The following is a 57,516-nucleotide window of genomic DNA, read 5'->3' on the forward strand; positions in this document are numbered from 1 at the left end:
GCGTGGCGTTCTGCGAGGCTTGACCGGCTCCGGTTGCCGAAATAGCCCAGTGGCCTGAAGGGGTCCGAACCGCACTGCGGTTCGGACCCCTTGTGTTGGCGGGCTCTGGGTTGGCGGGGCCGCCTGGCGCCACCGGGAGCCCCTCATCTGCACGATGGATTGAGAACGGGTATCCGGTGTGCAGCTCTGGCGGGGTCAAGCGAGTTGAGCCCGCCATATCTTCGCACCGGACAGGGAGAGTGCCCCTGCAGGATCGCCGCCGCATCTTCCGTGGGAAGGGTGTTGGACGTGGCAGACACCGGCAGGGCGTGCGGTTCGGGCACATTGAGTGTGCAGCTCTGGCGGGTGCAAGCGGGTTGAGCCCGCCATATCTGCGCACGGGACAGGGAGACAGTGCCCCTGCAGGATCGCCGCCGCATCTTCCGTGGGAAGGATGCCGGGCGTGGCAGGCACCGGCATGGCGTGCGGTTCGGGCACATTGAGTGTGCAGCTCTGGCGGGTGCAAGCGGGTTGAGCCCGCCGTATCTGCGCACAAACCGCACGGGCGCGGCACTCGCACCGGCCAGGATGTATTTCCGAGAGGCTAGCCCGCGGGCAGCACCGAGCGGTAGACCTCAAGCGTGGACTGGGCAATGGCCGCCCAGGAGAAGTGCTCCGTGGCGCGGCGCCGTCCGGCCTCTCCCATAAGGCGGGCCCGCTCCGGATCCGCCACCACCTCGGTGAGCGCGGCGGCGAAGTCGGAAACAAAGGCCTCAGGATCCAGCGGAGTGCCGGTGCCGTCTGTGGCCTGGTCAATCGGCACCAGCAGGCCTGTGACGCCCGGGTCCACCACTTCAGGAATGCCTCCGGTGGCGGAGGCCACCACTGCGGTTCCGCAGGCCATGGCTTCGAGGTTCACGATGCCGAGCGGTTCATAAATGGAGGGGCAGGCAAACACCGTGGCTGAGCTGAGGACCTTGAGCAGTTCGTCCCGCGGAAGCATCCGCTCGATGACGACAATGCCGCTGCGCTTTTCGCGCAGTTCATCGATGAGAACTGCGGTCTCCGCTGCAAGCTCGGGCGTATCGGCAGCGCCCAGGCAGAGCACGAGCTGGACTTCGGGAGGCAGCAGGGCGGCGGCCCGCAGGAGGTAGGGCAGCCCTTTCTGCCGGGTGTTGCGTCCAACGAACACGACGCTCGGACGCTCCGGGTCAATGCCGAGGGCTGCTACTGCATCGGGGTCGGCGTCGGGGTGCCAGAGTTCGACGTCGATCCCGTTGTGCACCACCCGCACCTTCCCCGGGTCCACTTCGGGATAGCTGCGCAGGATGTCCTGCCGCATGCCCTCGGAGACGGCAATGATGGCGGCAGCGGCGTCGTATGCCGTTTTCTCAACCCAGGACGACAGCGCGTAGCCGCCGCCAAGCTGCTCGGCCTTCCACGGCCGCAGCGGCTCCAGGCTGTGGGCGCTGAGTACGTGCGGAATGCCGTACAGGAGGGAACCCAGATGGCCCGCCATGTTGGCATACCAGGTGTGGGAGTGGACCAGGTCCGCGCCTTCAAGTCCCTGCAGGATCTCGAGGTCGGTGCCCAGTGTCTGAACGGCCGGGTTGGAGGCGTCCAGCTCGGCCGGAACGCCGTAGGTGCTCACACGGGCGCCGTGAAAATCAGCAGCTCTCGGAGCTCCGAAACAATGCACGCGGAGGTCTACGTGCTCAGCGAGCACGCGGCTCAACTCAGCGACGTGGACACCTGCACCGCCGTAGACTTCAGGCGGGAATTCCTTGGACACAATATCTACTCGCACTAAACCAACGTAGTGCACCGGCGCGCCAGTGATCTAGTCTGAAGAACAGCAGACTTATTACAGCGGGCTAGCACCGCAGTAATTCGTCACATGTTTCGACAGATATACGAGTAACGGAAACAGGGGAATAACAAAATGGCGCCAAAGAAGGTCCTGGCCGTTGTCCTTGCCGGAGGGGAAGGCAAACGCCTCATGCCCCTGACCGCGGACCGGGCAAAACCCGCAGTTCCGTTTGCCGGGCGCTACCGGCTCATCGACTTTGCACTGTCCAACCTGGTCAATTCCGGATACCTGCAGATCGTGGTCCTGACCCAGTACAAATCGCACAGCTTGGACCGGCACATTTCGGAGACCTGGCGGCTCTCCACTCAGCTGCGGAACTATGTGGCCTCGGTGCCTGCTCAGCAGCGCGTGGGCAAGAGCTGGTTCCTGGGAAGCGCCAACGCCATCTATCAGTCCATGAACCTGATCGATGACGCCCAGCCGGACATTGTGGTGGTCATCGGCGCGGATCACGTGTACCGGATGGACTTCTCGCAGATGGTGGAGGCCCACATTCAATCCGGTGCGTCGGTCAGCGTCGCCGCCGTCCGGCAGCCGCTGTACCTGGCGGACCAGTTTGGAGTGATCGAGACTGATCCCGAACGCCCCGGCATGATCGGAGCCTTCGTGGAAAAGCCGGCAACCACTCCCGGGCTTCCGGACGATCCCGACATGTTCCTGGCCTCGATGGGCAACTACGTCTTCAACACTGACGCATTGGTGGAGGCACTGAAGGTTGATGCCGAACGCCTCATCACCAAGCACGACATGGGCGGGGACATCATTCCCTACTTTGTGGAACGCGACGACGCCGCTGTCTACGATTTCTCCCACAACGTCATCCCCGGGTCCACGGGCAGCGACCACCAGTACTGGCGCGACGTGGGCACGCTCGATTCCTACTACGACGCCAACATGGACCTGATTTCGCCGCTGCCGGCGTTCAATCTGTACAACCTCCAGTGGCCCATCTACACGCGGCAGAGCATCTCCCCGCCGGCCAAGTTCGTGCGCAGCGCCTCCGACCAGGCCGGCACCGCAATTGACTCGATCGTTTCTGACGGCACGGTCATTTCCGGCGGCACCGTCACCGGGTCCGTATTGGCACAGGACGTGTATGTATCCACCAACGCCGTGGTGGCCGATTCCGTGCTGATGGACAACGTAAACGTGGGTGAGGGTGCGGTGGTCCGCCGTGCCATCATCGACAAGAACGTGCAGATTCCCCCGGGAGCGACCATCGGCGTCGACCGCGACCTGGACCTGGCACGCGGCTTCACCATCACCGAGTCCGGGCTGACAGTCCTCAGCAAGGGCCAGAAGGTCACGCTTCCCGAGCCTGAAGCCGAGGCCGCACCGGCCTAGGGAACGCGCTTACCCATTGTGATGTTCGACCGCCGCGGCACCCTCGATACGGGGTGCCGCGGCGTTTCGTTGTAAGGTCGGATGGCATCACGTATGCCTTCGCCGTGTCCACCGCCGGCGCCGATTCACAGCAGAAACGATTTTCATGAGCACCCCCGACCTGAGCCCCGAAGACCTTGCCGCCTGCCTGCGGGTCCTGTCCTCCATCCATGTCCTGGATGAGGAAGATCCGGACTATGTAGCTGTTCGGCGCGCCACCGCCAAGATGTTCAAGTCCGTCAAGAAGCACAAGAAGATTGAGAAGCGCAGCGCCGTCGCCGAAGCCGACCGCGCCGTCGTCGCCCTGACGGCCACCGGCGCCTCTGACCGCATCGACGACGAGACCCGCGGCGCGCAGCTGAAGACCTCCGCCCACGGCCCGTCCGCCGGCACGCTGATCAAGCCCCGCAACTGTTACATCTGCAAGCAGCCTTACACGGTGGTGGACGCCTTCTACCACCAGCTTTGCCCCGAATGCGCCGCCTTCAGCCACGCCAAGCGTGATGCCACCACCGATCTGAGCGGCAAACGCGCCCTCCTGACCGGCGGCCGGGCCAAGATCGGCATGTACATTGCCCTGCGGCTGCTGCGCGACGGTGCGCACACCACCATCACCACCCGCTTCCCCAAGGACGCCGCGCGGCGCTTCGCCGCGATGGAAGATTCGGCGGACTGGCTGCACCGGCTGAAGATCGTAGGCATCGACCTGCGTGATCCGGCGCAGGTCATCTCGCTGGCTGAATCCGTGGCCGACGCCGGCCCCCTGGACATCCTGATCAACAACGCTGCACAGACGGTGCGCCGGACTTCCAACGCCTACCAGCCGCTGATGGACGCTGAGCTTGAAGCCCTGCCGGAGTCGGCCGCGATGCCGGAGCTGGTCACCTTCGGCCACACCTACAACGCACACCCGACGGCGCTGGCCGGTTCGATTGCCGAGCACCCGGTGCTGGCGGGCGACGCCGTCACTTCCCTGGCGCTGACCGCCGGTTCCTCCTCGCTCGAGAAGCTGAATGCCGGAACGGCGATCGACGCCGGCGGCCTGGTGCCCGACACTGCGCCGATCAACTCCTGGACCCAGGTGGTGGACCAAGTGGAGCCGCTGGAAATGCTGGAGGTCCAGCTCTGCAACGTCACTGCACCGTTCCTGCTGGTGAACCGGTTGCGCCCGGCCATGGCGGCCTCCCCCGCCCGCCGCAAGTACATCGTGAACGTCTCCGCCATGGAGGGCCAGTTCAGCCGCCGCTACAAGGGCCCGGGCCATCCGCACACCAACATGGCCAAGGCCTCGCTGAACATGCTCACCCGCACCAGCGCCGAGGAAATGCTGGAAACCGACGGCATCCTGATGACCGCCGTGGACACCGGCTGGATCACCGATGAACGCCCGCACCCCACGAAGGTGCGCCTGGCCGAGGAGGGCTTCCACGCTCCCCTGGACCTCGTGGACGGCGCGGCCCGCGTGTACGATCCGATCGTCATGGGTGAGGCCGGCGAGGACCAGTACGGGGTCTTCCTGAAGGACTACAAGCCTTCGCCCTGGTAAGCCGGAACTAGGCCGGACCCCGGCTTTGCGCCCGGAAGCGGGATACGGCCTTGCGGATCTCCGAGATCCACAGCACGGTTGAGCCAACGCCGAGTGCCAGGAACCACTGGCCCGAGGTGAGGTCCGTGGTGTCAAAGAGCCCCTGCAGCACTCCCAGCTGAACCACCAGGACCTGCAGCACGACGACGGCGGCCAGCGACACCCAGATGGCCCGGTTGGTGAAGGTCTGCCAGGAGAACACGCTCCCGTTGGCCGACCGCACGTTAAGCAGGTTGAACGCCTGGTAGAACACGAACGTCGTGAAGGCCAGCGTGGTGGCGAACAGCGGGTCGCCCGCACTCTCCGGGTACATCTGCGGTGCCAGATACAGGACGGCGCAGGTGCCGGCGGCCATCACCAGACCCATGGTCAGGATCTGGAGGATCCGCCGGCCGGTCAGCAGCGGTTCCCGGGCCGGCCTCGGCGGCTGCTTCATCAGGTCCGGGTCCGCGGGATCAACACCGAGTGCCAGGGCTGGCGGGCCGTCCATGATGATGTTGACCCAGAGGATCTGCAGTGCGGTGAAGGGTGCCCCGCCGGCCAGGGAGAAGGCCGCAGCCGCCAGGAAGATCAGCACGAACCCCCAGGCCGTAGTGAGCTGGAACCGGACGAACTTAATGATGTTCGCGTAGATCCCCCGACCTTCCTGGACCGCGGCAACAATGGTGGCGAAGTTGTCATCCGTCAGGATCATTTTCGCCGCACCCTTGGACACATCGGTGCCGGTGATGCCCATGGCAATACCAATGTCCGCCCGCTTCAGGGCCGGCGCGTCATTGACGCCGTCGCCGGTCATCGCGACCACCGCGCCGTCGGCCTGCAATGCCTGGACCATCCGGATCTTGTGCTCGGGTGACACCCGGGCCAACACACCGTACCCGGGAGCGCGCTGCTGCAGCTGCGCGTCATCGAGACGGTCCAGGTCCGCACCGGACACCGCTTCTCCGCCAATCCCCAGGTCGCGGGCAATGGCCGAAGCGGTGATCAGGTGATCTCCGGTGATCATGTGCACGCTGATCCCGGCCTCGTGCGCGCGGGCGATGGCGTCGCCTGCTTCGCTGCGCGGCGGGTCCATGATGCCTGCCACGGCATACAGGGTCAGGCCTGCCACGCTGTCCCGGAGCTCGTCCGGGTCCTCAGGCAGCGGGCCGTCCGCCGGCCGCCCGGCAACAGCCATGGTGCGCAGGCCCCGTTCCGCCAAGGCGGTGACTTCATCGCTGATGCGTTGGCGGTCCTCGGATGTCAGGCGGCGTCTGCCGTCAGCGGTGGCCACGAACTGCGACCGTTCCAGCAGTACACCGGGAGCTCCCTTGGCGTAACAGAAAACCTCGTCGGCCGGTCCCGGACCATGCCCGGCTTCCTCATCCGCCGGCCGCCGGTTGAACGTGGCCATGAACTTGTAGTCCGAATCAAAGGGAACCTCCGCGATGCGGGGATGCGATGCACGCGCCCCTTCGGCGTCGATGCCTCCCTTCTCTGCGAGGACCACCAGCGCCCCCTCAGTGGGATCACCGGTGAGTACGCCGTCGCGCACTGAGGCGTCATTGCACAGCGCGAAGCCGAGGAAAGCCACCGACAACGCCGGCGCCGGACGCCCGTCGGCGCTGAGCACCGCTCCTTCCGTGGAATACCCGGAGCCGGATACCCGGAACGTGCGGCCGGAGGCCGTATACAGGGACCGCACCGTCATCTCGTTCAGGGTCAGGGTTCCGGTCTTGTCAGTGCAGATCTGCGAGGTGCTGCCCAGGGTCTCCACAGCCGACAGCTGCTTGATGATGGCTCCGCGCGCAGCCAGGCGGGAGGCGCCCATCGCCAGGGTGAAGGCGACGACGGCGGTCAGCCCCTCTGGGATGGTCGCCACCGCCAGCGAGACGGCAGTCAGGAACAGGTCCTCCCAGCTGTCACCGCGCAGCAGGCCCAGGACGAACACCACCGCCACCACGATCAGCGCCACATAGGTGAGCAGCCGCGCCAGCTGGTCAATGCTGCGCTGAAGGGTGGTCTTTTCTTCGGCTGTGGAACCGAGCAGGTGCGCGATCCGCCCGATCTGGGTGCTCATGCCCGTTCCGGTGACGAGCAGGACGGCCCGGCCCCGGCTGATGTCGGTGTCCATGTACAGCATGTTGGTGCGGTCGGCCACCGGCAGCTCCGGGTCGGTGAGGACCGCAGCGGACTTGTTCACCGGCTGGGATTCGCCGGTGAGCGCTGCTTCCGCCACCTGCAGGCGCACTGCTTCAAGAAGCCGCCCGTCGGCAGGGACCGTGTCCCCTGCCTCCAGGAGCACCACGTCGCCGGGCACCAGTTCGGTGCGCGGGACATCCACCGGAACGCCGCCCCGGCGGACGGTGGCAACGGAGACGGACGTGCTGCGCAGCGCTTCCAGGCTGTTTTCCGCGCGCTGCTCCTGGACGTAGTTCAGGGTGGTGTTCAGGGCAATGACCACCAGGATGACCACCGGTGTTTCCCATTCGCGGGAGACGACGGCGCTGATCACCGCGGCTGCGATCAGGACCAGAATCAGCCGGTCCGCCAACAGCCTAAGGATTTTCCGCCATGCGGGAATCTTCCGGCCTGCCGCCAGCTCATTGGGCCCGTAACGGAGCCGACGCTGCCGGACCTCCTCGGTGGTGAGACCTTCGGCCGGCGAGACCTCCAGCTCCGCTGCCGCCTGTTCGGGTGTCCGGGTCCAGGGGTGTTCTGCTGTTCGTTGCTGGTCAGCCATGTGTTGCCTCTAAAACTAGGGGGTGTATTTCACTGTAACAAAGGCCACACAGGCGGGAATCCCCCATCACTGTTAGCTGCCCCGGAGCCGGCCAAACACCACCGGGCTGGACACCACCGGTTGCCGGCACCGTTTGGCCGGCACCGTCTTCTGCGGCAGGGTGGAACCGTGAACGCCTCCCCTTCCCCCGCAGCCTCCTCCGCTGCCCGGACAACCGTCCTGCCCGGAGTCCTTGCCGCTGCCGCCGCCGTTGTCCCGGCATACCTGGTGCACCTGGTTCTTCCCGGACTGCCGGTCCTGACCACAGCTGTGATTCTGGGACTGGTGGCCGCCAACCTTCCCGGCGTTTCAACGGCTGTGGCCGGGCCGCTCAAGCCGGGGCTGTCGCTGGCCGCGCGGAAGTTCATGCGCACGGGTATCGTGCTGCTGGGACTGAAAGTGTCACTGGTGGACATCGCAGGTCTCGGCTGGAGCGCCCTGCTCCTGATTGTGGCACTGGTGGGAGCGGCTTTCGCCGGCACGTATGCGATTTGCCGGGCGTTCCGCCTGCCGGGCCAGGAGCCGCTGCTGATCGCCGCCGGTTTCTCCATCTGCGGGGTATCGGCCATCGGTGCAGTGGCTGCTTCCCGCAGGGTGCGGCAGGAGGACACCGTGGTGCCCATAGCGCTGGTCACCCTGTGCGGAACGCTGGCCATCGGGGTCCTGCCGCTGCTGGGCACGCTGATGAGCCTGCCGCCAGAGACCTTCGGCATCTGGGCCGGTGCCTCCGTCCACGACGTCGGACAGGTGGTGGCCACGGCCCAGACCGCAGGCACAGCGGCGCTCGCGGCCGCCGTCGTCGTCAAGCTGGCCCGCGTGGTCCTGCTGGCACCGCTGACCGCCGCGGCGGGGCTCATTCGGCGCCCGGACACGGAGAGAACGGATGAAGGGCCCGGGAAACGCCCTCCCCTGCTCCCCCTGTTTGTCGCCGGGTTCCTGGCGTTGATTGTCCTGCGCACCACGGGGGTGGTTCCGGAGGGCGTCCTGGAGGCGGCTGCGCTGGCCCAGGAGATCCTGTTTGCGGCTGCGCTGTTTGCACTGGGTGCGGCGGTCCGCTTCCGGGCACTGTTTGCCTCCGGTGCCAGGGCACTCTCAGCGGCGCTCGCCTCCTGGTTCCTCATCGGTGCGCTGGGGCTTGGTCTCGCCGTGGTCCTGTCCCCGTAACCCCGGCGGGAAGCGAGAGTCCTTGTCACCTGCCGCCGGTCCCCCCTACTGTTGCCATCAAATGCTGTTGCCATCAAATGATTGCGCAGCTGCTCATGATGAGGTTGGCCTAGGGGGTATCCATGAGGGGTATCTCCGCCACCGGCAGCACGAAAAGGCGGAGCTACAGCCTGCTCCCGGCAGCGGCCGGACTGGCGTTCTGCGCAATCATCCTCTGGTGCCTGGCGGGCAACCTCATGTTTCCGCACTACGGGTTCTTTCAGTACAAAACACCGTGGGCGCTCGCCGCCGCCGGAGCAGTGCTTCTGCTCATGACCGGGTTGTACTTTGTCCTTCGGGGAGTCCACCCGTTCCTGCTTCGGCACCGCCTGTTGTCGAGACTGGGGTCGGCGGCACTGTGGGCGGGGCTCTTCGCCCTGCAGGTTCGGCTGGCCTATGCCGTGCGGTTGCCCGCCGATTGGGATGCCCACGCCATTCACAGCTCAGCTGCCGGTTTGGCCCTGGGGACCCAGGAGAGCATTGATTCCGGCTACTTTTCACAGAACCCCAACAACATCCTGCTGACCCTGCTGCTGGCGTCCTGGTTCAGTCTCGTCATCTCCCTTGGCGTCACCGACTTGGAAATGGCTGCCGCCTTTTTGAACGCCGTCGTTCTGTTCGCGGGAATCGCACTGACCTATGCGGCGGCGCGCATGCTCGGCGGGCGAACCCTTGCCGCTTTTACGCTGCTGCCCGCCACCATCTTTGTTCTGTTCTCCCCGTGGCTGGGTGTCTTCTATTCAGACACCGTGGGGCTGTTGTTTCCAGTCCTCATTCTGTGCCTGCTGCTGGCCGCGCAGCGTGTCCGGAGCCTTGCAGGAAGGATACCGCTGTGGGTCCTCGCCGGGACGGCGGGCGCCGCAGGCTACGGGATCAAGCCGACCGTGCTTATCTGCCTGCTGGCTGCCGGTATCACTGCTGCCTGTTCCCCGGCGCTGCGCGGGCGGGGCCACGGGGCCTCGGTCCTCCTCCTCGGCGCTGCGGTGGTGGCCGGCAGCTTCTTTGCCGGGCACCGGCTCATCACCGCCGTTGAGCAGCAGGGAACGGCCGTGGGCTTCGATGTGGAAGCCAACCCGAACGCCCTTCCGCCCACCCACTTCCTGAAGGTGGGGGCGCACCTTGTGCCCGGGAAATATGGCCCGCTGTACGGGAGCTACAACGAAGCCGACGTCCGCAGCACCGCATCCGCGGGCGATCCGCGCGAGAAGTTCCAGCATGGGCTGGACGCCTATGCGGAGCGGGTCGCCGCCATGGGTCCGGGCGGCTACGTTTCATTCCTCAACAACAAGCTGTTGTGGATCACCGGGGACGGCTCCTTCTTTGCCTGGGGTGAAGGAGTCCTGGACGGCGACGATTTTGTGTCCGATGACCCCGTTGACCAGAGCATCCAGGACGTCTTCGGTTACGGGAATCCGGGTTTTCCGTGGCTCTTTGCGCTGTGGCAGGGAACGTGGTTCATCATCCTGGGGCTGGTGGCGGTGCCCCTGTTCCTCCGCACGCCAACCCTTATGCTGCCGGAGGTCTCTGCGCTGCGCATTGCGCTGCTTGGCCTGCTCGTGTTCCTGCTGCTGTCAGAAGGCCGGGCACGCTTTCTGTACCTGTACATCCCGTACTTCATCCTGCTGGCCTCACTGTCTTTTTTCGCCGTCATGGACCGGGTGCCAGGCGGCCGGGACGCCGGAGCCGCACTGGCGGGCCCGCGGCAGAGGTCGGGAAGTGATTGAATGAAGTGGTGTCGAACCAAAATCTGCGTCGTGATGAAGCCGCCGCCCGCTCAGCCCTCATATCCGTTGATGCCTACGATGTTGATCTCGATCTGAGCAGCGCTGAAGATCCGGAAGCCGGGGGCTTCCGCTCGCGCAGCACCATCACTTTCCGCTGCAGCGAACCGGGTGCCGCAACATTCCTGGACTTCATCCACGGCGGTGTCCGCTCCGTCGTCCTCAACGGCGCCGAACTGCCGCTGGACACCGCCGTGGACGACGCGCGCATCCACCTCCCGGCCCTGCAGCTCGAGAACACGGTCACGGTGGAGGGCACGGCCCTGTACAGCCGCAGCGGCGAGGGAATGCACCGGTTCACCGATCCCGCCGACGCCCGCACCTACCTTTACACCCAGTACGAACCCGCCGACGCCCGGCGGGTGTTCGCCAACTTTGAGCAGCCGGACCTCAAGGCCGCCTTCACCTTCCACGTCACCGCACCCTCCGAATGGGAAGTTGCCTCCAACGGCGTAGAAACCAACCGCACGCAGCTGGACGGCGGATTCAGCCGCTGGGATTTCGCCCCCACTCAGCGCATTTCCACGTACATCACCACGGTGCTGGCCGGACCGTATTTCAAAGCGGAGGACGCCTGGTCCGGAACGATGGCTGACGGATCCGTTCTGGACATCCCCCTGGGCGCCTACTGCCGGTCCTCGCTGGCCGAGCATTTTGACCCGCAGAACATCTTTGAGATCACCAAGCAGGGACTGGACTACTTCCACGAGCTGTTTGCCTACCCCTACCCGTTCGGCAAATACGATCAGGCATTTGTCCCCGAGTACAACCTCGGCGCCATGGAGAACCCGGGTCTGGTCACCTTCACCGAATCCTATGTTTTCCGGTCCAAGGCCACGGAGGCGCAGTACGAGGCGCGCGCCAACACCATCCTGCACGAGATGGCCCACATGTGGTTCGGCGACCTGGTCACCATGAAGTGGTGGGACGACCTGTGGCTGAAGGAGTCCTTCGCGGATTACATGGGCGCCCTGGCCGTGGATCAGGCCACCGGGTTCAGCAATTCCTGGGTCAGCTTCGCCAACCGGCGCAAGGCCTGGGCGTACACCCAGGATCAGCTGCCCACCACGCATCCAATCGTGGCGGACATTACCGATCTGGAAGCCGCCAAACAGAACTTCGACGGCATCACATACGCCAAGGGCGCCTCCGTGCTCAAGCAGCTGGTGTCCTATGTGGGCTTCGAAGCGTTTATCGCAGCAGCGCGCGGCTACTTCCGGAGCCATGCCTTCGGCAACACCACCCTTGCGGACCTGCTCAGTGCCCTGAGTGAGGCTTCGGGCCGGGACATGGGCGCCTGGTCGCGGCTGTGGCTGCAGACGGCAGGTGTTCCGCTGCTGACCACGGAGCTGGAAACGGACGACGACGGCGTCATCACCTCGGTCACGATCGTCCAGAACGCACCCGATCCCGTCAGCGGGGAACAGGTTCCCCGGCCGCACCGGCTGCGGATCGGCCTGTACAACCCGGACGCTGCGGGTGCGCTGGTCCGCACCGGGAGCGTGGAAATCGACGTCGACGGTCCCCGCACCGCGGTACCTGAGCTTGTGGGCAAGCTGCGGCCCGCCCTGCTCCTGCTCAATGACGAGGACCTGACCTACGCCAAGATCCGTTTTGACTCCGATTCGCTGCATGTCCTGATGCAGAATCTGGGCCGGATTCCTGACCCGCTGGCCCGCGCAGTGTGCTTCTCCGCCCTGTGGAACGGCGTCCGCGACGGGATCATCAGTGCCCGCGACTATCTGCGGCTCATCGTGCACGCTGCTCCGGTTGAGACCGGCTCCGGCGTACTGCAGGTCGTGCTGGACAACGCCCGGTATGCCGTGGAGCGGTATGCCCCTGCGGAGGACCGCAGCGAACTGCGCGAAGTGCTGTATTCGCTGGTGGTTGACCAGCTGCACCAGGCGGAGCCGGGAAGCGACCGCCAGCTGGTCTGGGCCCGCAACGCCGCTGCCACGGGCCGCCACAGCACCTCCCACACGGAGCTGCTGCGCGGCCTGCTGCAGGGAACGGCCACCGTACCGGGCCTCACCGTGGACTCGGACCTGCGCTGGCTGCTGTGGCAGGCGCTGGCCGCCACCTCAAATGCCACCCGTGCCGAGCTGGAAGCAGAACTGGAGCGGGACACCACGGCATCGGGCCGGGTGGGCTACACCACTGCGGCGGCAGCGTTCCCTGATCCCGCGGTCAAGGCCGCCGCCTGGCAGGACGCCGTGCATTCGGACGAGCTGTCCAACCAGCTGCTATCGGCCACCATTGAGGGATTCACGATCGGCAGCATTGAGATGCTCTCCGTCTTCTCAGCGGATTACTTTGCTTCACTGACCCTTGTCTGGAGCTCACGCAGCATCGGGCAGGCCACCCGTGTGGTGACCGGTCTCTTCCCCGGGGCGCAGGACCTGCCGGAGCACATGGTTCCCGCAGATCACCCGGTCCTGGTGGCCAGCATGGACTGGCTTGAAGCCAACCCCCAGGCTCCGGCCGCCCTGCGCCGGATCATTATCGAGCAGCAGGACCAGTTGCTGCGGGCGCTGCGGGCACAGGCAGCCGGCAGATAGGCAGGCCCGGCAGCACCAGAGGGCTCAGCGGTCCAGTTTCGCTACGGTCAGCAGCACCGCTGAGTCCTCCACGGCCTCCACTGAGTGCCGTGCCTGGGGCACGATCAAAAGATCCCCCGCGGATCCTTCCCAGGAGTGGCCTTCCGCAAGCAGCCGAACGCGTCCTTTGAGCACATGGATGGTGGCTTCACCCGGATTATCGTGCTCGTCCAAGATGAATCCGGCGTTCAGGGCGATGATTGTCTGCCGAAGCACGTGTTCGTGTCCGCCGTAAACCGTCTGGGCGCTGCGGCCGCTGGAAGCTTCGCCGGCGATCTGCAGCTGGTTCCGCGCCAATGCGGTGAGAGACTTTTTTTCCATGCTCGGCAGTCTAGGGCAGGGGCACCGCCGGCAACAGCACCGCCGTCGTGCCGGTGAGTCCAGCGGCACGACGGCGAGAAAGTTACGGGACGCGGTTGAGCCACTCGGCGGTGCCGAACTTGTCCGCCACCTTCTTCTCCGCCAGGGCCATTTCCTCGTCGGTGATGCCGGCCGGCACGGCACCGTAGCGCGCGGTGAAGGTGTCCATCATTGTCTTGATGATCTCTTCCCGGGTCAGGCCGGTCTGGCGGCGCAGCGGATCAACGCGTTTCTTGGCGCTGGTGGTGCCCTTGTCGCTGAGCTTTTCTTTCCCGATCCGCAGCACTTCAAGCATCTTGTCGGCATCGATGTCGTAGGACATGGTCACGTGGTGCAGCATGCCGCCGCTGCTGAAACGCTTCTGGGCGGCCCCGCCAATCTTGCCCTGATCCGTGGCGATGTCATTGAGCGGCTGGTACCAGGCCTTGATGCCAAGTTTTTCCAGCGATTCCATGACCCAGGCGTCCAGGAACGGATAGGACTCGGCGAAACTGAGCCCGTCCACCAGGGACTGCGGAACGTAGATCGAATAGGTGATGGCATTGCCGTGTTCCATGAACATGGCTCCGCCGCCGGAGATGCGGCGCACCACCGTTACCCCGTGCTTCTGAGCGCCCTGCGGGTCCACTTCGTTGCGCAGCGACTGGAAGCTGCCGATCACCACTGAGGGCGTCTCCCATTCCCAGAACCGCAGCGTGGGGTTCCGCTTGCCGGCGCCCACCTCTTCGGCCAGCACCTCGTCCATGGCCACGTGCATCGCTGTGGGCAACGGAGTGGGGGCAATGATCTCCCACTGGTGGTCGTTCCAGCCGGTGGCTTTTGCCAGGGCGCGGCGCACGGTGGTGGCAATGGCCTCCGGCGAGAAGCCAAACAGGACGGCGTCGGCCGGAAGGTTGGCCCGGACCGCGGCCGCGATGTCTGCTCCGGTTGCGTCGGCGGGAAGTCCTTCCAAAGCTGCGTTGATGTCCGCCAGGGCGTCATCGGGTTCCAGGAAGAAGTCTCCGCTGAGGGAGACGTCCGCCAGTTTTCCGTCGCGGACCTCCAGATCCACCACCACGAGTTTTCCGCCGGCCACTTTGAACTCTCCGTGCAGGCGGCTGCTGTCCTGTTCCCTGCTGCTCATTCGGTTTCCTTCTCCACATGTAAAAAGACCCGCCCGGAAATGCCGGGCGGGTCTTCTTAGTCTAGAACCTGTGCTGTTCTATACGAACGAATTACTTCTTGCCGCCGAAGCCCTTGAAGCGGGCGTTGAAGCGCTCGACACGGCCGGCGGAGTCCATGATGCGCTGCTTGCCCGTGTAGAACGGGTGCGACGCGGAGGAGATTTCCACCTCGATGAGGGGGTAGGTGTTGCCGTCCTCCCACTCGATCGTCTTGGCGGACGTAGCCGTGGAGTTGGTCAGGAACGCGGTGTCGGACGCGAGATCGCGGAAAACAACCGGGCCGTACTTGGGGTGGATATCAGACTTCAATGTATTACCTTCTTTTGGTGCCTGGATTTTGCCAGGCACTGGTGGTTGAAAGCTTGGATTGTCCCCCGCCCTGCACGGCGACGCGCATGTACGGGGATCAGCAATTCAGCATACCGCATTCGGGGCCACGGGTTAAAGCCAGGTGAGTGCCGCGGCCGGCAGCATCTCAGGAGGCCCAGGCGCTGTTGACGGCGGTGATGCTCGAGGCGATGCCCCGGGTCTGGCCGGTGAGTTCAAACCGGACCGGGCGGTACCAGTCGTCAAGCCACAGCGTGACCCCGGCGGGCATCATGTCATCGGCGGCGGCGTCCACAGAACGGTAGCCGCTGATTTTGGTGCGGACCGCACCGTTGAGGACAGCGTCGTAGTCCACTTCCAGGGATTCAGTGCCGCCCAGCATTTCCGCCACGCGGTCCGGGTTTACCGTGAGCTCCGCAGCTTGGGCCAGCACGGCTGCGTACGCCTCCTCGGGTGTTCCGGATGCATTGGCGCTGACGCTGCCGCTTCCGGTGTCGACGCTGCCGCCGCCGGCTCCGGATGTGACCCGCAGGCCCAGTTCGGGATTCTCCAGAGTGAGGGAGAATTCCGGCGCCGTGGTGAAATCCACGGTGTGGGTCCCCTGCGGTATCCAACTCGACGACGTCGTGAGGGTTTGGATTGCCCCCGTTCCCGCAGTCATTGCCGCCCCTACGCAGTCCCCGGCCTCGCCCGCAGGCATCCGCGCCGGATCCCGACGCAGCAGGAACTGGCAGGCGTCCTGAACCGGCTGGGGCATCCCCGCCTGGTTGCCGGTGACTCCCACCTTGAGAGGCTCCGGAGTGGGGGTTGCTGTGGCTGTCGGGGCTGTGACGGGCTCGGGAGCAACCGTGGGGAGCAGAGTTGGCACGGGAGCAGCGGGCGAGGATGACACCACTTCCCTGGCCCGTGCCTGTTCCGCAGTCGGGCCGCATGATGTGACGGTCAGTGCAGCTGCCACCAGGAACACCACAATGGCTGGACGAGATGCCCGGGCAGCAGCAGGCACGCCAAGCCGTGCCCGGCGGCCTGAGTCCTGCAAGTGTCCGCGCTTCATGGCGAGCCCTTCCTGGGAGGTGAACACCGCCCAGTGTTCCACCCTCACCGGCAGAGGGTAAGAGTGGGAGCCGAAGCTTGCGGAATTGGCGAGGACCTTGAACTCCGGATCGCGGGATTGACCTCAAGCTCCCGTTCAACATCCTCAGCGTCTGAGGGGCGTAGTAACCCTTACCCTCCGGCGCGGCACTCCCAGAAAGCCACGGCGCTGGCGGCAGCCACATTCAGGGAGTCCACTCCTCCGCTCATCGGGATGCGGACGGTGAGGTCCACGGCGGAGATGGTTCCCGCAGCGAGGCCGTCCCCTTCAGTGCCGAGAACCAGGGCGAGGCGCTCATCCCGGCGGGAGCTGAGCTGGTCCAGAGTCAGGGAGTCCTCGGCCAGCGCCAAAGCAGCGGTGACAAAGCCGGCGTTCCGCAGGACCTCCAATTGCCCGGGCCAGTCCGTCAACCGCACCCACGGAACCTGGAAGACGGTTCCCATGCTGACCCGGATTGCCCGGCGGTACAGCGGATCCGCGCAGCGGGGACTGACCAGCACGGCATCCACTCCCAGCGCCGCCGCGGAACGGAAAATCGCTCCGATGTTCGTGTGGTCCACAATGTCTTCCAGCACGGCCACCCGGCGTGCCGACGCCAGCAGGGACTCGAGCTCCAGCGGTGCCGGGCGTTCCATGGCCGCCAGCGCGCCGCGGTGCAGGTGGAAACCGGTGATCTCCTCAAGGATGTCCGCCGTACCCACATAGGCGGGTACCTCGGGGTAACGGTCCAGCAGGTCCTGGAGATCGGGGATCCACTTCTCGGCGAGGAAGAAGGAGCGGGGACGGTGTCCGGCGTCCAGCGCGCGGCGGAGGACCTTGGAGGACTCGGCAATGTACATGCCTTCCTCCGGTTCCCGGCGGCGCCGGAGGGCGGTGTCGGTCAGGCCGGTGTAGTCGGCCACGCGCGGATCGGCGGCGGTGTTCAGATAGTGCAGGGTCACTAAAACACCATATTCCACAGGGCGAGCAGTCCCAGCAGCACGATGACGCTCCGCAGCACCACGGGCGACAGCCTGCGGCCGACGGCGGAGCCCAGGAATCCGCCGATCAGCGAACCCACCGCAATGAGCGCCACCACGGGCCACACAATCCGGTCGAAGGCAAAAAGCAGATAGGAGACGGCGGCAACAATGTTCACACCGAGGACCAGGATGTTCTTCATGGCGTTGGCGTTTTGAAGGGTGCCTTGGAGGAAGATTCCCAGGATGCCCACCAGCAGGATTCCCTGCGCGGCCACGAAGTAGCCGCCGTACACGCCCGCCAGGTAGATCAGGATGACCAGGATGACGCCCTGCCGCCTGCGCGGTCTTGCCGCAGGCGATGCATCGGCCCGCCGGCGGACCCAGGACTGCAGCTTCGGCTGGAAGATGACAAACAGCAGCGCCACCACGATCAGGTAGGGCGCCACGGCGCCAAAGACTCTCTCCGGCAGATGCAGCAGCAGGGCGGCGCCCGTGATGCCGCCCAGCACTGAGGCAGGCAGGAGCTTCAGGAGGGTCGGCTTCAGCCCGGCCAGTTCCCGGCGGTAGCCCCAGGAACCTGCAACGTTTCCGGCGATGAGTCCCATCGCGTTGGAAATGGTGGCCGCCACCGGGGCATAGCCCAGGGCCACGAGCACGGGAAAGGTGACAAGGGTTCCCGACCCGACCACGGCATTGATCGTGCCCGCCCACAACCCGGCAACGAAGACTAAGGCGTCATGACAAAGGTCCACGAGAAAGGATAGGGTGCGTCGCGGTGGATTAGCGGCGGGCGGTGGCGGACCAGCGGCCGCCGTCATGCTGAACGTTCAGCGGCATATCAAAGGCGGTGCTGAGGTTTTTCTCCGTGAAGACATCCCCGATGGGGCCGGAGGCCACCACCCCGCCGTCCCGGAGCAGCAGAGCGTGGGTGAAGCCTGGGGGAACTTCTTCGAGGTGGTGTGTGACCAGCACCATGGCGGGCGCTTCCTCGTCAGCGGCCAGCTCGGACAGGCGCGCCACCAAATCCTCGCGGCCGGCGAGGTCCAGCCCGGCGGCCGGCTCGTCCAGCAGCAGGAGCTCCGGATCAGTCATCAGTGCGCGTGCAATCTGCACGCGCTTGCGCTCACCCTCGCTCAGGGAGGAAAAATTACGGTTCATGAAGGTGGACATGCCCCAGTCGTGGAGGAGCCGGAAAGCACGGCGCTCGTCCAGCTTCTCGTACTTTTCCCGCCACCGTCCGGTCATGCCGTAGGAGGCGGTCAGCACCACGTTCAGCACAGTTTCGTGTTCCGGAATCTGGTTCGCCAGGGCCGCCGACGCCAGGCCAATCCGGGGACGAAGCTCAAAGACATCAACGGTTCCGAGGACTTCCTCAAGGATTCCGGCTACGCCGCGGGTGGGATGCATCCGCCCGCCGGCGATCTGCAGCAGAGTGGTCTTTCCTGCGCCGTTGGGGCCCATGATGACCCAGCGCTCCCCCTCCTTGACCTGCCAGTCAACCGCATCCAACAGGGTCTTGCCGCCGCGGACGACACTTACGGCAGCAAATTCAAGAACATCACTCATAGCACTAGACATTAGGCTAAAGAAAGGGCCGATGGCTAAACGCGCGCCCCGCAGTTCCAGCCCCGCCTGCAGAAACGGATACGCAATGCCCACTTCCGGCTCCCTCGGAAACACCGCCGCGCCCCACTTCAGTGTCGTCAGCTACGGACGGGAACTGGGCGATGCCTATCTCGCTGCGATTCAGCAGGCCGTGGGGGTAGCCGGCGCCCGCATCCTGGAACTGGAGAACGCCCCCGGGGACGGTTATGCCGTCACCAAACTGCTGGTGGAGTACGACGGCGGCATCGAGACTTTGCGGATGGCGGTCACCGCTGCCGCTGCCGCCCTGGGGGCGGCTGCGCAGGGAGCTGCCAGCGCCGTCGTGCCCTCCTCCCTCTTGGAACCGGCACGAAAGCTGTTGGTCATGGATGTGGACTCCACGCTGATCAAGCAGGAAGTGATTGAACTGCTGGCTGCGCACGCCGGACGCGAGGCCGAGGTCGCCGCGGTGACCGAGGCAGCCATGCGCGGCGAGCTGGACTTCACCCAGAGCCTGCACCAGCGCGTCAAGGCACTGGCCGGGCTGCCGGAGTCCGTCATCTCAGAAGTTGGCGCGCGTATTGAGCTGTCGGACGGCGCAGAGGCTCTGGTCAAGGAATTCCTGGCCGCTGGGCATGCGGTGGCCGTAGTTTCCGGCGGCTTCAGCCAGGTTCTTGCTCCGCTCGCGGAACGCCTGCAGCTGACCCATGCCAGGGCCAACCTGCTGGGCATTGTGGACGGAGTGCTTACCGGCTCCGTGGACGGCCCCGTGGTGGACCGCGCAGCCAAGGCCCGCTCCCTGCGGGAGTGGGCGGCAGGAATGGGCATCGAGGACCGCCACACCATTGCCGTGGGCGACGGCGCCAATGACCTGGACATGCTGGCGGCGGCCGCACTGGGAGTGGCGTTCAACGCCAAACCGGCAGTGCAGGCCGCCGCAGATGCTGTGCTGAACCTGCCCAACCTGGACGTGGTGCAGCACTTCGTGAAGCTGTAGGGACTCTCTTTTGCGGGAAACCCCGGAAACCTAGGGAACCTGGCCGGCTGCGAGATAGTCCGAGCCGCCCACGTACTCGGTGTGGCCCGAGGGGACATCCGCAGTGGCCATGCGGGCCACCTCGGCACCGAACTCCGCCACGGAATACAGCCGCCCGGCTTCCACCCGGCGGGCTTCAATGGCACCCGGGTTCGCCCGGTCCAGGAGCGTAGCAGTGACCGTTCCCTCGATCATGTCGCCGGAAACGACCACCAGGGTGATGCCCTTCTCCTCGAGCTGCGGCAGCATTCCGCGCAGCGCGTCCTCCCCGGCACGCTTGCTCCGGGCCACCGGCTCGTATTCGGGCATGGTGGGCACGGAGTTAATGAAGTGCGCCTGATGGCTGGTGACGAAAACCACGCGGGAGCCGACCGGCATGACCTCCAAGGCAGCGTTCAGCATGTTCACCTGGGCGTCGCGGTTGAGCTTCAGCGCATAATCCTCCGCGACGCCAGTCTCCATGCCGCCCGAGGCGTTCAGCACCAGGACATCCAGGCCGCCGAAGTTCTCCGTGGCTGCCGCGATGAGGGCTGCCGGGCCTTCAGGAGAGGTCAGGTCCGCACCGACAGCAACAGCACGGCCGCCGGCGTTCTCAATGCCGGTGACAACCTTGTTGGCCCGCGGGGCCTTCTGCCGGTAGTTGACCACCACGCCGGCGCCTTCGGCAGCCAGATACTTGGCCACCTCCGCTCCGATGCCGCGTGAGGATCCGGTGACGATGGCGGCTTTGCCGTCCAGCAGGCCCATGGGTTCTCCTTTGTGAAGGTTTGTCGAAATCGAACAAAATAATGCGCAACTTCTCCCATCCTGCCAGCCTCGGGCGATCCGCGAAGTGGTGGAAACCTCCAAGGATTCCCTCCGGGAGCTTAGTGGCCCATCCCCAGACCGCCGTCAACGGGGATGACGGCACCTGAAATGTAGGCCGCTTCGGGGCTGGCGATCCAGCGAACCACGCCGGCAACCTCTTCCGGCTCGGCAAACCGGTTGGCCGGAATGGAGGAGAGGTAATTCTTCTGCGTGTCCTCGGGCAGGGCACGGGTCATGTCCGTGTTGATGAACCCCGGGGCCACTACGTTGGCGGTGATATTCCGGGATCCCAGTTCCCGGGTCAGCGACCGGGCAATGCCGATCAGTCCGGATTTGGACGCGGCGTAATTGATCTGGCCGGGTGAGCCGTAGAGCCCCACCACGGAGGAGATCAGGACAACCCGCCCGCGGCGCAGCTTGATCATCCCTTTGGAGGCACGCTTGATGACCCGGAAGGCGCCGGTGAGGTTCGTGTCCACGACGTCGGTGAAATCGTCTTCGCTCATCCGCAGCAGCAGGGTGTCGCGGGTAATGCCGGCGTTCGCCACCAGCACCTCCACGGGACCGTGAGCGGCCTCCACCTCGGTGAACGCCGCGTCAATCGAAGCCATATCGGTCACATCGGCCTTGACCCCGAGCATCCCTTCGGGAACGTCTCCGCTGCGGTAGGTGATCGCCACCTGGTCGCCGTTGGCAACAAACGCCTGGGCTATGGCAAGGCCGATGCCGCGGTTTCCGCCGGTAACCAGGACGCTGCGGCCTGTGGATGGCTGGGTGTTGTTCTGCACAGATTTTCCTCCGCTGAAAGTGTGGGGGTGACAGGAACCGATCCTAGCCGGGCCAGTTCCGACTTCAACATCGCGGCAACCGGTGCGACAATGGATAAATCTGTTTGGGAGAGTGATGAATAAGGAATCCAGCCGCGGCGGTCAGGTCCCCCGGATCACGGACGCCCGCACGGCGCACACCGATGAGATGCGCGCACGCATGATCAAGTACTCGGTGTCCATGAGCATCCGCCTGGTCTGTTTATTCCTTCTGTTTGTTGTGCACGGGTGGCTGCTCTGGGTGGTGATTGCCGGCGCCGTCGTTCTTCCGTACTTTGCCGTCATCATTGCCAACGGAGGATCCGACACCCGCAACATGACGGCGTCGGAATCCATGATTGATGCGCCCCCTGCGGCCGCAATTGAGGCTCCCCGCCCCCGGCAGCCCGGAGAACCCGATCCCCGGGATTCCCCCGAAACCGCAGTGCTGCACGGCGAGCTCGCTGACGATGAGCCCGCCCCCGGCCACCACGACGATAAGGCACCACCCTCAGCATGAACCTTCTTGACCAACTGGCCCGGACCACCGGGGCTGCCCGGCCCGGAACCGAACCGTCGGATCCGGGTGCCGACGCTCCCGCTGTCTGCTCGCGGAAGGGGTGCCGCCAGGCTGCGCAGTGGCGCCTGCTGTGGAACAACCCCCGGATCCATACCCCCGAACGCCGGAAGACCTGGCTTGCCTGCAGCGATCACCGCGGCTGGCTGGAAGAGTACCTGCAGACCCGCGACCTCTGGAAGCAAACCCTTCCGCTTGCCGGTCCGCCTGCTCCGACGGACACCGGAAGCGGGACCGCCTAGATGTACCGTTTTCTCCTCTCCGGCCGCTGGCTGGGCTGGTTCGCCTTGACCGCACTGCTCTCCGTTGTGTGTTCCTCCCTCGGAATGTGGCAGCTTGACCGCCGCGACGCCATCCGCGAAGACATCGGCAACGTTGTCAATAACTATGACGCCGCCCCCGTGCCTTTCGAGGACGCGGCCGGCCTCTTTGAGGATTATGACCCGGCCAAGGAATGGCTGCCGGTTTCCATGACCGGGGTCTACGACACGGAGAATCAGCGCATTGTCCGGAACCGTCCGCTGAGTGGACGCGCCGGCTATGAAGTGGTGGTGCCGCTGAAGCTCTCCAACGGCACCGCAGTGGTGATCAACAGGGGATGGCTGCCGATCGGCAATGACGAGGCCGGCAAACCCGACGCCGTGCCTCCCGCTCCCGGCGGCGAAGTAACCGTCGTCGCGCGCATTAAGCCCGCTGAACCGGAGGTGAGGCGCGGAGCCCCCGAGGGGCAGCTGGCGTCCATCGACCTGGCACATTACCAGGACGAAGTGGGGTACGAGCTGGAGCAGGGGGCCTACGGCCTGATGTCCAGCGAAGACCCGCGCCCTGAGGTTGTTCCCGAGGCGGCCCCCAAACCGTCAGTGGATGAGGGCCCGCACCTCTCCTATGCCATGCAGTGGTTCGCCTTCGGCGTCATGCTGTTTGTCGGGCTCGGTTACGCGGCCCGCCAGGAGGCGCTGAACCTGCGCTACGGCGACGACGACGAGTGGGAAGAGGACGACGACGACGACGAAATGATCGCCGCCCACCCCGCACCGAGCCGTCCCCGCCGCCCGCGCAAACAGCGCGGCAGCACCCAGGAAGATGAAGAAGACGCCCTGCTGGACGCGCAGGGCTACTAGCTTCTGCCCGCCCGCCGCCGCTACTGGTAGGAGATGAACCAGGGCTTGGGATCGATCTGGGTGAAGGTCTGCTCCGGTGTCAGCGTGGGGGTGTCTTCGTCGTAGAAGTTCTTCCAACCCGGCCAGATCTCCGGCTGCAGCCCGGTGCGCAGGACATTCCAGGTATCCAGCTTCTCCCCCGGGGTTCCGTGCCCGTCGGCGTGGAGGCTGACCGCCAGTTCGCTGTGGCTGACATCAAGCTGATCCCGGTCGCGGATCATGGATGAGTTGAACTGGTGGAGCATAAAGAGCTTCTGCGGGAGGACATTCTCCCGGGTCAGCTCTGCCAGCCATGCCGACACCTCGTTAACCTCGGCCGCGTCCACGGAGCCGATCTGCTCCAAATGCCGCTGGCCGGGGGCAAGGCGCCACTCCGAGTCCAACGCCAGGCCCACGTGCGGGAACTTCAGCAGCTCCTCGTACCTCCGGGCCTGGTTCAGGAATGTGCTGTGGCCCGGCTGCAGGTCCAGGATGACATACACCCCTGCCTCCCCTGCCGCTTCGATCCAGGGCAGCAGCTCTGCCACGGCGGTTTCCGTGGAGAAGTCGCCGTCGGCGCCGGCCTCGGAACTGGCAACTGTCGTGATTAGTTCAAGGGCGGGAACCACCGGTTCGTCGCTAAAGGGCTGATACTGCGCGGCGGTTTCCTGCGCCCGCCGGATCGATTCCTCCAGGCCCTGTTCCCCCAGGACGCCAAGGCTGCCTCCGCTGGGGTGACCGTACAAGGCAACCATTCTCCTGCCGGGGAAGACTGTCTGTCCCCCGCCGGGAAGTTCCGGAGCGTTCAACGCCACGTCACTGTGCGCTGCGAAAGTCTCCGCGCCGCCAAAGCCGTCACCGACAGCGTAGATGCCGCCGTCCCGGTGGCTGCGCAGGGCTTCGATGGTTGCCGGGTCCGCGCGGGGATCGGCTGCTTCCACCATCCGCACCTCGGCGCCAGCTGCACGCGCCGTGGCCACTGCCGCGGCGGACGCCGGATCTTCAGTGGCAAGCACAATGGCCTCCGCCCGATTGCCGGCAGCCTCAAACTCCGGCAGTTCCTGTGCTGGAGCCTTGTCCTTGGGAACTTCGGTTTCCGAAGCGTTGGTCTCCTGCACTGCGGTCTGCGCTGGAGCCGCCTCCAGTCCGGGAACCGCGAGGGGTTCGCCGCGGTCCATGGCCGCGATCCGGGCAACCGCCCCTGAAGCTTCTGCCGGCACCACCTCAAGGTCCAGCACCGTCCGGAACCCGTCCACGTCTGCAGGGCCGGACACCTGGGTCCGGTCCCCCGCAACGGCGGGCCATCCTTCCGCCGGTGCACCGTAGAGAACCACAGAGTCGACCCTCAGCCGTTCAAGTTCGCCCTCGACCTGCTGTTCATTTCCGGGTTCAACGACGAGCAGTGGAACGCCCAGCCCGGCCGCTGCGGCGGCAGCCAGACCCGAAGCGGCCGGGTTGGCCGCTCCCAGCACCACCGCCGCAGGGCTGGACTCGAAGAAGGCGCTGCTCGCAGCCAGCGAGGCGGGACCCGTTCCCCCGTCAAAGACGCCCGTTACTGCTCCCGACTGCTGCAGGCTGACCGCTGGGACGTCCGGATCGCCTGCTTCCCCGGGAGCTCCCGGGGATGCCGTACAGCCGCTGAGGATGAGCCCCAGCGACAGGGCACCCGCAGCCAGGCAGCGGGAGAACGGTGGGGAGAATGCGGAAGAAATAACGGTGCCGTCCTTCTGTGGTGGGCTATGCGGGGGTGGAATCCCCGGGCGGCCGGCTTGAATTCCGGTTCGCTTCAAGCCTTCCAGCCTACCGAGACAGCGGACGCCATTCAAAAGAACCTGCCTGAGTCACCTGAGTCACCGGGAGCCGCCTAAGCGGTGACCCTTCGCACATAGTCCGCCATTCCGGGCACGGTGAAGGACACCTGGCCCAATTCGGGGGCGTAGATGATGCCCTTGCGGATCAGGGATCCCCGGGTCATCGTCATGGACGTCATTTTCTTGCCGGCACGGGCAGCCAAGGTGGCTGTGCTTGATCCCCCGGCGCCGTCCATCGCCATGAGCCGCAGGAACTCGCGTTCGGCCTTGGTGGACCTGCGCCACCGCAGGGGGAAAAACCCCTGGTCCAGCTGGGCGCGCCCCACTTCGACGGCCACCTTCGCATCGTCCGCAGTAATCCGCTTCCGAGGGGCCGACTCCCACGCTGCCGAACCGTACTCCTGCAGGAAATACGGGTACCCGCCCGCAGCGTTGAGCAGCAGATCCAGCGCCTGGGGATCATAGGAGACCCCCTGCTCCGCCGCGGGAGCAACCAATGCGATGCCGGAGTCTTCACGGTCCAGGGCGCCCACCCTCCGGTAGGTAAACAACCCCTCGGCATACCGCTGGGACTGGTTCAGGACTGCCGGCAGATTCGGCAGTCCAGCCGCCACCAGATAGAACGGCCAGTCCCGCTGGCCGGCCTGATGCTGCGCCCCCAGCAGCGCAGACAGGAGGCCCGCGTCCAGGTTCTGCATTTCATCCACGACCAGGATCAGTGCCGATTTCCGTTCCGCCAGAGCCACGGCGGTGTCCTCCACCGTCTCCTCGAAGTCGACGGCGAAGGCGCCGGAGTCGCCCCTGCCATGCCGGGCGCCGACACCAACATCGATCCCGCTGACCTGAAGGCCCGCCGCAAACGAAGCAATGGTTCCCAGGGCAACTGCCAGGGCAGGCGTGCCGCCGCGGGAATGCGCCTTGCGGCCCGCCTGCAGCAGTCCACGGGCGAGCTTTGCACGGATGGCCTTGGGGCCGCCTTCGGCATCCCTTCCCTCCAGCGAGACGACGAGGAAGCCTGCCTCTTCCGCCCTCCTGCGGAACTCTGTTAGCAGCACGGTCTTACCTACTCCGTGCAAACCGTGCAGCACTATCCCCCGGTCCGTACGCCCCGAGGCCGCCCGGGAAATCACGAGGTCAAAATCATTGATCAGGGCTGTTCTGCCGGCCAGTTCGAAAGGGCGGCGGCCGGCTCCTGGTGAGTACGGGTTCGAGGCACTGTGCATGCCACCCATCCTAGCGCTATATCCAGATTTTTTTATATTATTGGATAGAATCGGATAAGAAATGGGGGAGGGTCGACAGGCATCGAAGGAAATCGACCTGCGGTCGCTGCGCGCGCAGATATGGTGACCACACTGCGGCGGAACCCACCAGAGCTGCACACCAGATGGAAATCCCTGCCGGCCACTCCCCTGCCGCGCGTTTACGCACGGGTTTTCGGGTCTACGCGGACGGAATTCTGCCCTGGTTCACTGACACCCATAAGGCAGCATGCGTTTGTCCGATTCATCTGCCGGCCACTCCCCCACCGTCTGGCCCCGCAGGGTTCCATCTGGACGACGGGCGCGCGCTGCTTTGGCGACCTACCGACCCGCGCCTGTTTGGCCTGGCTTGTCATCCACTTCCGCCCCAGCGGCGAACCCCCTGGCCCGGTGGTCTGGTGACAGAGGCAAACCCTGGCAGACACCCCGCCCCCCTCCACGCCAGAGTCACTCATGCAGCGGGGGCACTCCCCTGCCAAAAGATATTTTGGGTTGAATAAGTGTCCAGGGGTGAACATCTGAGGTGAGCGCGGAACTCGCTCTGCGGGGGCGTATCTGGGAAACCTTATATTGATGGATGGAGACGGATACAGGAAAACTAAAGCGTTGGGCGCTCGGGGCTGACGCTCGTGGCCCGCAGGCACAAAGCGAAGGCCCCCACGCGCCGTGCGCACGGGGGCCTTCATCTACATTTGCGGCTTCGCTTCTGCCGGGAGCCGCGAAGTCCGGCTGACTTAGGCCAGCGTCACCAGGTCCAGGTAATCTTCGTTCCAGTGGTCCTCGTCGCCGTCGGGCAGCAGCACAACCCGCTCCGGGTTAAGCGCCGCCACGGCGCCCTCATCGTGGCTGACCATGACCACTGCGCCTGAATAGCTGCTTAGGGCGCCCAGGATCTCCGCGCGGGAAGCGGGGTCGAGGTTGTTGGTGGGCTCATCGAGCAGCAGGACGTTGGCCGAGGAGGCCACGATGGTGGCCAGCGCCAAACGGGTCTTCTCACCGCCGGAGAGCACCCCGGCCTTCTTCTCGACGTCGTCGCCGCTGAACATGAACGAGCCCAGCACGCTGCGTACTTCGGCATCGTCCATGTCCGGAGCGGAAGAGCGCATGTTCTCGAGAACCGTACGTTCGGTGTCCAGCGTTTCGTGCTCCTGGGCGTAGTAACCCACCTTCAGGCCATGGCCGGGAATGATCTTTCCGGTGTCCGGGGTGTCCACACCGGCGAGCATGCGCAGCAGCGTCGTCTTGCCTGCACCGTTCAGGCCCAGGATAACCACCTTGGAACCGCGGTCGATCGCGAGGTCCACGTCGGTGAAGATTTCCAGCGAGCCGTAGCTCTTGCTCAGGCCCTCGGCCATCATGGGCGTCTTGCCGCAGGGTGCCGGATCCGGGAAACGCAGGGCTGCGACCCGGTCGGTGGCGCGGACGGCGTCGAGCCCGCCCATCAGCCGGTCCACGCGCTTGAGCATGCTCTGTGCGGCGGAGGCACCGGAGGCGCGGGCCTTCATCTTGTTGGCCTGGGCCAGCAGGATTCCGGCCTTCTTCTCGGTGTTGGCGCGCTCACGCTTGCGGGCGCGCTCATCGGTTTCGCGCTGGATCTTGTAGCGCTTCCAGTCCATGTTGTAGATGTCAATCGTGGCACGGTTGGCGTCCAGGCTGAAGACCTTGTTGACGGTTGCTTCCAGGAGCGCGGTGTCGTGGCTGATCACGATCAGGCCGCCGGTGTGGTTCTTCAGGAACTCCCGCAGCCAGGAGATGGAGTCGGCGTCCAGGTGGTTGGTGGGCTCATCGAGGAGCATGGTTTCGGCATCGGAATACAGGATCCGTGCCAGCTCCACACGGCGGCGCTGGCCGCCGGATAGGGTGCTCAGGGGCTGGTTCAGCAGCCGGTCCGGCAGCGCCAGGTTGGCGGTGATGGTTGCTGCCTCAGACTCTGCCGCATATCCGCCGGCGGAGAGGAACTCGGCCTCCAGGCGGTCATAGCGGTTCATGGCCTTCTGCGAGATTTTGGGGTCATCACTGGCCATCTCGTCCTGGCACTTCTTTAGCTGCGCGGAAACCTTGTCCAGGCCGCGGGCGGACAGGATGCGGTCGCGCCCCAGCTGCTCCATGTCAGGTGTGCGGGGGTCCTGCGGGAGGTAGCCAATCTCGCCGGCGCGCTTCACATGCCCTGCGGCGGGCAGCGCCTCGCCGGCCAGAACCTTGGTCAGAGTGGTTTTGCCCGCGCCGTTGCGGCCCACCAATCCAATCTTGTCGCCTTTGTCCACACGGAATGAAACCGCTTCCATGAGCAAACGTGCGCCGGCACGGAGCTCGAGATTAGATACGGAAATCACTCAGTGGACCTTTCGAGGGGGTTCGGGGATAGTACTCGCGCTGCGATTGCAGCTTTTCCAGTCTACCGTCGATCGGCGATTTGTAGAAAACCTCCAAAGGAATTAGGGCGCCGCACGGTTATGGTCGACAAGAAATATTGCGGTGCCGCGAAGCACCGCTGACCCCGCTTGTAGACGTGCTACGAAACGAGACCAGATGAGCACTTCGTCCGCCAAAGCTGCGGCTCCTTCCCCCCGGGGGCAGGCCCTCCGTCGGCACTGGACCGCTACGGACCTCTCCCTGATTGCCGTCTTTGCTGCTTTGGTTGCCTCGTTCTCGCTGCTGCCCGGCGTTCCCCTGGGCGCCGGGGTTCCCATTACGCTCCAGACCCTGGCCGTGATGTTGGCCGGCATCATTCTGGGAGCTTCCCGCGGAGCCGCCGCCGTTGCCCTGTTCCTGGCGGCGGGCCTGGCCGGGCTCCCCGTCTTCAGCGGGTTCAGCGGAGGCCTGGGAGTGCTGGCCGGTCCCTCGGCCGGTTACCTGTTGGCCTTTGTGCCCGCCTCCTTCACTGTAGGACTGCTGTCACGGGCGGCCCTGCGCCGCGGCCGCCGAACGCGTTTCCTGCTGCTGTTCGCATCCGCCATGGCCGCCAGCTTTATCTTCGTTCACCCGATGGGCATCGCCGGGCTGATGCTCAACGCCAAGCTCGAATTCCCGGCGGCGCTGGCCGCTGACATGGCATTCTGGCCGGGCGATGTGCTCAAGAACCTGCTCGCGGCAGCCGTGGGCGTCAGCGTTTTCACGGCCTTCCCCCGCCTGGCAGCCAAGAGCCGCTGATGGTCCGGATCCGCCTGCGGGACGTGTCAGTGCTCCGCTCCCCCGACCCTTCTTCCCTGCCCGCCGCCGGCGGCCTTGACGCCGGCAGCACCCCCGGTCCGATCCTCCACCCCTTGAACCTGGATCTGGACGAACCCCGGATCGCGGTCATCGGCGCCAACGGCTCCGGAAAATCGACGCTGCTGAAACTGCTCAACGGACTGTTGGCCCCGGACACCGGCACGGTGACTGTGGACGGCCTGGACACGCTGCGGCACGGCAACCGGGTCCGCCGCCGGGTGGGTTTTGTCTTCACCGATCCCCTCTCCCAGCTGGTCATGCCCACTGGGCGCGACGACGTCGAGCTCTCCCTGCGCGCGTCCATCCGCAACCGGACGGAGCGGAGGGCCGCGGCGGAGGAGAGATTGGCGGCCTTCGGACTGCTGGAACTGGCGGACCGCAGCATCTATGACCTGTCCGGCGGAGAACGGCAGCTGATGGCACTGGCCTCGGTGCTGGCCGTTGAACCGGACGTCCTGGTGGCCGATGAGCCCAGCACCCTGCTGGACCTGCGCAACACCGCCGGGCTCCGCCGGATCTTTGCCGGATTGCCGCAGCAGATCATCTACACCACGCATGATCTGGACTTCGCCGCCGATGCGGAACGGATCCTGGTGGTTGAGGACGGCAGGATCGTGTTCGACGGCGCCCCCCATGCCGCGCTGGCCGCCTACCGAACCCTGGCGTTGGGATCCGGCAGCGGGCCGGCCATGCAGGGTACGCAGTGAGCAGCCGGCCGTGAGGGGCTCGGCTCACCTGCTCGGCGCCTACCGCGCCGGACGATCCCCCGTGCACCGGGCGCCGCTGGGGCTGAAGGCTGCCGCCGTCGTCGTGCTGTCCGCTGTTCTTCTCACCTTTCGTTCGCTGCCGCTGCTGGGCGCAGCACTCCTGCTGGTTCTCGGAGCGTATGCCGCAGCGAGGCTGCTTCCGGAAGCGTGGCGCCCCCTGAAACTGATGTGGCCGGTCCTCCTGCTGCTGGGCGCCTTCCAGGCGTGGTCCAGCGGACCTGCCGCGGCGTTGCTGGTGGTGGGGAACATTGTGTCCTGCGTGGCTGCCGCCCGGCTGTTGACCCTCACCACGCCCCTGCAGGAACTGCTGGACGGCCTGGTGGCCTTGGCCGGCCCATTCCGCTTTGTCGGTGCGGATCCGGAACGATTTGGGTTGACGCTGGCCCTGATGATGCGCAGCATCCCGTTCCTGCTCGGCTCAGCTCAGGACGTGCGCCACTCCGCCATGGCGCGCGGCCTGGAGCGGAACCCCCGTGCCCTCACTGTTCCCGTGGTCATCCGAGCCGTGGCCTACGCCCAGCAGACCGGCGACGCCCTGGCTGCCCGCGGCATCGGCGAGGCCGCCGGAACTCCGAAGGCACCTGAACACCAGCATGCTGACGGTCGGGGGATAATTGCGGAATGAGTTTTAACGAAAATGCACGGCTTGACTCCTCCCGGGTCAGCGACCGGCGGGGCAAAGGCAAAGGTATTGCTGTGGGCGGGGGGCTCGGCGGTGGGCTGATCCTGATCCTGTCACTGATCTTCGGATCGGATGTGGTGGACGGCCTGGGCCTGAGCGACGGCGGCAGTCCCGCCGGGGCCGGCTCCGGCTATTCGGAGAGCATCTCCGAATGCCTGGACGGGGCGGACGCGAACGAGCGCCTGGACTGCCGGATTGTCGGAACCGCCGAGAGCCTGGACAGCTACTGGGGTCCGGCGTTGGCGGCCGAAGGAATGACCTACACCGAACCGGGCGTTGCCCTCTTCAGCGGACGCACCGACACCGCCTGCGGATCAGCGACCAGCGCTGTTGGCCCCTTCTACTGCCCGGCGGATGAGCAGACCTACTATGACACGGCGTTCTTCGATGAGCTCGTGGCCCAATACGGTGCCTCCGGCGGCCCGCTGGCGCAGGAGTACGTGGTGGCCCACGAGTTTGGGCACCACATCCAGAACCTGACCGGCGTGCTGGGTGCTTCGGCGTCCGATCCGCGCGGTGCCGATTCCGCAGCGGTGCGGACCGAACTGCAGGCAGACTGCTACGCCGGACTCTGGGCGGGCAACGCCGCTTCGGTGCCGGCCCCGGGCAGCGCCGAACCCTTCCTGGCGGAGTTGACGGCAACGGACATTCAGGATGCCCTCTCGGCCGCGTCAGCGATTGGTGATGACCGGATCCAGTCCATGGCCACCGGCCAAGTGAATCCGGAGAGCTGGACGCACGGCTCCGGCGACCAGCGGCAGGCCTGGTTCATGCAGGGCTACGACGGCGGCAGCATCGCCTCCTGTGACACGTTCAGCGCTGCGGATCTGGACAACCCCTAGGCCCGGAAAAGTGTTCGGCTCTGCGACCGAAAGAGGCCAACTGTGAAAAAGCTGCGTTTACGTCAAATGCCTGACCGCTATGTCATGGTCCAGCTGGATGCACGGGAGAAGCTGCCGTCATGGTCCACCGGCATCGTCAGCTTCTCCTCCATCACCCGGACGCAAAGCGAGCTCTCCCTCATCGTGCCCCGGCAGGCCGTCCCCGCGGAGGTCAAAGTCGACGGCGAGTGGGACTGCCTGGGCATTGGCCAGCAGTTTTCCCTGGATATCCCCGGGATCGCCGCCTCAGTGGCGTCGCCCCTGGCAGCCGCCGGCCTCAGCGTATTCGTAGTGGCAACGGTGGACACCGACTACTTTTTGGTACGGGATGCTGCGGCTGCAGCTGCCGCTCTGCGGGCAGCCGGCCACAGCGTCACACTGCTGGTCGATGAGCCGGTCTAGTTATTTCGCCAGCTCGCGCCGCAGATCCGTTCTCGGGCCGAAATGTACCGTCTGCAGACCCAGCGCCCGGGCAGCCTCAATGTTCCGGACGTTGTCGTCAATGAAGACAACGTCTTCAGGAGCAGCTCCCAACTCGTCCAGAACATGAACGAAAATCCGGCGGTCAGGCTTGATCATGCCCAGCTGCCCGCTGAAGTAGGTGCGGGCGAAGTGCGCTGCCCACGGGGATTCCTGAAGGTAGCGGGCGGACATCCGGGCCGGCATGTTGGAGAGCAGCGCCAGCTGCGCGCCCTCACCGGACAGGGTTTCCAGCACAGCCATGGTGTCCGGATTCAGGTGCGCCCACTGCTTGGCGTCCAGATCCTCCAGCACCTGCAGCTGCTCCGCGCTCACCGGGGCGCCCAGCACCCGGGTCCAGTATTCGGCGGGCGTATGGGTGCCGGCGTCGTAATCCTCCCGGTGCCTCCAGTAGGGACTCGACGCCGCTGCCAGCTGCGTCCCGGTTTCCCGTTCCAGCGCAGCCCAGTCAGCCGGTTCCGGTTGGGTGGAAAGAACCATGCCGTAGTCGAACAGATACCAGGTTCCGGAACGGGACAACGGTGTCACTGCTGCGCTGCCGGCTCTCCGATATTGACCTCGGTAAAATCACGCCGGAGCGTCCACCGGTTGTCCGCCAGCTGCCAGGATTCCATCAGCAGGGCCCTGCCGGTGACCGCGGGGCCGCTGCGGTAGGTCATTTCGTAGCAGACGACGGCCTCATCGGGCCCCCGGGGAGCAACGGTCCGGAACGCGGCATGCACGGTGCTGCCGCGCATGCCCGAGACCGCGTCCAGGAAACCCTTCCGCGCGGCGTCGCCGTCAAACGGATGGGCCATGGCTGCAACGTGTCCCAGCCAGCCGTGATAATCCGGTGACAGAAAGGCCTCGATGGGGGCGCTGTCCCCGGAAGCCATGGCCTCGTTCCAGGCCGCCATGTAGTCATCGTGAAAATGCGGAGCAGTGTTCATGTGGTCCCCTGGTGGATTCTCGCGTTTGTCCTATGGCGCAGACGCTAGCATCCCCGGGCCGCAAAAAAGAGCAGGGCCGCTCCCCCGTTTCACGGGAAAGCGGCCCTGCTCCTGGTGCACGTTCTCTAGATGTTGAAGCCCAGCGCGCGCATCTGGTCGCGGCCGTCGTCAGTGATCTTCTCGGGACCCCACGGCGGCATCCAGACCCAGCTCAGGCGCCAGTCATCCACAACGCCGTCCAGTGCCTGGCCAACCTGCTCTTCGATGACATCGGTGAGCGGGCAGGCGGCGGTGGTCAGCGTCATGTCGATCAGCAGCGCGCCGTCGTCCGCATACCGCAGGCCGTAGAGCAGCCCCAGGTCAACGACGTTCACGCCCAGCTCGGGGTCGATGACGTCCTTCAGGGCCTCTTCGATGTCCTCCAGGGACGTCTGGGCCAGGTTCGGCTCACTCATCATCTGCTCCTGTGCAGTTGTATCGGTCAGGGTGGTGCCTAGGCCTTCAGGGCGTTGGCCGTGGCGGTGGCCGCTGTGGCGTTGGCGCCGGTGAAGCGGTCGTAGCCTTCTTCTTCCAGGCGGTCGGCAAGTTCCGGGCCACCCTGTTCGGCGATCCGGCCGTCAACGAAGACGTGAACGAAGTCCGGCTTGATGTAGCGCAGGATGCGAGTGTAGTGCGTGATGAGCAGCGTGCCCATTTCGCCCTTGGAGTGCTCGCGGTTGACGCCTTCGGAGACAACCTTGAGGGCGTCAACGTCCAGGCCGGAGTCCGTCTCGTCCAGGATGGCAAACTTCGGGCGGAAGAGCTCGAGCTGGAGGATCTCCACGCGCTTCTTCTCACCGCCGGAGAAGCCTTCGTTGACGTTGCGCGACGCGAAGTCGGCATCGATGCGCAGCTGGCTCATGGCAGCCTTGACGTCCTTGGTCCAGTGGCGCAGGGAGGGGGCTTCACCGTCGAGCGCAGTCTTGGCGGTGCGCAGGAAGTTGGTCATGGTGACGCCGGGAACCTCCACCGGGTACTGCATGGCCAGGAAGAGACCGGCGCGGGCACGCTGGTCAACGCTCATGGACAGGACGTCTTCGCCGTCGAGCGTGATGGAGCCGCTGTCCACGATGTAGCGCGGGTGCCCGGCGATGGTGGAGGCCAGGGTTGACTTGCCGGAGCCGTTGGGGCCCATGATGGCGTGCGTCTCACCGGTGTTGATGGTCAGGCTGACGCCCTTCAGGATCTGCTTTTTGACGTCCTGTTCGGTCAAAATGCTGACGTGAAGATCTTTGATCTCAAGAGTAGACATACGAGTTACGCTTTCTCCTTTGCACGCTCTGGTGCGTATTTAAGCTTCAAAAAGTGTTGGGGCGGTCCCCCGGGAGCCGTGCGGCTCCCGGGAAACGCTGCTAGCTCTCGACTGCTGCGAGCTCGCGCTCGACGGCCTCGGTGAGCCGCTCTTCCAGTGCCGGAACCTTGATCTGCTGGATGATCTCGTTGAGGAACCCGCGGACCACCAGGCGGCGGGCAACATCCTCGGGGATGCCGCGTGCCATCAGGTAGAACAGGTGCTCGTCATCGAAACGGCCGGTGGCGCTGGCATGGCCGGCACCCTCGATCAGTCCGGTTTCGATTTCCAGGTTCGGCACGGAGTCGGCGCGGCCGCCGTCGGTCAGCAGCAGGTTGCGGTTGACCTCGTATGTGTCGGTGCCTTCTGCCTCCTTGCGGATCAGGACGTCACCTACCCAGACGGTGTGTGCATCGCGGCCCTGCAGAGCGCCCTTGTACATCACGCGGGACTTGCAGTTAGGCACTGCGTGGTCCACGAACAGGCGCTGTTCCAGGTGCTGGCCGGCGTCGGCGTAGTAGAGACCGAACATCTGCACGTCACCGCCGGTGGCGGTGAAGCGGGACGACGGCGTGATCCGCACCAGGTCGCCGCCGAGGCTGACGACAACGTGCTTGAACTTCGCGTCGCGGCCAATCTTGGCGTACTGCGCGGAGGCGTGGACGGCGTCGTCGTCCCAATCCTGAACCGACACAACGGTCAGTTCAGCACCGTCTTCGACGACGATTTCCACGTTCTGGGACAGCGTGGCCGAGCCCTTGTGGTCCAAGACCACCACGGCCTTGGAGAACTTCTGCGCGGTGATCACGATGTGCTGGGACGCCGGGTCCTTGCCGGCACCGGTCATGGTCAGCGTGGTGCTGCCCTCGACGACGGTTTCGGCCGGAATGGTAACGGCGGTGGCTTCGGTGAAGGCTTCCCAGGCGGCTGCTGCCACGAGATCCTCGGGGATGCCGGCCGAACCGATGCGGGCGTCGGTGCGGGCCACGTTCTCCACCACGACGCCGTCGGGCGCCACAACGGCCACCTCGGGCGCGGTGCCGGTGAGTTCGGCGGTGTGCAGGCCGCGCAGGCGCTTGAGCGGGGTGAACCGCCAGTCTTCTTCACGTCCGGTCAGTTTGCCGAAGTCACCGCGGTGATAGGAGGTCAGGCGTCCGGCGCGTGAGCTGTCCGGAATTCCCGCCCCGGCGCCGTGGCTGTGGGACTTGCTGCTGTCGCCGCCAAGAACCGAGGAGGATTCATTCAGCGGAGAAAGGTTTTCGCCCTCTTCCGTGAATCCGTCAATCCGGACACGGCTGTCCCCTGAGGGCGCGCCAATCCGGGCCTTGACTTCCCCTACTGCATTGCTGACCTTTTCGGTCACGTTTTCGACGACGTCGTTAAGCTTCGACATTAACCGACGGCTCCTTCCATCTGGAGTTCGATGAGGCGGTTGAGTTCAAGGGCGTATTCCATCGGCAGTTCACGGGCGATCGGCTCAATAAAGCCGCGCACGATCATTGCCATTGCCTCGTCCTCGGGAAGGCCGCGGGACATGAGGTAGAACAGCTGTTCCTCGCTGACGCGGGAAACGGTGGCTTCGTGGCCCATGGTGACGTCATCTTCGCGGATGTCCACGTACGGGTACGTGTCAGAGCGGGAGATGGTGTCCACCAGCAGGGCGTCGCAGCGCACGGTGTTTGCCGAGTGCTTGGCGCCTTCGCGGACCTGGACCAGGCCGCGGTAGGCGGCACGGCCGCCGCCGCGGGCCACGGACTTGGAGATGATGGAGCTCTTGGTGTTCGGGGCAATGTGGACCATCTTGGATCCGGTGTCCTGGTGCTGGCCCTCGCCGGCGAAGGCGATGGACAGGGTCTCTCCCTTGGCGTGCTCGCCGACCAGGTAGACAGCCGGGTACTTCATGGTGACCTTGGAGCCGATGTTGCCGTCGATCCATTCCATGGTGGCGCCCTCGTGCGCAATGGCGCGCTTGGTCACCAGGTTGTACACGTTGTTGGACCAGTTCTGGATGGTGGTGTAGCGGACGCGGGCGCCCTTCTTCACGATGATTTCCACCACGGCGGAGTGCAGGGAGTCCGAGGTGTAGATCGGCGCGGTGCAGCCCTCAATGTAGTGAACGTAGGAGTCCTCGTCCGCAATAATCAGGGTGCGCTCGAACTGGCCCATGTTTTCCGTGTTGATGCGGAAGTAGGCCTGCAGCGGGATTTCAACGTGGACGCCCTTGGGGACGTAAACGAAGGAACCGCCGGACCATACGGCAGTGTTCAGCGAGCCGAACTTGTTGTCGCCCACGGGGATGACCGTTCCGAAGTACTCCTGGAACATCTCCGGGTGTTCCTTCAGCGCGGTGTCCGTGTCCAGGAAGATGACTCCCTGGCGTTCCAGGTCCTCGCGGAGCTGGTGGTACACAACCTCGGACTCGTACTGCGCTGCGACGCCGGACACCAGACGGCCGCGCTCAGCTTCGGGGATGCCGAGCTTCTCGTACGTGTTGCGGATGTCCTCGGGCAGGTCTTCCCAGGTGTTGGCCTGCTTCTCCGTGGAGCGCACAAAGTACTTGATGTTGTCGAAGTCGATGCCGGAGAGGTCTGCACCCCAGGTGGGCATGGGCTTGCGGTCGAAGTACTTGAGGCCCTTCAGGCGCAGATCCAGCATCCACTGGGGTTCGTTCTTCTTCGCCGAGATGTCCCGGACAACTTCCTCGCTGAGTCCGCGTCGGGCGTTTGAACCCGCGACGTCGGAGTCGGCCCATCCGTATTCGTAGGTACCGATGCCCTCGAGTTCGGGGTTTTTCTCCAGGATGTCTGAAATCACAGAATCCGGCACCGCTGCGGGCGCCGTTGACTTCTGGGTTGCTTGATCCGTCATCACGGCCTTTCTTGCTGATGAATGGATGTGGACTGGTTGGTTTCGGCGTGCACGGGAACGTGCGCCTCGGACCTGGTGCGGCCCACGGGTATGTGGGTCGTACAAACGTGCCCGCCGCGGGAGAGCGTGGAAAGTCGACGGACATCCACGTTCAGCAGTCGGGCAAAAACTTCGGTTTCCTTGTCGCAGAAGACCGTGTAGGAACTGGCAAGTCCCTGGATGGGGCAGTGCCCCTGGCACAGCTGGACGCTGAGCAGTGTGCTGGGCTGCTTGGCGGTCCCGATCAGGGTGGTCGAACCGACAAACCCGTCCTTGGTCAGCTCCGCTGCCAGGGCTTCGGCTTTGTCCTGAACGGCGGGACCGGCCGCTTCGACAACCGGACGGTAGCGTTCTTCCATCCGGGCAAAGCGTTCTGCGGCGAATTTCTCGATCGCTTCGGGACCCGCTGCGAGGCCGAGCTGGCGCAGGGCTTCGGTGGCGATGTCCAGGTAATCATTACCCAGATACGCCTGTCCCTGCTTGCTCAGGACATACCGGCGTGCCGGCCGTCCGGCTCCCGAAGACGGATTGTTCACCCGTTTGACTTCGATCAGCCCCTTTGCGGAAAGCGCGTCGAGGTGCCGCCGAACCGCCGCGGGGGTGAACCCCAGCCGTTCGCCGAGCTCCGCTGCGCTCACCGGGCCATGCTCGAGCACCGCGCCCAGGACACGGTCCCGGGTGCGTTCCTCCGCTTCGCGGGCTGCTGCCGGCTTGGCGACTGCCTTCGGCTCAGAGTTACTCACAGAATACACAACACAAGCATGACCTAATTTGTTCCTCCCTGCCAGTAAGGACAGGCTACCCACCGGCAGCCCGCGCCCGGAGATCACGACCCGGGGTGCATCGCCCCGTACTACCTAACGTAGAATATGACGGTGCCCAACGATGAACCCTGCCTGTCCATAAAAGGCCTGATCAAGGACTGCGGCCCGGTGGCCGGTCTCGACGGCAAGATGATCCGGGTACTGGCCGGCGTCGATTTTTCCGCCCGCCGCGGTTCAGTCACAGCCCTGCTTGGCGCCAATGGCGCCGGCAAAACCACGACTCTGGAATGCGCCCAGGGTCTGCAGTCCATCAACGGCGGCGAAGTGCGCCTGTTGGGACAAGAGCCCTACGGTGCGGGGGCAGAACTGCGCAGCAGGGTGGGCGTCATGCTCCAGGACGGCGGCCTGCCTCCGTCGGCGCGGCCGGTGCCGCTCCTGCACCACATCGCCTCCATGTACGCGGACCCGCGCCCCGTGGATGAACTGGTGGCCCGGCTTGGCATCGGCAGCTTCGCCAACTCCAACATCCGAAGGCTTTCCGGCGGACAGAAGCAGCGCCTGGCCATGGCGGCCGCGCTGGTTGGCCGCCCGGAAGTCCTGTTCCTGGATGAGCCCAGCGCCGGACTGGACCCGCAATCCCGGCAGATTGTCTTTGACCTCATCTCCGAGCTGCGCGATGACGGCCTGGGAATCATCCTCACCACCCACCTGATGGACGATGCACAGAAGCTCGCCGACTACGTCTACATCATTGACGCCGGCAAGACGGTGGCGCAGGGCACCGTAGCCGAGCTCACGGCGCAGACCGACGAGCTGGCTGACCAGCGGCTGCTTACCTTTGACGCCGCACCGGGACTTGATGTGGCCGCCGTCGGGCTCCCCCATCTGGTTGCTCGGGAATCCGCGCCCGGACACTACACGCTGCGCGGAGCCATCACCCCTGGTGATATTGCCGCGCTTTCCGCCTGGTGGGCACGCCTTGGCGTCCTTCCCTCCGCCATCCACATGGCATCGCGTTCCCTGGAAGACGTCTTCCTCGACCTGTCCGGAAGGGAAATCCGATGAGCGCCCCCGCTTCCCTGCCCGTACGCATCCTGAACCAGGGGCGCTACGAAGCGATCACCATGCTGCGCAACGGCGAACAGCTGATCTTGGCTGTCTTCCTGCCGCTGATGGCTCTGATCGCTTTGTCCGTAACTCCGATCCTGGACGGATACGGCACCTCGCGCGTGAACATGGCGACGCCGGGAATCCTGGCCCTGTGCGCGATGTCCACCGCCTTCACCGGCCAGGGAATCGCCACCGGCTTTGACCGCCGCTACGGTGTCCTGCGGTTCCTGTCCACCACGCCGCTGGGCAAGGCCGGCCTCATTGCCGGCAAGGGAATCGCCGTCGTCGCCGTCCTGGCCATCCAAGTGGTGGTGGTGAGCATTGTGGCCGCTTTCCTGGGCTGGGAACCTTCCTGGACCGGAATCCCGCTGGGTCTTGTGTCACTGCTGATCGGTGCGGCGGCCTTCACCGCTTTGGGCCTGCTCGTAGCCGGCACCGCACGGCCGGAAGCGACTCTCGCCGTGACCAACCTGCTCTGGATCCTCCTGGCAGCCGTCGGCGGCATCATCATCCCGGCCGGCAACCTGCCTGAGATCATGCAACCCTTCGTCGAGATCCTGCCGTCGGCTGCACTGGGTGAAGCCATGCGCTCCGCTCTGATCGACTCCGCTTTTAATATTCCCGCCACGCTGATACTTCTGGCGTGGACAATCCTGGGTGGCCTTGCTGCTGTCCGCTGGTTCAAATGGAGCTGAATTCCGTGTCATCCACATCTTCCGGCCGCGCCTCATCGCCCGTCGTGTCTTCGCCGTCCGCGGAGAACCTGCCTGCAGTGAACAAGACGGTGCGCGGCTTTGCCGTTGCCTCGCTGGTCGCCAACATCGGGATTGTCGTCACCGGCGGCGCCGTGCGCCTGACAGCCTCCGGGCTGGGCTGCCCCGAATGGCCGCTGTGCACACCCGATTCCCTGACCACCACCCCGGAAATGGGTATCCACGGGATCATCGAGTTCGGTAACCGGACACTGACCTTCGTCCTGGCTGCCGTTGCCTTTGCCATGGTGTTCAGCATCTGGAAAATCCGTGCCGAGCGCCGTGACCTGTTCAAACTGTCGGTTGCCCTGTTGGCCGGAATCCCCGCGCAGGCCCTGCTGGGCGGCATCACCGTCTGGACCGGACTGAATCCGTGGATTGTGGGAGGACACTTCATCGTCTCGATGGTGCTCATTGTCCTGGCGACCATCCTGGTCAACCGCGCCTGGCTGTCACCGCGGCAGGTGGCGTCAGCCAACGGCCCGCTGGCAACGCGCACCCTGCGTCCGCTGCTGGGAGCCCTGGGGGTCCTCTCCGCGCTGTCGGTGCTGCTCGGCGTCGTTGTCACCGGGTCCGGTCCCCACGCCGGAGACCACGGAGCGGCACGCAACGGCTTTGATCCTGACCTGGTGACCCGCCTGCACGTGGTGCCCGTCTACCTGCTCGTTTTTGCCCTCGTTGTGGCCCTGTACCTGGTGTACCGCCACGCGACCGACGGACGCCTGCGTTCCTCGCTGCTGCTGCTGACCGTTGTGGTCCTGATCCAGGCCGCCATCGGCTATACCCAGCATTTCCTGCACCTGCCGATTGTGCTGGTGGGACTGCACATGCTGGGCGCCTCGCTGCTGACTGCCGCCGCCGCCCATGCGGTCTTCACCGGGTTCTCGCGGCAGGTTCCCGGCCAGGATGACGGCGCCTCTGCCGCTGCTGCTTCCAGGACCGACGTACGGCGGTAGGCTGCCACGCCGTTGAGAGCTGAGAGCAGTGTAGGGCTGTAAGCCACTCGCCATGGGCCGGATTCCTTCGGGAGTCCGGCCCATGGTGTTTTTACTGCCACTTTGGGATATCCCAAAGTGGCAGCAGAGCCGAATCGATTGAGGGTGGAGCGGGGACCCCGCCAGACAGGCGGGCGACGGCGCTGCATCCATCGTGCAGACGGCGGGACCGAGCACCCCGGCACTGCATCTATCGTGCAGATAACGGGCTCTCCCACATTCCTTCGTGCAGATAATGGGACCAAAACCCCTGTGTCGGACGTTTTGGGCCCTTTATCTGCACGATAGATATCCCCAAAGCCCTGATCTGCACGAAGGATTCCGCCAAAGCCTTGATCTGCACAATAGAGCCGGCCGGAGACCCCGCGAATAAAAAAGGACCGGAGTTTCCTCCGGTCCTTCAGGGGGCAGAGCCGGCATGCGGCTTCGTCCTACAGCAGCGGGCCGCCCACAAACGGGTCGATGGCCAGAGCCAGGAACAGGATGGTCAGATAGCTGATGGAGCCGTGGAAGACCTTCATGGCGCTCTTGTCCGTGAGGTTCTCCTGCTGCGCACGGCTATGCAGACGGTGCGTTTCCACCAGGAACCAGACACCGGACAGCACGGCTGCCACCGTGTAGACCCAGCCTGCGCCGCCCACCGGAATCAGAAGCAGCGAGCAGGCCACCGTGGCGTACGCGTACAGGACAACCTGGACGGACACGAGCTTGGCGCCGGCCACGGCACCGAGCATCGGCACGGAGGCGTTGCGGTAATCCTCGCCGTATTTCATGGACAGCGGCCAGTAGTGCGGCGGCGTCCACAGGAAGATGATCATAAACAGGATGATTGCCGGCCACTCCACCTTGTTGGTGACGGCGGCCCACGCAATCAGCACCGGCATGCAGCCGGCAGCCCCGCCCCAGACAATGTTCTGGGTGGTGCGGCGCTTGAGGATCAGCGTGTAGAAGACCACGTACAGAAGGATGGCACCGACGCCGAGCAGGCCGGTCAGCGGGTTGGCGCCGAACCACAGCAGTGCGATGGAAATGATGCCCAGCACCCAGGCAAACACGAGCGCTTCGCGCGGGGACACTTCACCGGTGACCAGCGGACGGTTCTTGGTCCGCTGCATCAACTTGTCCATGTCGCGGTCAATGTAGCAGTTGAAGGCACCGGCGCTGCCTGCAGCAAGGGCTCCGCCCACCATGGTGAACAGAATGAGCCACAGGCCCGGAAGTCCGCGCTCGGCAAAAATCATGGTGGGCAGCGTGGTCACCAGCAGCAGTTCGATGACCCGGGGCTTGGTGAGCGCCACGTAGGCCCGGAGCTTACGGCCTGCCGTCATCTTGCCGGTGTGCACCGGAAGGTTGGCGGGGGCTTGCTGCGTTGTCACGGGGCGATCACATCATCCAATCTGGGCCGGAAAAGTCCACCATCATCATAGCCTCTATCGGCTGTAGAAAACGAAGCACTGCACTGCCGTACTCCTGAGCGCCCCCATCCGCCGCCCGGAGTCCCCCTCAAAGAAACGATACGCCCATTGGCACTGCCTACGGGATAAGGTTGGAGCGGACCTTTCCCGCAGCACGCAAATGGCTGCCGGACAGCACCACGCAGGACCGGACAGGATAAAAATGTGCCGAAGTGCGGTAAGGATTTACCGCTTCGGCCTGTTGTTGTTGTAAAGGAACCGGATGCACTGGATAACCAGTGCGTCCAGGAGTCTCCGGCGCCCCAGGGCGCCGGTCATCTGTAGTAGAGAGGGGCCCGGTAAACGTGCCACATATGGAAGAGCAAGAACTGACCTGGACTGACTTGGACCGGAAGGCCGTGGACACCGCGCGTGTCCTCGCAGCGGACGCCGTCGAGAAGGTCGGCAACGGACACCCGGGCACTGCGATGAGCCTGGCTCCCGCGGCCTATCTGCTGTTCCAGAAAATGATGCGCCACGATCCGTCGGATCCGCAGTGGACCGGGCGCGACAGGTTCGTACTCTCCCCCGGGCACACGTCCCTGACCCTGTACATCCAGCTCTTCCTTTCCGGTTACGGCCTGGAAATCGGAGACCTCGAGGCACTGCGCACCTGGGGCTCCAAGACCCCCGGCCACCCCGAGTACCGCCACACCGCCGGCGTCGAAATCACCACCGGTCCCCTCGGCCAGGGCCTGGCCTCCTCCGTGGGCTTCGCGTTCGCCCAGCGCCGCCTGCGCGGCCTGCTGGACGCTGACGCACCGCAGGGCGAAAGCCCGTTCGATCACACGATCTGGGTCATCGCGTCCGACGGCGACATGCAGGAAGGCGTAACCAGCGAGGCTTCCTCGCTGGCCGGCCACCAGGAACTGGGCAACCTCGTCGTCATCTACGACGAGAACCACATCTCCATCGAAGACGACACCGACATTGCCTTCACCGAAGACGTGCTCAAGCGCTACGAAGCTTACGGCTGGCACACCCAGCGCGTGGACTGGACCAAGACCGGTGAGTACGTCGAAGACGTCAACGAGCTTTACCAGGCGCTGCTGGCCGCGAAGGCCGAAACGAACAAGCCCTCCATCATTTCGCTGCGGACCATCATCGGCTGGCCGTCGCCGAACAAACAGAACACCGGCAAGATCCACGGCTCGGCCCTGGGCAAGGATGAAGTTGCCGCGCTGAAGGAAGTCCTGGGCTTTGACCCGGAGAAGTCCTTCGACGTCGACACCGCCGTTCTGGAACATGCACGCCAAGCCGTCTCCCGCGGCTCCGAGGCGCACCGCGAGTGGGACGAGCGGTTTGAGGCGTGGAAGGCTTCGAACCCCGACGGCGCCGCCCTCCTGGAGCGCATCAGCAACGGCACGCTTCCCGAGGGCTGGGAAAAGTCGCTGCCCGAGTTCGAGGCCGGCAAGGACATGTCCACCCGCGCCGCATCCGGCAAGGTGCTCTCCGCCATCGGCCCGGTACTGCCCGAACTGTGGGGCGGCTCGGCCGACCTCGCCGAGTCCAACAACACCACCATCGAGGGCTCCCCGTCCTTCATCCCGGCCGGCAAGCAGACCAATGCCTGGTCCGGAAACCCGTACGGCCGCGTGCTGCACTTCGGTATCCGTGAGCACGCTGCAGCGGCGATCGTCAACGGCATCACGATGCACAGCAACACCCGTGCATTCTCCGGAACGTTCCTGATCTTCAGCGACTACCAGCGCCCGGCCATCCGCCTCGGTGCCCTGATGGGCGTGCCCTCCATCTACGTATGGACGCACGACTCCATCGGCCTCGGCGAAGACGGCCCCACCCACCAGCCAGTGGAACAGCTGGCCTCGCTGCGGGCCATTCCCGGCCTCGACGTCGTCCGCCCGGGCGACGCCAACGAGGTTGCCGTGGCATGGAAGACGATCCTGGAAAACACGGAGAATCCCGCCGGCATCGTGCTGACCCGCCAGAACATTCCCACCTACCAGCGCGGCGAGGGCGCGGCCACCGCTGACTCCTTCGCCTCCGCCAACGGAGTGTCCCGCGGCGGATACGTCCTGGCCGAGGCAGTGCGCGACGGCGCCGTGGTGACGCCCGACGTCATCCTCGTGGGCACCGGCTCCGAGGTCCAGCTGGCTGTTGAAGCCCGCGAAGCCCTGGCAGCAGAGGGCATTGCCGCCCGCGTTGTTTCCATGCCGAGCATCGAGTGGTTCAACAAGCAGGATGCGCAGTACCGGGAAGCAGTCCTGCCCAAGGACATCAAGGCCCGCGTATCGGTTGAAGCCGGAATTGCCCAGGGCTGGCGTGAGCTGGTCGGCGACGCCGGCCGCAGCGTTTCCCTCGAGCACTTCGGCGCCTCCGCCGATTACAAGACCCTCTACCGCGAGTTCGGCATTACCGCCGAAGCCGTCACCGAGGCTGCACGCGATTCACTGGCAGCAGCCCGCGGCACGGACGCTCCCCCGGCCGGCACCACTGCCGCACCGTCGGGCGAGCAGTCCACCGAGACCGGCGACCAGAAGTAATTCCAGTTACAAGGAGACAATTCATGACTTCCACACCCACCGCACGGCTCTCCGAAGCCGGCGTATCCATCTGGCTGGACGACCTGTCCCGCGAACGCATCGTCTCGGGTTCCCTGAAGGACCTCATCGACAGCAAGAACGTCGTCGGCGTGACCACGAACCCGAGCATTTTCGCCGCGGCCCTGGCCAACGGCGAGTCCTACGCCGCCCAGGTGCAGCAGCTCGCCCGCTCCGGCGCCGACGTGGACAAGGCCGTTTTCGAAATCACCACCGATGACGTCCTCCAGGCCTGCGATGTCTTCGCCCCCGTGGCCGAAGCCACCCACGGTGTTGACGGCCGCGTCTCCATTGAGGTGGACCCGCGCCTGTCCCGCGACACCGAGGGCACCATCAAGGAAGCCAAGGAGCTGTTCGACAAGGTCGGCCGCTACAACGTGCTGATCAAGATCCCCGCCACCAAGGAAGGCCTGCCGGCCATCTCGGCCACCCTGGCCGCGGGCATCAGCGTCAACGTCACGCTGATCTTCTCGCTCGAGCGCTACCGCGAGGTCATAAACGCCTACATGGTGGGCATTGAGCAGGCCAAGGAAAACGGGCACGACCTGTCCAAGATCCACTCCGTGGCCTCCTTCTTCGTCTCCCGCGTCGACGCTGAAATCGACAAGCGCCTGGACGGCATCGGCACCGACGAAGCCAAGGCACTCAAGGGCAAGGCCGGCCTGGCCAACGCCCGCCTGGCATACCAGGTCTTCGAGGAGCAGTTCGCCACAGAGCGCTGGCAGGTCCTGGCAGCAGCCGGAGCCAACGCCCAGCGTCCGCTCTGGGCCTCCACCGGCGTCAAGGACCCGGCACTGCCGGACACCCTTTACGTCACCGGACTCGTTGCACCGCACACGGTCAACACCATGCCGGAGAAGACCCTGAACGCCACTGCGGACCACGGCGAAGTCACCGGCGACACGATCACCGGCACCTACGCGGAGTCCAACGCCGTCCTGGATTCACTGGACGGTCTCGGCGTTTCCTACAACGAGGTCGTCGAGCAGCTGGAAACCGAGGGCCTGGACAAGTTCGTGGTCAGCTGGGGAGAACTCCTGGAGACCGTTCAGACCGCCCTGGATACCGCGAAAGAGGCATAGGAAAAATGACCACACTGTCCTTCGAAGCAGCCGGGGCCGCGCTGGCCGCCGTCGAAAACAACACGCCTGCCCTGGTGCGTGACGACGTCGCCGCCCGCCTTCTCGCCCAGGACCCCACTCTCTGGGGTCCCGACGCCGAAGCGGAGGCTTCCATCCGCCTGGGCTGGCTGAATCCCTCCGAGGCATCCCGGCCGCTCGTTGGACAGATCCGCGGGCTTCGGGAAGAACTGGCCGCCGAGGGAGTGACCCGCGTGGTCCTCGCCGGCATGGGCGGTTCTTCCCTGGCCCCGGAGGTCATCACCCGCACCGCCGGAGTTGACCTGACGGTGCTGGACTCCACGGACCCCGACGCCGTCCGGGCCGCCCTGGACAGCGGCCTTGCCGAGACCGTCATTGTGGTCTCCTCAAAGTCCGGCTCCACGGTGGAGACCGACTCCCAGCGCCGCACCTTTGAACAGGCATTCACCGACGCGGGAATTGACGCCAAGTCCCGCATCGTGGTTGTCACCGATCCGGGCTCACCCCTGGACGGTGCGGCCCGTGAGGCCGGCTACCGGGCCGTGTTCAACGCCGACCCCAACGTCGGCGGCCGCTATTCGGCTCTCACGGCCTTTGGACTGGTTCCCTCCGGCCTGGCCGGAGCCGACATTGAAGCACTGCTGGATGACGCCGAAGAAGCGCTGGAAATCCTCAGCGACAATGACGCAGACAACATCGGCCTTCAGCTCGGAGCCGCCCTGGGCGGCACCGACCCGCTGCGCAACAAGATTGTCATCGTGGATGAAGGCTCCGGGCTGGCGGGTTTCCCGGACTGGGCCGAGCAGCTCATCGCCGAATCCACCGGTAAGCTCGGCACCGGGCTGCTGCCGGTCGTCGTCGAACCCGGCGCCCCGGAAATCACGTCCGGCGCATCAGATGTGCTGACCGCACGCCTGGTCGCCGTGGACTCTGACGCCGCCCCCGAAGGCAACCAGGTGGTCGTGGCCGGGTCGCTTGGCGGCCAGATCATCCTCTGGGAATTCGCCACGGCTGTGGCCGGGCGCCTCCTCGCGATCAACCCCTTCGACCAGCCCGACGTCGAGGCCGCCAAGAAGGCGGCCCGCGGCATGCTGGACGCCCGCCCGGAACCCACTGAGCCGTCCTTCACCGACGGAGCCGTGGAAGTCCGCGGACCGGCTGAACTGCTCAGCGGCGCCCGTACCCTTCCTGAAGCCCTGGCCGCCCTGCTGGGACAGCTCGGATCCGAAGGCTACCTCAGCGTCCAGGCGTACCTGGACCGGAACAAGCAGGCAGGGCTGGCGGCCATTCGCCCCGAACTCGCCGCAGCCACCGGCCGTCCGGTGACGTTTGGCTGGGGACCGCGCTTCCTGCACTCCACCGGGCAGTTCCACAAGGGCGGCCCCGCCCAGGGCGTCTACCTTCAGATCACCGGCGCCCCGCAGGCGGATCTGGACATCCCGGGCAGGCCCTTCACCTTCGGGGAGCTGATCACCGCACAGGCGGCCGGAGATGCCTCCGTCCTGGCGGACCAGGGCCGGCCGGTGCTGCGCCTGAACTTCCTGGACCGGGAGCAGGGCGTCCGGGAACTGGAAGCGGCCGTTCGGAACCTGGCCCCGGAAGACGGACGCAGCTAAATGGCCTCCGATGACAAGACCGGTCCCGCCAATCCGCTGAGGGATCCCCGGGACCGCCGGCTGTCGCGCATTGCCGGACCGTCCTCCCTGGTGATTTTCGGTGTCACCGGTGACCTGGCCCGGAAGAAACTCATTCCGGCCGTCTATGACCTGGCCAATCGCGGTCTGCTCCCGCCCAGCTTCTCCCTGGTGGGCTTCGGCCGCCGTCCGTGGAGCAACGAGGACTTTGCCGCGCAGGTGCTGGAATCGGTGAAGAGTTATGCCCGCACCGACTTCAATGAGAATGTCTGGAAGCAGCTGGCTGAGGGTATCCGCTTTGTTGAGGGCGGCTTCGACAGCGATGAAGCCTTTGCCACGCTCAAAGACACCTTGGCAGCCCTGGACACGGAGCGCGGGACCCGCGGAAATCACGCGTTCTATCTCTCCGTTCCGCCCAAGTCCTTTGAGCAGGTCTGCCAGCAGCTCTCTGAGCACGGCTTGGCCGAAACCTCCGAAGGCAAGTGGCGCCGGGTTGTCATTGAGAAGCCGTTTGGGCATGACCTGCAGTCCGCCCGGGAACTGAACAACGTGGTGGAGTCCGTCTTCCCGGCGGATTCGGTGTTCCGCATCGATCACTACCTGGGCAAGGAAACGGTACAGAACATCCTGGCGCTGCGGTTTGCCAACCAGTTGTTCGAGCCGATCTGGAATGCCAACTTCGTGGACCACGTTCAGATCACGATGGCCGAAGACATCGGCATTGGCGGCCGCGCCGGGTACTACGACGGCGTGGGTGCAGCCCGCGACGTCATCCAGAACCACCTGCTGCAGCTGCTGGCACTGACAGCCATGGAAGAACCCATCTCTTTCGACGCCGATCACCTGCGCGCCGAGAAGGAGAAGGTGCTCGCCGCCGTCCGTCTTCCCGAGGACCTGTCCAAGCACTCCGCCCGCGGACAGTACACCGGCGGCTGGCAGGGCGGTGAGAGGGTCACAGGCTTCCTGGAAGAAGAGGGCTTCAACCCCGATTCCACCACCGAAACCTTCGCCGCCATCCGTGTGGACATCAATACCCGCCGCTGGGCCGGGGTGCCGTTCTACCTTCGGGCAGGCAAACGCCTGGGCCGCCGGGTCACCGAAATTGCCGTGGTCTTCAAACGCGCACCCAACCTCCTCTTCCGTGACCACAATGATCACGACTTCGGCCAGAACGCCGTAGTGATCCGTGTGCAGCCCGATGAGGGCGCCACCATCCGGTTCGGTTCCAAAGTTCCCGGCACGCAGATGGAAGTCCGGGACGTCTCGATGGACTTCGGCTACGGACATTCCTTCACCGAGTCCAGCCCGGAAGCCTATGAACGCCTGATCCTGGACGTGCTGCTGGGCGAGCCGCCGCTGTTCCCCCGGCATCAGGAAGTGGAACTGTCCTGGAAGATTGTCGATCCGTTCGAAGAATACTGGGCCTCCCTGGGCACCCAGCCGGAGCCGTATGCTCCCGGCAGCTGGGGACCCGACTCCGCCGACGAACTGCTTGCCCAAGACGGAAGGACCTGGAGAAGGCCGTGATTGTAGATCTGCCGGACACAACAACGTCCAAGGTATCCAAAGAGATTGTGGCCATGCGGGAAAAGGGCGGCGTGGTTACCCTCGGGCGCGTCCTGACGCTGGTGGTGGACACCGAGCCCGATTTCGTCGAGGAAGCCATTGCCGCTGCCAACGAGGCCAGCCGGGAGCACCCCTGCCGCATCATCGTGCTGGCCGGCGGTTCGGCCGACGACGAAACCCGGTTGAACGCCGAGATCCGCGTGGGCGGTGACGCCGGCGCCTCAGAGGTGATTGTCCTGTACCGGCACGGCGAGCTCGCCGGGGAAAGCGTGTCGCTCGTCTCGGCGCTCCTCCTGCCCGATGCACCCATTGTGGTGTGGTGGCCCCACGGCGTACCCGAGAACCCGGCGCAGACTCCGCTGGGCTGCATCGCCCATCGCCGCATCACCGACGCCGCCACCGAGGCCGACCCCAAAAAGGCACTGCTGGGGCTGGGCGAGGCGTACGCCGACGGTGACACGGACCTCAGCTGGACCCGGCTGACCAACTGGCGGATTCAGCTGGCGGCGGTGCTCGACGGGGCCGGCACCGACCCCGTGACCGGTGTTGCGGTGGCGGGTGCCTCAGACTCGGCCAGCACCTTCCTGCTGGCCGCGTGGCTCAAACATGCCCTCCGGGTCCCGGTGAAGATCATCGAGGGCGAAGCGGGCACCGGTATCCGCTCCGTTGTCTTCGAGCGCGACGGCGGCAACGTGGAACTTTTGCGTCCGGACCAGATCACGGCCTATCTGACCCAGCCCGGCCAGCCGGAGCAGCAGATATCGCTGCCGCGCCGGAACCTGCGCGACTGCCTGGCGGAGGAGCTCCGCCGGCTCGATCCGGACGAGGTTTACGGCGAAGTACTGACACAGGGACTGGCAGCCTGCCTATCCCAAGAAGGGGCAACCGCATGATGCATTCTCCCAACGGCGTGAGCATTCACCCGGACGTGCAGGCCTTGACCGCCGCAACAGCCGGCCGCCTGATTACCAAGCTGGTGGACGTGCAGAGCCGGCGCGGGGTCGCCACCGTGGTGCTTACCGGCGGGACGGTGGGGATTGCCGTGCTCGACGCCGTCGCCACGGCTCCTGCGCGCGGCGCCGTGGACTGGTCGCGGGTGAACTTCTGGTGGGGGGATGAGCGGTTCCTAGCCGCCGACTCCCGCGACCGCAACGCCGTCCAGGCCGACGATGCGCTGCTTTCCCGGCTTCCCGTTGATCCCGCCCGGGTCCATCCCATTCCGGCGTCCGACGAGGTGGATTCCGTCGAGGAAGCCGCTGCTGCCTACGCCCGGGCCCTGGCGGAGGCAGCGGCGGACGAGAAGCTTGCTCCCGGGTTCGAGTCGGTCGATGACCGGCTCCCCCGCTTTGATGTGCTCCTGCTCGGTGTTGGCCCCGACGCCCACATCGCATCGCTGTTTCCCGAAATGGCCGGCGTGCGGTCGGTGGGGGAAACCGTCGTCTCCGTTTCCAATGCACCCAAGCCTCCACCCGAGCGGGTGTCCCTGAGCATGGAAGCGATCAACACCGCCGAAGAAGTGTGGCTGACCGTTGCCGGCGAGGACAAGGCCGGGGCCGTGGGCCTGGCGCTGGCCGGTGCCGGGTTCGTCCAGGTTCCCGCTGCCGGCGCACGGGGACGCACCAAGACCCGCTGGCTGATCGACCAGTCCGCAGCTTCGCAGCTGCCCGAGCGGCTGCTGGACCCGGAAGGCACCGGCGCCGCCGCGGACTAAGCCAAAACGAACAGCCCCCGAAGATCCTTCCGGATCTTCGGGGGCTGTTGTGGTTAAAGGCCGAGGGCTCAGGCTTCGCCGGAGAAGCGCTGAATCAGGCCCAGCGCGACGATGACCAGGCCCCAGGACAGCCCGAGGGCCACGGTAAAGCGGTTCAGGTTGCGTTCGGCCACACCGGAGGAGCCCATGCTGGACGTCATGCCGCCGCCGAACATGTCCGACATACCGCCGCCGCGTCCCTTATGCAGCAGGATGAGCAGCGTCAGCAGCAGGCTGGTGATGGCAAGAAGAACCAGCAGGACAATCTTCAGAATTTCCACGTACGGCCTTTCGGGGGTGACTCATGGAGTGGAGACGTGCACTGCGGTGCAGGTCAGCTGCAAATCAGTCGGTCACCAGATGATGTTCGAACCTGACAATATTAGCAAATTCGGTCACATCCAAACTGGCGCCCCCAACAAGTACGCCGTCCACATCGCGTTCCTTCAGAATGCTGGCCGCATTCTGCGCCTTAACGGAGCCGCCGTACAGCAGCCGGGTCTTGGCGGCCACGGAGTCGTCATACAGGTCGGCGATTTCGGCGCGGATGGCGGAGCACATTTCCTGGGCGTCCGCGGGTCCGGCAACCTCTCCGGTGCCAATGGCCCAGATGGGCTCGTAGGCAATGACCAGTGCGGAGACCTGCTCGGCATCAAGACCGGCGAGGTCGCTGCGGACCTGTTCCAGGGTGTGTGCCACGTGCTTGCCGGACTGGCGGACTTCCAGTCCTTCACCGACACAGAGCACCGGAACCAGCTCATTGCGGTACGCGGCCTTCAGCTTCTCGTTGAGCAGCTCATCGGATTCCCCGTGCACTGTCCGGCGTTCACTGTGGCCCACCAGGACGTACTTGCAGCCCAGCTTGGACAGGAACTGTCCGGAGATGTCACCGGTGTACGCGCCGGAGTCCTTGGGCGAGAGGTCCTGCGCGCCGTATTCGACGTCGAGCTTGTCGCCCTTGATCAGGGTCTGCACGCTGCGCAGGTCGGTGAACGGCGGGAAGATTGCCACCTCCACACGGTTGTAGTCGTGCTGGGCGTCCTTCAGGGTCCAGGCAAGCTTCTGCAACAGGGTGATGCCCTGGACATGGTCCATGTTCATCTTCCAGTTGCCCGCGATCAGCGGTGTCCGATCAAACTTGCCGTTGGTCGAGGTAGTCATCATCGCTCCGGTTTCATATGTGTTCGTTAAATAGTTGGGGTGGGGTGCGGACATGGAAGTGCGGGCCGCAGCCTCATCCGGCAGCGGCCCGCACTGGAGGCTTACTGGTTCAGGACGGTGAGGCCCGGCAGCTTCTTGCCTTCGAGGTATTCCAGGGAGGCGCCGCCGCCGGTGGAGATGTGCCCGAAGTCGCTGTCGCTGAACCCGAGCTTCCGGACAGCCGATGCGGAGTCGCCGCCGCCCACCACGGAGAAGCCGGACGAATCCTTCAGTGCCTGGGCGATGGTGCGGGTGCCGTTGGCAAACGCATCAAATTCAAACACGCCCATGGGACCGTTCCAGAAAATGGTCCGGCCGGCACCGATCTTTTCGGCAAAGGCTCCGGCTGAGTCTGGGCCGATGTCCAGACCGATGCCGGAGGCACCGAACCGGCTGCTCTCCATGGCGTCAGCCGGAACAACGTCAACGTCGGCGTCGGCGGCGAACTTGTCCGCCACCACGATGTCGGTGGGAAGCACGAATTCGCATCCCACTTCCTTGGCCCGGCTGAGGTAGCCCTTCACCTTCTCGATCTGGTCTGCCTCAAGCAGCGACGCCCCAACGTTGTATCCCTGGGCGGCCAGGAAGGTGAACACCATTCCGCCGCCAACCAGCAGATAGTCGGCGCGTTCCATGAGGTTTTCAATCACGGCAAGCTTGTCCGACACCTTGGAACCGCCGAGAACAACGACGTACGGCTGCTCAGGGTGCTCGGTCAGGCGCTTGAGCACCTCCACCTCGGTGTGCACCAGGTCACCCTCGTAGGCGGGGAGGATCCCGGCGATGTCGTACACGCTGGCGTGCTTGCGGTGCACGGCACCGAAGGCGTCGTCAACGTAGGCCCCGTTGTCCCCCGTGAGGCCGGCGAGTTCGCGCGCCAGCGAGAGGCGCTCGTCGTCATTCTTGGATGTCTCGCGGGGGTCGAAACGGATGTTCTGCAGCACCAGGACGGAACCGGCGGCCAGGGATCCTGCCAGTTCGTGCGCGCTGTCCCCCACCACGTCGGCGGCGAACTCGACCGCAAACGGTGCAAGTTCGTCCAGCCGGTCCGCGGCGGGCTGCAGCGAGTACTTCTCGTCCGGGGTGCCCTTGGGCCGTCCCAGGTGCGCCATGACGATCACCTTGGCACCGTGATCCACCAGTTTCTGAAGGGTCGGGATGGACGCACGGATGCGCCCGTCGTCGGCCACAGTGCCGTTGTCCAGCGGCACATTCAGGTCCGAGCGGACCAGCACATACCGACCATCGACGCCGTCGATGATCAGTTCTTCAAGAGTCTTGACTGTCATGTCTACCTTTACGTCCCTTGCGGGCATTGGGGGCTTGTGGGCTTTGCAGGGCGGCCGGCGGTGACGGCCGGGTCCTCAGAGCGTGGAGGCGACCAGTTTGGTCAGATCCACCAGGCGGCAGGAATAGCCCCACTCGTTGTCATACCAGCCGACAACCTTGATCTGATTGCCCATGACTCGCGTAAGGCCCGAGTCAAAGATGCACGACGCCGGATCCGTGACGATGTCCGAGGACACGAGCGGCTCGTCGGTGTATCGGAGGTAGCCGTTCAGTGCTCCGTCGCTGGCGGCCTTGTACGCGTCGTTGATCTGCTCGACGCTGGCCTCTTTCGCCAGGGTCACCGTGAGGTCGGTGACCGATCCGGTGGGAACGGGAACGCGCAGGGCAAAGCCATCCAGCTTGCCGTCGAGCTCCGGAATGACGAGCCCGATCGCCTTGGCGGCACCGGTGGTCGTCGGCACGATGTTCAGCGCGGCGGCACGGGCCCTGCGCAGGTCCCGGTGCGGGCCGTCCTGCAGGTTCTGGTCGGCGGTGTAGGCGTGGACGGTGGTCATGAGTCCGCGTTCGATCCCGAACGCATCGTTGATGACCTTGGCCAGCGGTGCCAGGCAGTTGGTGGTGCAGGAAGCATTGGACACGATGTTGTCGGTCGCCGGATTGTATTCGGAGTCATTGACCCCCATCACGATGGTGCGGTCGGCACCCTTTCCGGGGGCGGAAATCAGCACCTTCTTGGCACCGGCATCGAGGTGCTTCTTGGCGTCCTCCGCCTTGGTGAAGAACCCGGTGGACTCGATGACGACGTCTACACCGAGGTCCTTCCAGGGAAGGTTTGAAGGATCCCGTTCGGCCAGGACCTTGATGGTCTTGCCGCCCACCACCAGGTCTCCGTTGCGTACTTCCACGTCAGCGCCGATCCGGCCGGTCACGGAGTCGTACTTCAGGAGGTGGGCCAGGGTTTCGGGGCTGGTGAGGTCGTTGACGGCGACAATGTCGAGGTCCGCGTTCTGCTCCAGTGCTGCGCGGAAGTAGTTTCGTCCGATGCGTCCGAAGCCGTTGATTCCAACACGAGTAGTCACTTTTCTGTCTCCTTGATTGCAGGTGTACCGAAGAGCGTGACCTTTTGTGTGCGCAGGCCACTGGTCTGACTTGGGTCGAGATTTCGGGACTGGTCCTGGACCGCCCGGCGCTACCCTGCCGGTGAGTCCAAGGGGTTCCCGCAGGGCCTTAGGGCGAAGCGGGAACCCTCGGACTCATCCTACGCGCCGGGTTCCTCCGGCGAACCGGTGCGGCGGCAGATTTGTGGGCCGGAGGCCTGATTTAGGCGGGGAGAACCAGCGAGTGGGCACCGCTGCGTGCTGCTTCGAACCGGGTGGCGACATCCGCCCAGTTGACGATGTTCCAGAAGGCCTTGACGTAGTCGGCCTTGACGTTGACGTAGTCCAGGTAGAAGGCGTGCTCCCACATGTCCAGCATCAGCAGCGGGATGGTGCCCACGGGTACGTTGCCCTGCTGATCGTAAAGCTGCTCGATGACAAGGTTCTTGCCCAGCGGTTCGTACGCCAGGAGAGCCCAGCCTGAACCCTGCAGCGAGGAGGCTGCGGCAGTGAACTGTCCGCGGAAAGCGTCGAAGGAGCCGAAGAAATCATCAATGGCTGCCGCCAGCTCGCCAACCGGCTTGTCTCCGCCTTCGGGAGAGAGGTTGTTCCAGAAGATGCTGTGGTTGACGTGGCCGCCAACGTGGAAGGCCAGGTCCTTGGAGAGCTTCGGGATGGTGGCGAAGTCGCCCTTTTCCCGTGCTTCCGCCATCTGGGCCAGGGCCGTGTTGGCACCGGCGACGTACGTTGCATGGTGCTTGTCGTGGTGCAGCTCCATGATCCGGGCCGAGATGTTCGGCTCGAGTGCAGCGTAATCGTAGGGCAGTTCCGGCAGTGTGTATTCGTTCACAAAATCCTCCAGTAAAACTCGGATCGATTCATCCGGACGGCGTTTCCACCCGGAAACTTAGGGTGCCGCCAGAAGGCAGCATGCTTAGTCCATCTTATGCTTTAACGCTACTCGTCAAGCATCTCAGGAGTCACATTGGCCTCAGTGCCGGGGATGCCCAGCTCCGCGGCACGCTTGTCCGCCATGGCCAGCAGACGACGGATCCGGCCCGCAATGGCGTCCTTGGTCATGGGCGGATCGGCCAGGTGCCCCAACTCATCCAGAGATGCCTGTTTGTGCGCCACGCGCAGTTCGCCGGCGTAGCGCAGATGGTCCGGAACATCGTCGCCCAGGATGTCGAGTGCGCGGTCCACCCGCGCACCGGCGGCGACGGCGGCCTGCGCTGAACGGCGCAGGTTGGCGTCGTCGAAGTTCGCCAGCCTGTTTGCGGTGGCCCGCACTTCCTTGCGCATGCGGCGTTCTTCCCAGACCATGAGGGCGTCATGGGCGCCCATGCGGGTGAGGAGTGCTGCGATGGTGTCACCGTCCCGGATGACCACGCGGTCGATGCCGCGCACTTCACGTGCCTTGGCGGCAATGCCGATCCGGCGTGCGGCCCCCACCAGTGCCAAGGCTGCCTCCGGGCCGGGGCAGGTGACCTCCAGCGATGAGGAGCGGCCCGGCTCGGTCAGGGAGCCGTGGGCCAGGAAGGCGCCGCGCCACACCGCCTCGGCGTCGGCGGCGGAGCCGTTGACCACCACGGAGGGCAGACCCCGGACCGGCCGCCCGCGGGCGTCCAGCAGTCCGGTCTGGCGCGCCAGGGATTCGCCGTCCTTCACCACGCGCACCACGTAGCGGTTGCCGCGGCGCAGGCCGCCGCCGGACACCACGATGATGTCTGAGGCATGCCCGTACACCTCGGCGATCGCGGCACGAAGGCGCCGGGCAGTGGACGCCAGGTCCACTTCAGCTTCAATCACAATGCGGCCGGAGATGATGTGCAATCCTCCGGCGAATCGCAGCAAGGCCGATACTTCCGCTTTGCGGACTGAGGACTTTTTCACGTCCAGACGTGAAAGTTCCTCTTTTACTGCTGCGGTCAACGCCACAAATACACTCCTAGTTCTCCCCAAAGATATCGTGGTACGCGGTTGCCAGGCGCAGCGGATCATGGATCGGCCGCCCCGTCGCTGCCCCCACCTTACCGAAGACAGGCCGTCCCCCCATGCCGGCGACGGCGGCGCTGAAGGCCTCGGGGTCCTCGATGACGTCGGGATCCGCCAGCACTGCGTCCACCTTCAGTTCGGGTGCGTACCGCCGAATTTCCGCCAGATGGTCCAGCGCGGACATCCCGGTGGTTTCCTTGGTCTCGTTGCTGAGGTTCATGGTCAGGCACACTTTCGCGCTGCTCCGGCAAAGGGCGTCCCGCAGGTCCGGGAGCATCAGATGCGGAAGCACCGAGGTGTACCAGGAGCCGGGGCCCAGGATGACCCAGTCCGCACGCTCAACGGCCGTCAGTGCTTCCGGACAGGCCGGGGCATCGGCGGGCGTCAGCCGCACTTCGCTGACCTTGCCGTGGACTCCGGCAGTGGCCAGCCGTGCCTGTCCGGTGACGAGCTCCAGCCCCCCGCCGTGTTCCGGGCGGCGCTGCACATCGCCTTCAATGGTGAGCGGCTGGGTGGACATCGGCAGGACCTGTCCCCGGGCACCGAGCAGGGCTCCGGCCCACTGCAGTCCGGCCACCGGGTCCCCCAGCAGTTCCCACAGGGTCACAATCAACAGGTTTCCCAGTGCGTGGTTGTCCAGCGAGCCGGTCACGCCGGGGCGGGACTGGAAGCGGTGCTGCATGACATCCCGCCAGGTGCGGCCCCAGTCAGTGTCGTCGCACAGCGCCGCCAGGGCCATGCGCAGGTCGCCGGGCGGGAGCACGCCCAGTTCCTCGCGCAGGCGGCCGGAGGAACCGCCGTCGTCGGCCACCGTGACAACCGCCGTCAGATCCGTGGTCAGCAGCCGCAGGGCGGAAAGCGACGCGGAGAGCCCGTGTCCCCCGCCCAGCGCCACGACGGCCCGGGAGCCGTCGGAGCCGCCCGTCCCCCGGTCGCTGGAGGGCTGGGGAATGATGGGCAGGGCACCTGTCAGGAA

Annotated in this window: 51 protein-coding genes and 1 pseudogene (1 of these 52 only partly in view); 23 read left to right on the forward strand and 29 right to left on the reverse strand. The window is 65.2% G+C overall.

Annotated elements, in window-relative coordinates:
- Positions 1-583: 583 nt before the first annotated feature.
- Positions 584-1,786 (reverse strand): glycogen synthase, encoded by a 1,203-nt coding sequence (gene glgA, locus MUG94_RS08860; RefSeq protein WP_227907793.1) that lies wholly within the window; start codon positions 1,784-1,786, stop codon positions 584-586.
- A gap of 135 nt (positions 1,787-1,921) precedes the next feature.
- Between glgA and glgC the strand changes: the two are divergent.
- A pseudogene (glgC, locus tag MUG94_RS08865) lies at positions 1,922-3,184 on the forward strand (glucose-1-phosphate adenylyltransferase); the annotation flags it as partial.
- 154 nt (positions 3,185-3,338) lie between these two features.
- Positions 3,339-4,778, forward strand: a complete 1,440-nt coding sequence (locus MUG94_RS08870; protein ID WP_227889819.1) for an SDR family oxidoreductase — start codon at positions 3,339-3,341, stop codon at positions 4,776-4,778.
- 7 nt (positions 4,779-4,785) lie between these two features.
- On the opposite strand, the gene MUG94_RS08875 is transcribed toward MUG94_RS08870, so the two are convergent.
- Positions 4,786-7,539, reverse strand: coding sequence for a cation-translocating P-type ATPase (locus MUG94_RS08875; RefSeq protein ID WP_227907792.1), 2,754 nt, complete (start codon positions 7,537-7,539; stop codon positions 4,786-4,788).
- A 168-nt stretch (positions 7,540-7,707) separates the two neighbouring features.
- Between MUG94_RS08875 and MUG94_RS08880 the strand changes: the two genes are divergently transcribed.
- From MUG94_RS08880 to pepN, 3 genes are all read left to right on the forward strand, one after another.
- Positions 7,708-8,742 (forward strand): YeiH family protein, encoded by a 1,035-nt coding sequence (locus tag MUG94_RS08880; protein WP_227907791.1) that lies wholly within the window; start codon positions 7,708-7,710, stop codon positions 8,740-8,742.
- 122 nt (positions 8,743-8,864) lie between these two features.
- Positions 8,865-10,505: a glycosyltransferase family protein gene (locus MUG94_RS08885; protein ID WP_227907790.1), complete on the forward strand. Its 1,641-nt coding sequence runs from the start codon at positions 8,865-8,867 to the stop codon at positions 10,503-10,505.
- An 8-nt stretch (positions 10,506-10,513) separates the two neighbouring features.
- Positions 10,514-13,120, forward strand: coding sequence for an aminopeptidase N (gene pepN, locus MUG94_RS08890; RefSeq protein ID WP_227907789.1), 2,607 nt, complete (start codon positions 10,514-10,516; stop codon positions 13,118-13,120).
- 24 nt (positions 13,121-13,144) lie between these two features.
- Here pepN and MUG94_RS08895 read toward each other — a convergent pair whose 3' ends face one another.
- The 7 genes from MUG94_RS08895 to MUG94_RS08925 all read right to left on the reverse strand — a co-directional run bounded on the left by MUG94_RS08895 (position 13,145) and on the right by MUG94_RS08925 (position 18,630).
- The gene (locus tag MUG94_RS08895; protein WP_227889824.1) at positions 13,145-13,480 is read right to left on the reverse strand and encodes a cupin domain-containing protein; all 336 of its coding nucleotides are present in this window, start codon (positions 13,478-13,480) and stop codon (positions 13,145-13,147) included.
- Positions 13,481-13,562: 82 nt separating this feature from the next.
- A complete protein-coding gene (lplAB, locus tag MUG94_RS08900; protein WP_227907788.1) occupies positions 13,563-14,642 on the reverse strand; it encodes a lipoate-protein ligase LplAB in 1,080 nt (359 codons plus the stop codon).
- A 91-nt stretch (positions 14,643-14,733) separates the two neighbouring features.
- Complete coding sequence (locus MUG94_RS08905; RefSeq protein ID WP_227889826.1) at positions 14,734-14,991, reverse strand: type B 50S ribosomal protein L31; 258 nt, start codon at positions 14,989-14,991, stop codon at positions 14,734-14,736.
- Between the two features lie 166 nt (positions 14,992-15,157).
- Positions 15,158-16,111, reverse strand: a complete 954-nt coding sequence (locus MUG94_RS08910; RefSeq protein WP_227907787.1) for a hypothetical protein — start codon at positions 16,109-16,111, stop codon at positions 15,158-15,160.
- A gap of 122 nt (positions 16,112-16,233) precedes the next feature.
- Positions 16,234-17,043 carry a TrmH family RNA methyltransferase gene (locus tag MUG94_RS08915; RefSeq protein ID WP_227889828.1) on the reverse strand — a complete coding sequence of 270 codons (810 nt, stop codon included), beginning with the start codon at positions 17,041-17,043 and terminating at the stop codon, positions 16,234-16,236.
- Positions 17,043-17,816 carry a sulfite exporter TauE/SafE family protein gene (locus MUG94_RS08920; RefSeq protein WP_227907786.1) on the reverse strand — a complete coding sequence of 258 codons (774 nt, stop codon included), beginning with the start codon at positions 17,814-17,816 and terminating at the stop codon, positions 17,043-17,045. Before MUG94_RS08920 ends, MUG94_RS08915 begins: the two co-directional genes overlap by 1 nt.
- Positions 17,817-17,844: 28 nt before the next feature.
- Positions 17,845-18,630: an ABC transporter ATP-binding protein gene (locus MUG94_RS08925; RefSeq protein ID WP_227889830.1), complete on the reverse strand. Its 786-nt coding sequence runs from the start codon at positions 18,628-18,630 to the stop codon at positions 17,845-17,847.
- Between the two features lie 85 nt (positions 18,631-18,715).
- Here MUG94_RS08925 and serB point away from each other — a divergent pair, with 85 nt between their 5' ends.
- Positions 18,716-19,645 carry a phosphoserine phosphatase SerB gene (gene serB / locus MUG94_RS08930; RefSeq protein WP_227907785.1) on the forward strand — a complete coding sequence of 310 codons (930 nt, stop codon included), beginning with the start codon at positions 18,716-18,718 and terminating at the stop codon, positions 19,643-19,645.
- A gap of 30 nt (positions 19,646-19,675) precedes the next feature.
- Here serB and MUG94_RS08935 read toward each other — a convergent pair whose 3' ends face one another.
- Positions 19,676-20,431, reverse strand: coding sequence for an SDR family oxidoreductase (locus MUG94_RS08935; RefSeq protein WP_227907784.1), 756 nt, complete (start codon positions 20,429-20,431; stop codon positions 19,676-19,678).
- Positions 20,432-20,550: 119 nt separating this feature from the next.
- Positions 20,551-21,279, reverse strand: coding sequence for a beta-ketoacyl-ACP reductase (locus MUG94_RS08940; protein ID WP_227889833.1), 729 nt, complete (start codon positions 21,277-21,279; stop codon positions 20,551-20,553).
- A gap of 115 nt (positions 21,280-21,394) precedes the next feature.
- On the opposite strand from MUG94_RS08940, the gene MUG94_RS08945 reads away from it, so the two are divergent.
- From MUG94_RS08945 to MUG94_RS08955, 3 genes are read left to right on the forward strand one after another with little or no spacing between them, the layout of a single operon-like run.
- Positions 21,395-21,817 (forward strand): DUF3099 domain-containing protein, encoded by a 423-nt coding sequence (locus MUG94_RS08945; protein WP_227907783.1) that lies wholly within the window; start codon positions 21,395-21,397, stop codon positions 21,815-21,817.
- Positions 21,814-22,116 carry a hypothetical protein gene (locus tag MUG94_RS08950; protein ID WP_227889835.1) on the forward strand — a complete coding sequence of 101 codons (303 nt, stop codon included), beginning with the start codon at positions 21,814-21,816 and terminating at the stop codon, positions 22,114-22,116. The genes MUG94_RS08945 and MUG94_RS08950 overlap by 4 nt, the downstream gene beginning before the upstream one ends.
- On the forward strand, positions 22,117-22,995 hold the full coding sequence (locus MUG94_RS08955; RefSeq protein WP_227907782.1) for an SURF1 family cytochrome oxidase biogenesis protein: 879 nt from the start codon (positions 22,117-22,119) through the stop codon (positions 22,993-22,995).
- Between the two features lie 20 nt (positions 22,996-23,015).
- Here MUG94_RS08955 and MUG94_RS08960 read toward each other — a convergent pair whose 3' ends face one another.
- The 3 genes from MUG94_RS08960 to MUG94_RS08970 form a co-directional block, all read right to left on the reverse strand.
- Positions 23,016-24,803 (reverse strand): hypothetical protein, encoded by a 1,788-nt coding sequence (locus MUG94_RS08960; protein WP_227907781.1) that lies wholly within the window; start codon positions 24,801-24,803, stop codon positions 23,016-23,018.
- Between the two features lie 74 nt (positions 24,804-24,877).
- On the reverse strand, positions 24,878-26,047 hold the full coding sequence (locus MUG94_RS08965; protein WP_227907780.1) for an ATP-binding protein: 1,170 nt from the start codon (positions 26,045-26,047) through the stop codon (positions 24,878-24,880).
- A gap of 773 nt (positions 26,048-26,820) precedes the next feature.
- Positions 26,821-28,419 carry an ABC-F family ATP-binding cassette domain-containing protein gene (locus tag MUG94_RS08970; RefSeq protein WP_227889840.1) on the reverse strand — a complete coding sequence of 533 codons (1,599 nt, stop codon included), beginning with the start codon at positions 28,417-28,419 and terminating at the stop codon, positions 26,821-26,823.
- A gap of 196 nt (positions 28,420-28,615) precedes the next feature.
- On the opposite strand from MUG94_RS08970, the gene MUG94_RS08975 reads away from it, so the two are divergent.
- The 5 genes from MUG94_RS08975 to MUG94_RS08995 all read left to right on the forward strand — a co-directional run bounded on the left by MUG94_RS08975 (position 28,616) and on the right by MUG94_RS08995 (position 32,028).
- Entirely contained in the window at positions 28,616-29,236 is a 621-nt protein-coding gene (locus MUG94_RS08975) for a biotin transporter BioY (RefSeq protein WP_227889841.1), read from the forward strand.
- Positions 29,236-30,003 (forward strand): energy-coupling factor ABC transporter ATP-binding protein, encoded by a 768-nt coding sequence (locus MUG94_RS08980; RefSeq protein ID WP_227907778.1) that lies wholly within the window; start codon positions 29,236-29,238, stop codon positions 30,001-30,003. The genes MUG94_RS08975 and MUG94_RS08980 overlap by 1 nt, the downstream gene beginning before the upstream one ends.
- Before the next feature lie 10 nt (positions 30,004-30,013).
- Complete coding sequence (locus MUG94_RS08985) at positions 30,014-30,688, forward strand: energy-coupling factor transporter transmembrane component T (protein ID WP_227907777.1); 675 nt, start codon at positions 30,014-30,016, stop codon at positions 30,686-30,688.
- A complete protein-coding gene (gene ypfJ, locus MUG94_RS08990; protein WP_227907775.1) occupies positions 30,685-31,587 on the forward strand; it encodes a KPN_02809 family neutral zinc metallopeptidase in 903 nt (300 codons plus the stop codon). Before MUG94_RS08985 ends, ypfJ begins: the two co-directional genes overlap by 4 nt.
- Before the next feature lie 66 nt (positions 31,588-31,653).
- Entirely contained in the window at positions 31,654-32,028 is a 375-nt protein-coding gene (locus tag MUG94_RS08995) for an ACT domain-containing protein (RefSeq protein ID WP_227907774.1), read from the forward strand.
- Here the strand turns inward: MUG94_RS08995 and MUG94_RS09000 are convergent, their stop codons facing one another.
- The 7 genes from MUG94_RS09000 to MUG94_RS09030 all read right to left on the reverse strand — a co-directional run bounded on the left by MUG94_RS09000 (position 32,029) and on the right by MUG94_RS09030 (position 38,024).
- Positions 32,029-32,625: an HAD family hydrolase gene (locus MUG94_RS09000; protein ID WP_247098805.1), complete on the reverse strand. Its 597-nt coding sequence runs from the start codon at positions 32,623-32,625 to the stop codon at positions 32,029-32,031.
- Between the two features lie 5 nt (positions 32,626-32,630).
- Positions 32,631-33,035, reverse strand: a complete 405-nt coding sequence (locus MUG94_RS09005; protein ID WP_227907771.1) for a nuclear transport factor 2 family protein — start codon at positions 33,033-33,035, stop codon at positions 32,631-32,633.
- 125 nt (positions 33,036-33,160) lie between these two features.
- On the reverse strand, positions 33,161-33,490 hold the full coding sequence (locus MUG94_RS09010; RefSeq protein WP_104054819.1) for a metal-sulfur cluster assembly factor: 330 nt from the start codon (positions 33,488-33,490) through the stop codon (positions 33,161-33,163).
- A gap of 38 nt (positions 33,491-33,528) precedes the next feature.
- Entirely contained in the window at positions 33,529-34,326 is a 798-nt protein-coding gene (gene sufC, locus MUG94_RS09015; protein WP_227889847.1) for a Fe-S cluster assembly ATPase SufC, read from the reverse strand.
- Positions 34,327-34,426: 100 nt separating this feature from the next.
- Positions 34,427-35,758 (reverse strand): Fe-S cluster assembly protein SufD, encoded by a 1,332-nt coding sequence (sufD, locus tag MUG94_RS09020; protein ID WP_227907769.1) that lies wholly within the window; start codon positions 35,756-35,758, stop codon positions 34,427-34,429.
- The gene (sufB, locus tag MUG94_RS09025; RefSeq protein ID WP_104054204.1) at positions 35,758-37,233 is read right to left on the reverse strand and encodes a Fe-S cluster assembly protein SufB; all 1,476 of its coding nucleotides are present in this window, start codon (positions 37,231-37,233) and stop codon (positions 35,758-35,760) included. The genes sufD and sufB overlap by 1 nt, the downstream gene beginning before the upstream one ends.
- Entirely contained in the window at positions 37,233-38,024 is a 792-nt protein-coding gene (locus MUG94_RS09030) for a helix-turn-helix transcriptional regulator (protein ID WP_423724092.1), read from the reverse strand. The genes sufB and MUG94_RS09030 overlap by 1 nt, the downstream gene beginning before the upstream one ends.
- A 117-nt stretch (positions 38,025-38,141) precedes the next feature.
- On the opposite strand from MUG94_RS09030, the gene MUG94_RS09035 reads away from it, so the two are divergent.
- Genes MUG94_RS09035 through MUG94_RS09045 form a run of 3 tightly spaced genes read left to right on the forward strand, consistent with a single transcriptional unit; the run spans position 38,142 to position 40,854 of the window.
- Positions 38,142-39,101, forward strand: a complete 960-nt coding sequence (locus MUG94_RS09035) for an ABC transporter ATP-binding protein (RefSeq protein ID WP_227907768.1) — start codon at positions 38,142-38,144, stop codon at positions 39,099-39,101.
- Complete coding sequence (locus tag MUG94_RS09040) at positions 39,098-39,841, forward strand: ABC transporter permease (protein WP_227889851.1); 744 nt, start codon at positions 39,098-39,100, stop codon at positions 39,839-39,841. The genes MUG94_RS09035 and MUG94_RS09040 overlap by 4 nt, the downstream gene beginning before the upstream one ends.
- Positions 39,842-39,846: 5 nt before the next feature.
- The gene (locus tag MUG94_RS09045; protein ID WP_423724339.1) at positions 39,847-40,854 is read left to right on the forward strand and encodes a COX15/CtaA family protein; all 1,008 of its coding nucleotides are present in this window, start codon (positions 39,847-39,849) and stop codon (positions 40,852-40,854) included.
- Between the two features lie 470 nt (positions 40,855-41,324).
- On the opposite strand, the gene MUG94_RS09050 is transcribed toward MUG94_RS09045, so the two are convergent.
- Positions 41,325-42,221, reverse strand: coding sequence for a heme o synthase (locus MUG94_RS09050; protein ID WP_227890288.1), 897 nt, complete (start codon positions 42,219-42,221; stop codon positions 41,325-41,327).
- Positions 42,222-42,661: 440 nt separating this feature from the next.
- Here MUG94_RS09050 and tkt point away from each other — a divergent pair, with 440 nt between their 5' ends.
- Genes tkt through pgl form a run of 6 tightly spaced genes read left to right on the forward strand, consistent with a single transcriptional unit; the run spans position 42,662 to position 50,919 of the window.
- Positions 42,662-44,851: a transketolase gene (gene tkt, locus MUG94_RS09055; RefSeq protein WP_227889852.1), complete on the forward strand. Its 2,190-nt coding sequence runs from the start codon at positions 42,662-42,664 to the stop codon at positions 44,849-44,851.
- A 23-nt stretch (positions 44,852-44,874) separates the two neighbouring features.
- On the forward strand, positions 44,875-45,990 hold the full coding sequence (tal, locus tag MUG94_RS09060; protein WP_227907766.1) for a transaldolase: 1,116 nt from the start codon (positions 44,875-44,877) through the stop codon (positions 45,988-45,990).
- A 5-nt stretch (positions 45,991-45,995) separates the two neighbouring features.
- The gene (locus MUG94_RS09065) at positions 45,996-47,624 is read left to right on the forward strand and encodes a glucose-6-phosphate isomerase (protein ID WP_227907764.1); all 1,629 of its coding nucleotides are present in this window, start codon (positions 45,996-45,998) and stop codon (positions 47,622-47,624) included.
- Positions 47,625-49,169 carry a glucose-6-phosphate dehydrogenase gene (gene zwf / locus MUG94_RS09070; RefSeq protein ID WP_227907762.1) on the forward strand — a complete coding sequence of 515 codons (1,545 nt, stop codon included), beginning with the start codon at positions 47,625-47,627 and terminating at the stop codon, positions 49,167-49,169.
- Positions 49,166-50,101: a glucose-6-phosphate dehydrogenase assembly protein OpcA gene (locus MUG94_RS09075; RefSeq protein ID WP_227889856.1), complete on the forward strand. Its 936-nt coding sequence runs from the start codon at positions 49,166-49,168 to the stop codon at positions 50,099-50,101. Before zwf ends, MUG94_RS09075 begins: the two co-directional genes overlap by 4 nt.
- Positions 50,101-50,919: a 6-phosphogluconolactonase gene (gene pgl / locus MUG94_RS09080; RefSeq protein WP_227907934.1), complete on the forward strand. Its 819-nt coding sequence runs from the start codon at positions 50,101-50,103 to the stop codon at positions 50,917-50,919. The genes MUG94_RS09075 and pgl overlap by 1 nt, the downstream gene beginning before the upstream one ends.
- Positions 50,920-50,987: 68 nt before the next feature.
- Here pgl and secG read toward each other — a convergent pair whose 3' ends face one another.
- The 7 genes from secG to MUG94_RS09115 form a co-directional block, all read right to left on the reverse strand.
- Positions 50,988-51,239, reverse strand: coding sequence for a preprotein translocase subunit SecG (secG, locus tag MUG94_RS09085; RefSeq protein ID WP_227889857.1), 252 nt, complete (start codon positions 51,237-51,239; stop codon positions 50,988-50,990).
- 64 nt (positions 51,240-51,303) lie between these two features.
- The gene (gene tpiA / locus MUG94_RS09090; protein ID WP_227907760.1) at positions 51,304-52,119 is read right to left on the reverse strand and encodes a triose-phosphate isomerase; all 816 of its coding nucleotides are present in this window, start codon (positions 52,117-52,119) and stop codon (positions 51,304-51,306) included.
- A gap of 101 nt (positions 52,120-52,220) precedes the next feature.
- Complete coding sequence (locus tag MUG94_RS09095; protein ID WP_227907758.1) at positions 52,221-53,447, reverse strand: phosphoglycerate kinase; 1,227 nt, start codon at positions 53,445-53,447, stop codon at positions 52,221-52,223.
- Positions 53,448-53,522: 75 nt separating this feature from the next.
- The gene (gap, locus tag MUG94_RS09100; protein WP_227889860.1) at positions 53,523-54,527 is read right to left on the reverse strand and encodes a type I glyceraldehyde-3-phosphate dehydrogenase; all 1,005 of its coding nucleotides are present in this window, start codon (positions 54,525-54,527) and stop codon (positions 53,523-53,525) included.
- A gap of 241 nt (positions 54,528-54,768) precedes the next feature.
- Entirely contained in the window at positions 54,769-55,395 is a 627-nt protein-coding gene (locus tag MUG94_RS09105) for a superoxide dismutase (protein ID WP_227889861.1), read from the reverse strand.
- Positions 55,396-55,502: 107 nt separating this feature from the next.
- The gene (whiA, locus tag MUG94_RS09110) at positions 55,503-56,483 is read right to left on the reverse strand and encodes a DNA-binding protein WhiA (protein ID WP_227889862.1); all 981 of its coding nucleotides are present in this window, start codon (positions 56,481-56,483) and stop codon (positions 55,503-55,505) included.
- A 10-nt stretch (positions 56,484-56,493) separates the two neighbouring features.
- A protein-coding gene (locus MUG94_RS09115; protein ID WP_227889863.1) for a gluconeogenesis factor YvcK family protein crosses the window boundary here: on the reverse strand, positions 56,494-57,516 show its 3' portion. Its footprint extends 6 nt past the window's final position; only the last 1,023 of its 1,029 coding nucleotides appear in the window; the start codon falls outside the window, past its right edge; the stop codon is at positions 56,494-56,496.

The sequence above is a fragment of the Arthrobacter gengyunqii genome, assembly GCF_023022985.1.
Taxonomy (GTDB): Bacteria; Actinomycetota; Actinomycetes; order Actinomycetales; family Micrococcaceae; genus Arthrobacter_B; species Arthrobacter_B gengyunqii.

What these genes read in the sequence shown, in the direction of transcription:
- MUG94_RS09065 (WP_227907764.1), top strand. Translation starts at nt 45,996, where the DNA reads ATGACCACACTGTCCTTCGAAGCAGCCGGGGCCGCGCTGGCCGCCGTC.
- MUG94_RS08935 (WP_227907784.1), bottom strand. Translation starts at nt 20,431, where the DNA reads ATGGGCCTGCTGGACGGCAAAGCCGCCATCGTCACCGGATCCTCACGC.
- MUG94_RS08975 (WP_227889841.1), top strand. Translation starts at nt 28,616, where the DNA reads ATGAGCACTTCGTCCGCCAAAGCTGCGGCTCCTTCCCCCCGGGGGCAG.
- MUG94_RS08885 (WP_227907790.1), top strand. Translation starts at nt 8,865, where the DNA reads ATGAGGGGTATCTCCGCCACCGGCAGCACGAAAAGGCGGAGCTACAGC.
- pgl (WP_227907934.1), top strand. Translation starts at nt 50,101, where the DNA reads ATGCATTCTCCCAACGGCGTGAGCATTCACCCGGACGTGCAGGCCTTG.
- MUG94_RS08995 (WP_227907774.1), top strand. Translation starts at nt 31,654, where the DNA reads ATGCCTGACCGCTATGTCATGGTCCAGCTGGATGCACGGGAGAAGCTG.
- MUG94_RS09095 (WP_227907758.1), bottom strand. Translation starts at nt 53,447, where the DNA reads ATGACAGTCAAGACTCTTGAAGAACTGATCATCGACGGCGTCGATGGT.
- MUG94_RS08980 (WP_227907778.1), top strand. Translation starts at nt 29,236, where the DNA reads ATGGTCCGGATCCGCCTGCGGGACGTGTCAGTGCTCCGCTCCCCCGAC.
- MUG94_RS08895 (WP_227889824.1), bottom strand. Translation starts at nt 13,480, where the DNA reads ATGGAAAAAAAGTCTCTCACCGCATTGGCGCGGAACCAGCTGCAGATC.
- tal (WP_227907766.1), top strand. Translation starts at nt 44,875, where the DNA reads ATGACTTCCACACCCACCGCACGGCTCTCCGAAGCCGGCGTATCCATC.
- MUG94_RS08875 (WP_227907792.1), bottom strand. Translation starts at nt 7,539, where the DNA reads ATGGCTGACCAGCAACGAACAGCAGAACACCCCTGGACCCGGACACCC.
- MUG94_RS09040 (WP_227889851.1), top strand. Translation starts at nt 39,098, where the DNA reads ATGAGCGCCCCCGCTTCCCTGCCCGTACGCATCCTGAACCAGGGGCGC.
- MUG94_RS09005 (WP_227907771.1), bottom strand. Translation starts at nt 33,035, where the DNA reads ATGAACACTGCTCCGCATTTTCACGATGACTACATGGCGGCCTGGAAC.
- MUG94_RS09035 (WP_227907768.1), top strand. Translation starts at nt 38,142, where the DNA reads ATGACGGTGCCCAACGATGAACCCTGCCTGTCCATAAAAGGCCTGATC.
- tkt (WP_227889852.1), top strand. Translation starts at nt 42,662, where the DNA reads ATGGAAGAGCAAGAACTGACCTGGACTGACTTGGACCGGAAGGCCGTG.
- MUG94_RS08950 (WP_227889835.1), top strand. Translation starts at nt 21,814, where the DNA reads ATGAACCTTCTTGACCAACTGGCCCGGACCACCGGGGCTGCCCGGCCC.
- MUG94_RS08870 (WP_227889819.1), top strand. Translation starts at nt 3,339, where the DNA reads ATGAGCACCCCCGACCTGAGCCCCGAAGACCTTGCCGCCTGCCTGCGG.
- MUG94_RS08945 (WP_227907783.1), top strand. Translation starts at nt 21,395, where the DNA reads ATGAATAAGGAATCCAGCCGCGGCGGTCAGGTCCCCCGGATCACGGAC.
- sufD (WP_227907769.1), bottom strand. Translation starts at nt 35,758, where the DNA reads ATGTCGAAGCTTAACGACGTCGTCGAAAACGTGACCGAAAAGGTCAGC.
- MUG94_RS09010 (WP_104054819.1), bottom strand. Translation starts at nt 33,490, where the DNA reads ATGAGTGAGCCGAACCTGGCCCAGACGTCCCTGGAGGACATCGAAGAG.
- MUG94_RS08965 (WP_227907780.1), bottom strand. Translation starts at nt 26,047, where the DNA reads ATGCACAGTGCCTCGAACCCGTACTCACCAGGAGCCGGCCGCCGCCCT.
- MUG94_RS08925 (WP_227889830.1), bottom strand. Translation starts at nt 18,630, where the DNA reads ATGAGTGATGTTCTTGAATTTGCTGCCGTAAGTGTCGTCCGCGGCGGC.
- zwf (WP_227907762.1), top strand. Translation starts at nt 47,625, where the DNA reads ATGGCCTCCGATGACAAGACCGGTCCCGCCAATCCGCTGAGGGATCCC.
- sufC (WP_227889847.1), bottom strand. Translation starts at nt 34,326, where the DNA reads ATGTCTACTCTTGAGATCAAAGATCTTCACGTCAGCATTTTGACCGAA.
- ypfJ (WP_227907775.1), top strand. Translation starts at nt 30,685, where the DNA reads ATGAGTTTTAACGAAAATGCACGGCTTGACTCCTCCCGGGTCAGCGAC.
- MUG94_RS08955 (WP_227907782.1), top strand. Translation starts at nt 22,117, where the DNA reads ATGTACCGTTTTCTCCTCTCCGGCCGCTGGCTGGGCTGGTTCGCCTTG.
- lplAB (WP_227907788.1), bottom strand. Translation starts at nt 14,642, where the DNA reads ATGAGCAGCAGGGAACAGGACAGCAGCCGCCTGCACGGAGAGTTCAAA.
- sufB (WP_104054204.1), bottom strand. Translation starts at nt 37,233, where the DNA reads ATGACGGATCAAGCAACCCAGAAGTCAACGGCGCCCGCAGCGGTGCCG.
- MUG94_RS09050 (WP_227890288.1), bottom strand. Translation starts at nt 42,221, where the DNA reads ATGACGGCAGGCCGTAAGCTCCGGGCCTACGTGGCGCTCACCAAGCCC.
- tpiA (WP_227907760.1), bottom strand. Translation starts at nt 52,119, where the DNA reads ATGACTACCTCGACCAACGGCAAGTTTGATCGGACACCGCTGATCGCG.
- serB (WP_227907785.1), top strand. Translation starts at nt 18,716, where the DNA reads ATGCCCACTTCCGGCTCCCTCGGAAACACCGCCGCGCCCCACTTCAGT.